Genomic DNA, 55,069 nt, shown 5'->3' with positions numbered 1-55,069 from the left:
CAAGTTGGCCGGCGGAACAACTGCCAGCGACCCCGAAGCCGCGATCGCTGCCGTGAAGGACGGCGCCTCGGAGGCATACTTCGCCTACCCTGCCGATCCGGCCAAAGAGCCGGTGAAGGTGTACGGTGCGGACAAAGGCACGTTTGAGAACGACAAGTACGAGGCCGTGGCCAAGCAGCTGCTCGCGGTCTCGGCCCAGCACCAAGTCGGCTCACCCCAGCTGACGGCGGCCCTGACCGGGACGGTAAGATTTGACTCCGAAATATTCAAGGACGGCAAGGCCGCCGCGGGCGTCGGCGGGATCATTCCACCACTGCTGTTCCTGGTCATCTTCTATTTTTCGATGATCCTTCTTTCGAACCAGATGCTGAATTCCACCTTGGAGGAGAAGGAAAACCGGGTCACTGAAATGATCCTGACCACCCTGAATCCAACCACCCTGATCACCGGCAAGATCATCTCGCTGTTCGCCGTCGGCCTGGTCCAGATCCTGGTGTTCCTGGCCCCGGTCGGATTGGCCTACCTGTTTTTCCGGAACCGCCTGGCCCTGCCCGAGGTGGACCTGTCATCCCTGGTCTTCGAACCCGGCCCCATGATCACAGGGGCCCTTCTCACGCTGGGTGGATTCGCCGTCTTTACCGGGGTCCTGGTGGCCATAGGGGCGATCATGCCGACCGCCAAGGAAGCCGGGACCGTCTTCGGCCCGCTTGTGGCCATGATGTTTATCCCCTTCTACACATTCAGCCTGATCATCTCCAACCCGGGCGCGCTGATCGTGCAGATCTTCACCTACTTCCCGCTGACCGCTCCGGTGACCGCCCTGCTCCGCAACGGGTTCGGCACCCTGAACCCAGTTGAATCCGCCATCGTCATCGTCGAACTCTTCGTCGTCGGCCTTATTATCCTGCGGTTGGCTGTCCACCTGTTCCGGTACGGGTCCATCGAATACGGCCGGAAACTCTCCATCGCCGGAACCTTCCGCCGCCACGACCTGGCCACCAAATAGGCGGTCATAGCCTAGGGAATCTGGTCCCCTGCGGTGCCGAACACATAGGATGCGAATTCCACTACTGATAGAAAGAATCCCGTGAAGCAGAGTATTTTCGCCCGCGTGGCCCAGTTGGCCAAGGCAAACCTCAATGCCCTCCTGGACTCCGCGGAGGATCCGCAGAAAATGCTGGACCAGATGGTCCGGGATTACTCGGAGAATATCCGCGAAGCCGAGGCCGCGATCGCCCAGACCATAGGCAACCTCCGGATGCTGGAGGAGGACCACAAACGTAACGTCGCCGACGCCAACGAATGGGGCCGCAAGGCTCTGGCCGCGTCCAGGAAGGGCGACGAGTTCCGGTCCGCCGGCAACCTCGCCGATGCGCAGAAGTTCGACAACCTCGCCAAGGTTGCCCTGCAGCGGCAGATGGCCGCCGAGAAGCTCGTGAAAGACGCCGTACCCGGGCTTGCGGCCCAGAACGAAGTGGTCGACAAGCTCAAGGGCGGGCTCGACCAGATGAAGGGCAAGCTGCACGAGCTGACGGCCAGGCGCAACGAGCTGGTAGCCAGATCCCGGACGGCGGCCGCGCAGTCCCAGGTCCACGATGCCCTCAAATCCCTGGACGCCGGTGATCCGACGTCGGCCATCGGGCGGTATGAGGAGCGGATCCGACGCCAAGAGGCCACCGTTCGCGGCCAGCAGGAACTCGCAGCCTCATCCCTCGATGCCCAGTTCGCCTCCCTGGAAGACCTCGGAGAGCAGACCGAAGTGGAAGCACGTCTGGCCGCCCTCAAGTCCATCGACCGGAAGGCCATTGACTCCCAGGCTCCTTGAAGCCCCGGGATCCCGCCGGTCCACCGTCGGGGCATGGCTGACTGCTGGGCCGCGGCCGCCAGGTGATACCGGGCGGTCGCGTCAGGCCGGCGACAGGTCGCCGTCGGCAGCAATGTGCCATGCCGATTACGTTATGGCCCCACTGCCAGCGGAGCCTTGCGTCTCCACGCTCTGGGCTGCCTGCCCGACGTCAGCCGGCAGCCGGCGTCGGGCTTTGGCCAAGGCAACGAGCAGGGTCAGGACGGTGCCCAACCAGGCAAGCCCGGCGAGAAAAACCAGCCCTATTGCCGCTAAGGGGTGCATGGCCAAAGTTTAGGACGGCGCAACTGGGAGTTGCGGAAGCAACTCCGCACCGAAGAGCCGAAAGATTGTACAAGCCACCCATGGGTCGGGGCTGGGGCGGCCTGGTTTGGGGCGGTGCGCGGCTGGCCAAGTGGAGCCGGCGGGCCTTGATAAACAGGGCAAGCCAGGCGGCACCAAACACGTAGGGGGCGAGCACGCAGGTCAATCAGGGGTGGCTGGAGTGCACCCCGACACGACGAAGGGCGCGCCCCGTTCGCTGAGCGCGCCCTTCCCGTAAACGGTGTCAGTGCTTGAATGCGTCCTTGACCTTTTCGCCGGCCTGCTTCACATCGCCCTTGGCCTGGTCCGCCTGGCCTTCCGCCTTCAGGCTGTCATCGCCCGTGGCGTTACCGGCAGCTTCCTTGCCTTTTCCGCCCGCTTTCTCGGCAGCGTTTTCAATCTTGTCGCCTAGTCCCATGGTGTCTCCTCCTCTGGTTGGCAGCCGTTCGCATTCGGCTTCGCTCATAATAAGCATGCTTACCAATGGGTTGGCAAGTGATGAGTATCCACAGCAGCACCGGCCGGGCAACAAGGAGGCGTTCCGGAAGCCCCGCCTGAGGTGGGGACTTTGGTCCCTGTGTTCCCGGTGAAGGGCGGGGTTTACTGGTGCGTTGGGACAGGCGAAGCCTGTCTGCAGAGCGATGTGGCTCTGCAGGACCGAGCACGGAGATGCCCCGCTAATGAACCTCAAAGACCGTTGGGACCGCCTTGACCCTGCCACGCAGAAGTGGCTGATCGACAACCCGGGGTGCCAGATGCTGCCCAGGACCATCACGGCGGTGATCTCGAAGGAAACCGGGGAGGACCTGGCCACAGGGCAGCACGGGCAGGCGCTCGTCTCCGGTGAGGATCACGACTTCATCCGCTCGAAGATAAAAGGCGCCTCCATGGCCTGACAAGGCTCTTAGCTCTCACCGGGCAGCGCTCCAGCCGAACGGATCGGCGCCCGGGGGAGGCCGGGGATGCTGACGGCGGGCAGGGGTGACAGCCTCAGCCGGTCACCCGTACTCCGGCAACAGCTCCCGTCCAGGGTGCGTCTCCCGGCGCGGGCAGGGACAGGTGTGCGGAAACGTAGCCCTGCTGAAGCGTGATGACTTGTGACGTGGACCCTGGGCAATCCACTGTGAGCTCGACGGGCCAGAGTATGACCTTGGGATTCTCCTGCCGGATGAAGACTTTGGCGTTGGCAGCACCGACGCACGCAGCAGTGACCGTGTACGTGCCCGCCGCGGGGACTTCTTCCGTCGTGCCAAAGCCCCTGCCGGGGCCGTCCAGCGGACCCTTTTGAAAAAGGAGAACCGGGCCCTGCACGGCCAGGAGAAAGCTGTCCAGGTCCTGGTAGTTTCTGGCCTCCCGCTCAAGGACCAGGGGGTCAGTGGGACGGGTAGCGGATGCCGTCATCCGGGAGGGTTCAGGTGCGGCCGTGCGGTCAGCTTCGGCTGCCGGGGCGTGTGCCGGATCGGGGTAGTCATAGGAGCACCCCGCCGTGCCGGCTGCCGTTACCAGCAGGCACAGGGGAAAGGCGAGCCGGCGCCGGAGGCCTTTCGTTTCCACGGTTCCATGGTGGCCACGCCCGCGATTCAAATCAACCACGACCCTGCGGAATTCGCCTACCCGGCCCGGCCGTCTTCTCGGCGGCAAGGCGCACCACGGAGGTATGACGGCTCCAATGGTGGAGGCGGCCATCGAATCTGGCGCCAATCTCCATCGGGCTAATCGTGGGCCCCATTCTGATGTGACCGGGTTACAAAGTGTTCGACCCTGCGGTCCGGGACCAGCCAGATAAGGGCCACGATGGTGTAAACGGCGAGCCCGAGCAGGGGCTGGACAGGGGTTAGCGCAATGCCAAGGAGATAGATCAGCGGCGACGCTTTGCCCTTCCAGTCCCGGCCGACAGCACTGGCGAGGGCCCCGTCCTTGCCCTGAGCAGCAATCAGGCGGCGCTCCAGGATGAAGTATGCGATTGCTGCGCACAGCAGGTTGATCCCGTACAGCAGCACAGGGACCTGCGCGAAGCCGGACTCATCCATCCATCGGGTTGTAAAAGGAAACAGCGACAGCCAGAACAACAGATGGAGGTTCGCCCACAGGATGGCCCCATTAACGCGGCTCGCCAAATGGATCATGTGGTGGTGGTTGTTCCAGTAGATTCCGACATACACGAAGCTCAACAGGTAGCTGAAGAGGGTGGGCAGGACGCTGGCCACACCTTCCCACGTTGGTTCCTCCGGGGTATGGAGTTCCAGCACCATGATGGTGATGATGATCGCCAGGACACCGTCGCTGAACGCTTCCAGCCGGTTCTTGTTCATTGGGCATGCTTCCTTCGGGTGACTCTGCGACTTCTTATGTGGCTGCGTGCGACACGCCATGGAGCACCACTACCCGAGGTGTACAGCGTTCCACTCCAAGAGCCGCCATTCGGCCAGTCCCTCGGTAATATAGGGGTCTGCAGCGACGAAACGCTCGGCCTCCTGTCGGGAAGTGAAAATGCCCATGGAACTAAGCTCCGGGTCAGCCGTTTGGAATGGACCCAGGGCCACGAGCCCCCCGCCTTCCGCGTGGAACGCCTCGTAGTAGGCCTTGTGGCGCGGGTACGTCTCCATGACACGCGAGCGGTCGATGCCTTCACGGACGGTGTAGATGACGACGCATTCCATGCGGCCGAACTTACCACCTCCTGCACCTACGCCACGGCAGGAATCCGGTGAGGAGCACCACACTAGGCGGAACTAGACGTGGCGGGTGTAGGAGGAGCCCGAGGGGGTTCGCTGCAGCAGTCCGAAGTCAACCATGTACCTTCGCAGCAGCACCACGTCGTCCGTGTAACTGAGAAGCCGTTCGTTGACCTGCCTCTCAGTGAGTTGTTCTCCGGGCGCCATGACCTCGTCCGCGATCCGGGCAAGGAGTTCCCGCCGTTGCGCCAAGTTTGACGGGTACCTTTCGATGCGTCCAAGCCGCATGAACCGATCTGTCCCGATTTGTGGTTGACGCTTGGGCTGTTGGGCGAGAAGGTCGCGAAAAATCGTCTGGGCCGCCACCAGCCGCCCGGGCGCGTGCTGTTCCACGAGTCCGGACTCAAGCAGACTATCGATGGCCCGGTTTCGCCGCTGTTCCTTCACGTTGGGCAGTACGTCTGGCGCCGCAGCTCCAAGCACGATTTGGGCGTACGCCGTCCTGGCATCGTTGTTGCCAAGCGTCGCCAGCACCCGCCGCCAGTGCGGGCCGCTCGTTCCCCTGCCTCCGCCCACGTCCACGCTCCCCTCAACCGCTGGCCCACGCCGCTGCGTGCTGGGAGATAGTAGCGCCGATGCCCTGGTTTCAGGAAGCACAGGCGCCGGGGACATGCAGCTGGGGCGCAACGCCCGACGAGGTCTCCCGTCCCATGCCCGGCGATAACCTCGTGCCGAAACCAGCCTTCAACGCCACTAGGGAATCTCACACCGACTCCGGCCGGACATGGACGTCATTTACGATCCCACGCTCTAAGTGGGCGTGTCCGCGCGCCCCTTCGCCAGCTGGTCCGCGTTCCGACGCCGGCTCGAGATGTCCCTTGTCACGTTCCGCGTCGAGTTCAAGGACCAGCCTCCGTTGCGCCACCGGCGGGAATGAGCCCAGTGGCGGCGCAAGCACCGGCCGTCGGTTACCGCTTCCCGGCCTTGGCATAAAGAGCCAGGAGGTCGCGGCTGAATTCGTGGGGCGACGTTTCGCTGGGGCTGTGGCCACCCCTGTAGACGCCGATCCGGGCCCGGATTGACTGGGCGAAGAGGCGGTGAAGCTGGAGCGGCCACAGGTCGTGTTCGCCCACGGCCACAAACTTGGGAAGGGGCGCCTCCGCCAGTTTTTGCCGAAGATCCGGAACGTTCTGCATGAGCGTATAGATGTCCCGGACCGAGGCGCGGCGGGTGAAGCGGAACCGGTAGTTGACGAACCGCCGCCTGCCCTCCGGTACGTGCACCACCTTGCCGCTCCGGATGCCCCAGATCAGCAAGGCAGCACCCACCCGGCCGTTCACCCACGTGCTGAACCGGCCGATGCGGCCCACCCCCCTGAAACTCTGGCCTGGCTCCGGCGGACAGCTAAGCAACGTGAGGGACCTGAAGAGCTCCGGCCGCTCCCCAAAGGCGAGTTGGGCAATGATTCCCGCGAAGGAATAACCCACAACATGGACTGGGGTGGCAGTGGTCTCCAGAACTGCAAGGAAGTCGTCCACGAAAAGCCGGTAGTCATAATGCTTGCGTGGCGGCACCAGGTTCTCGGGGCCCGCTGCCGCTGACTGGTACTGTCCCGCCAGATCGTAGCTCAGTGCGAAGTAACCGGCATTGGCCAGGTCGGGCATCATGAGGGAGAAGTCCTCTTTGGAACCGGTTGCTCCGGGCACCAGCACAACGCTGGGATTGCCAGGATTGCCCAGCGTCATGGCGGCGAGCCTGCCACTGGGGACATCAATGGATCGGTGGACAGCGCCCGGCGGTGGAGTGAACCAGTCAACGTCCCCCAGCTCCGCATCGAGCAAGGCGGCCGCGTCCACCAGGGCGGAGCCAAACTCCTCGGGGTCGATCCCGTACCCGTTCCGGTCCAGCTCTGCCATGGTCCCAACATAGTCCAGTGCCTTGAATTTATTCAGGGGCAGGACCGGTGGACCGTTCAGCCACACCGCGGACGAACGCGTGAAGGCGCCGGTAGACTTCCTGGGATTCGGGGTAGCGGTAATCCTGTTGCCAGGTGTGTTCGGTGTTGAGGCTGTCCCAAGGGTAGATCAGGGCATCCACTGGAACGTCGTGTTGTTGCAGGCGCTCGATGAAATTCAGGTTTGCCCGGTAGAAGTAGTCACGCTCGGACGTGGTGAGGAACACGGGCGGATGGGTCCCGTCCAGCCACTCGATCGGGGACAGGAAACCCGCGGCGCTCCTCAGCCGCGCCACGGTCCGTGGTGGAGAGGGCCGCTTACGGCCATTGCGTGCTCCCGGACCTGCCGTTGCCCGGGATGCAGGCGGCAACAGCATACGGACGAAGTTCAGGCTGAGGACAAATCCGCTGTTAAAGAAGACCGAGAAATCCACTGCGCTGCAGTGTTGGACGAGCCCTTTCAGGTGTCCCGCGGGAACTGCGGGCCGCAGGGCATAATGCGCCGCCAGTTCGGAACGCAGGCTGGCTGCGGTCAGCAGGGCAGCGATCTGTCCGCCGGCCGAGTCCCCGCCCAGGATCAGCCTCTTGGGATTCCCGCCGTACCCCTCGATGTTGGCGGCAACCCACGCCAGGGCGGCATTGGCATCCTCGAGCACATGCCCCATGGCGAACCGGGGCGCGTGCCGGTAGTTGACGTTGACCACCACCATCCCGCCCACTGCCTGGTTGGCGCAGTACTTGGTCAGGGCTGCCTTGTCACCGGATGTCCACCCGCCACCATGGAAGTAAACGTAGACGGGAAGCAGCTCCGCCGCCACAGCCTCTGTACCAGGAGAGTCAGCTGCGGGCTGCAGCGGTGTCAAAACGTCGAGGCGGTGGGCGCGGAGGGCATCACCCACGTAGTCAATGTCGTGCACATATGCCACAGCCGTGATTGGGTCGGTGTTGAACCGCGCCTGCTCCCGGGCACTCACGGCGCGCATCAGGACGCGCCATGTCCATACGGGTACGCGGCGCAACAGGGGCCGGGCGCTCCTGACCGACTGAAACACCCCGGAACGTGCAGCCAATGTCATCCCTGCAATTTTATCCCCGAATGCTGGCCCCTTACGTCTTGCCGCCCCCGAGGATCCGCCGTGCGTCCTCCTGGGCCTGAAGGGCCAGGTCAGTGACCACTTCACCCCGCACATGCCCGGCGGCCGACATGATGCTCCGGAGTTCGGAAACCGTCCGCGCCGGGTTTGCCCCGTGCGCCACGGCGTGGCAGTTATGGCAAAGCGGAATGAGGTCGGCGATGGGGTCAAGCTGGTATCCGCTGCCAATCATGGCCGGCGGCACCACGTGGTGCACGGCTGTCGCTCCGGTACCGGCCTCACCGTAAGCGGACTCAAAGGAGAAGCCGCAGGCGGCGCACGACGTGCCGTGGAAGGCCAGGCAGGCCCGGCGGGCGTCGGGGTCCCGCTCAAAGCGGTTCACCTGGATATGGCTGACGCCGCCCGGCGGAAAGGTTCCGGCAACCACCTCGGTGGGATCCGGCGTCGTGGGCCCGTATTCCCTCCACAAGCGTTGCAGAACAGGCCAGGACGACGGCGGCAAGGTCACCAGGGAAGGGCCGTTCGCCTTGGCCCAGAGGTCACCGGGAAAGGCCTCCCGCAGGGTCCCGGGGCGTATTTGCTCGCCCAGCGGGAGCAGTGCGTCGAAAGCGACTGCGATGAACCAGTCGTTGGCATCGGAATCATCGCCTGCGGCGGCCTGGTAGGGCTCCGATGCCACCGACCCGTGACCGATGAGGCCGCTGCCTGCATCATTGCCGCCTTGCACCAGGAGCCACGCTTCGGTCCCCGGGAGGATGTCAGGGCAAAAGCCGACGCGCCAGCGGTCCAGGAACCTGCCGGACTGCGCCACCTGCGCGACGACGGCTCCGTAGTCCCAGCGGTGCAGCCCGTTCGTGTCGCAGCCAAGAATTACTGCCGCCACTGCCCACCAAACCCAGCCATTCGCCGTCGATCCCCAAGCCCCTGCAGCGGGATTTAGATCGGTTCCTTGGCCAGCGCCTTGGTCTTGGCGGGCGTTTCCCGCCCCAGCCGTTCATCAAGCGTGACGCGCAGCCTGGCCGCGGCAACCTGGACCCGGTGCTCGGCAGGCGTGGGTTTTTTGCCCGCGGGCTTGGTACCGGTTCGGGGAGTGTGGACAAGGCGGTGTTCAGGCGATGCTGCGCTCATGGTCCAGCCTCCTTGGCACTGTCTTCATCCGTCATTCCATTCTCGCCTAAGTTGTCCGGGCCGTCCACGACGGCACTCTCCTGCCCTGGGCCGGCGTCGGCATCGTCCCCGTTCTCGTCCCCGGACACACTCTTCCAGGCGATGTCGAACAACTCGAGTTCCTCGGTGCGGGCCAGTTCGCTCCTGGCAAGGACTTCCAGCGTCGCCAGGCCCAGCGCCTTTGTCCCTGCATCCGGGTCCAACGCCCGGTCGAGCGCCCACTGGGTGCGGCGCCACCATTCCGCCCGGCTGTCCGCTTCGGTCTTTTGCCGCAGGGCGTCGGCGTCCGCTTCGCGCTTTTGGTCCAGCGCGGTCTTGTCCGCGGCAGTGCGTTGCTTGAGCGTGCGCCAGTTGATGTAGAAGGCCAGCAGGGCTGCGATAAGAACGGCCAGGGGTCCAAGCCCGGCAAGGATGACCCACCAGTCCGCCGGGCCCGAATGGACGACGACGTCCAGCGGGCCGGGGGAGGGAACAGGGGTCACCGAACCAGCTTAGGAGGAGGTACGGCCTGTGGCCCGGCCGACACTCCTGCCGCGGCCTTCTCCATCATGCGCCGCGCCGGGAAATGAGGACCGGCCCGTGCGCGTGGTGCAGTACTGCGTGGGCGGTTGATCCGATGGTCTCCCGGAGGATGCCGCGGCCCTGGGAACCCAGCACCACTATCCGGGCTTCCGAGGCGGCTTGCAGGATGGCGTTCGGGACCGAACTGTCCGTGAGTATCCTGCCGTCAACGGAGATATTGGGCGCCAGGGTTCGTGCACGGTCCACAACGGATTCGAGAACTTCCCGGGCGCCAGCCGCTGCTTCCTTCCCGTCCAGCCGCGTGTAGCCGGCGGGCTCGTGATGGACGTGGACCACCGTAAGGCGTGCGTGCCACCCGGAAGCAACGGCGCACGCGTCTTCCAGTGCCGAGGGGGAACCTGATGCATCGACGGCGGCGACGACGGGTCCGCCAGGATGGGTGTCCTCCCGGATCACGGCCACCGGGCAGGTGGCGGTGGCCGCCAGTTCCAGGCTAACGGATCCCACCAGGAGGCCAAGGAAGCCGCCCAGGCCACGGCTGCCGACTACGAGCATCCTCTTGCCGCCGGAAATTTCGGCCAAGAGCTGTGCGGGTAGTCCGTGGAGCAGGGTGCCGCGGATCTGAAGCCCTGGAACTTCCGCTGCAGCATGCGAGACCCCTTCTTCCAGGACGGCCTGGGCGGACTGCTCAAGGCCGCTGCCTGACACACCTGGAACCGGACCGAGGTGCCTGGTCAGCAGCTGCCACAGGGAACAATGCACCACATGAAGCGCGCAGTTGGTGGCACGGGCGTGGCGCGCCGCCCACCGGACGGCTGCCGCGGCTCCATCCGAACCGTCATAGCCGGCCACAATCGAACCCGCATCCTGCATCACCTGGCTGCGCTCCTCATCAGACCGATCCTCGCCGGCGGGACCTTCGGCCCTTTGGCGGCCCTGCCCCTTGGTTTCATCCTGATTCCAGGAATCCATCCTGATTCTAGGAAGCGGGGAGGCATATGGGCACCCTGGTGCGCCGTATTGGGGTGATCATGCTTGTCCTGGCCGCCTCCCTGCTGGGGGTTGCGGCCCCAAGTGATGCCGTGTCCCCGTCAACCGTCATCGTGGAGGACACAGCGGGGGTGCTTGACCGGAATACGCTGGTCCCCGCCGTCGAACGGATCCAGTTTTACGAGCCCACCCGTGTTGCTGTCTTTACCTACAACGGAAAGGCTGAGGACAACCTCAATGAAGAGGTCCTGAGGTTCGCACGCTCCAGGCACCCTGAGTGGATCAGCGCCGACGGACAGAAGTGGGCCGATGGGCTGTTCATTTTCGCGCTTGACCCGGTGGGCCGCCACGTGGGCACCTATATGGGGGAGGACCGGAAAGTGTCGCTCGAGCAGCGCAGCGATATCCAGGAGGCCTCAAAGGAACTGTTCCGGGACGCGCAGTGGACCGACGGTACTGTGGCCGGCATTCGCCGTGCCGCCGAACTCATCAACCAGCCCTGGTACCGGTCCGCCGCATTCCTGATCACCGCCTGGGTCACCGGGGGACTTGCGGCCCTTGGGGCAGCGGCGTGGTTGATTGTGCGGGCGGTGACCAGGGCTGCCTGCCGCAAACAAATCGAACGGGGGGACCGGAGCTACTCCAACGTCAGCATGGACCTGGACGTCACGGAACTGAACGCCGGGACCATCCCCGAATCATCCCGCTACGGCAGCAGGGTCCTGGAGAAACACCGCACCTTCCTGACCCGCTATGCCGCCGCCACGGAACTCTCCAACCAGGTGCACGCCCTGGCCAAACGGTCCCTCAGCAGGCGGAAAAACCTCAAGCTTGCCCGCCAGTTCGCGGACAGCGCCGCCGAGCTGGATGCCCTGGATGATGTCATCGCCGACAGCAACGCCCTGTTGAACCGTGCCGACACATGGCCTACCGCCTGGGACCGGCAGCTTGCCCCGTTCCGCAAGGACCTGGCCGGCCTTGAGCAACTCCTGGCCAAGCGCCACGGGCAGGGGGACTCGGCCACCGCCTCGGCGCTTCGTTCCTTCCGCGACGAAAGCCTGCGGAACATTGAACGCTGGACCTCGGAACTGGCAGATGGCCGGATCACGCCGGAAGAGGCGCTGGACCGGCTCTACGAGGCGCGGTCGCGGCTCTCGGAGCTGCTGGAGAACCATGCGGAAACAGTCATTCAGGGATTCGCCAGGAATGAGCGCGAGGCACGGCTGATGCGCGAGCAGATGCAGACGGCCCACGAGGGCCTGGACCACCGCAGGCGGCGGAGCTATGAGCCGAGCATCCTGGGCACGGTGTACCCGTCGTACCAGTTTTTCTCCGTGGCTACCTTCAACTCCGGCTTCAATACGGGCGTCAGCAGCGTCAATTCCGCCAGGGGCGGCGGCAGCACCACAGGGTACGGCAGCAGCGGCGGAAGCTTCTCCGGTTCGGGCAGTTCCTCGAGCTTCTGATGACCGGGGCTTTGGCCACCGCCGTCCTCCACCCTAGGCGGCGCCCAGGGAGCCAAGCCTGTGCGGCCCGCGCCGGACCGCGTGCCGCGCGTGCGGGATGGTGCTGCGGGCAACGTTCGGCGGCGGTGAAGGTATGTCCCGGATCAGGCCGGTTCCCGCACATTCCCGTACCTCTTCGATGGCCGCGGCCGCCGCCCGTTTGTCCGCGAATTGTCCGGATACCGCCAGTACGTGTCCATCAGGCATCACAAGCCGGAACCGGATCTGTGAATCTTCATCGACAAACAGTTCGAACGTACCTGCCATAAGCCTTGCTCTCCTCTAGCGTCCCGCCTCCGTTGATGAGGCTGCATGCCGGCCGACACCGGGCGCGGCAAACCCGGATGCACAACCCCAGCGTGGTGCTTCCGGCCCAGACCACCATCTCAGAGGACCGCGGCGTGCTATTAGGGACCAAAGACCCTGATCGCCGGCTCCGGGGATGCTACCGATGGCAGGATGCCCCGAAGCTCGGTGCCGAAGGGCCCTGTCCCATTAAGCCGGGCCGCGGAAGACTGGGTAGTTCACGATGGTTGCGGTTCCCGGAGGACGACATGACGACAGATGCACCTCGACCTGGCCGCCCAGGCAAACCAGCTCCCGGATCCGCAGGTTCCGGTCCCGAGGAGCGGCTCCGGATAGAGCTGGAGGACGCCGCATCGCGCAAGTGGTGGGCGCGGATCCTGTACACGCTGGGCTCACAGTACGGGCGGACGCAACTGCAGTTTGTGGCCAGGACCGGGGACGGACGCCGGCTCTATGCCAGCGATACGTTTCCCGGTCCGCCGCTGAACCCGACACCTCCCGAAGAGGCGTGGGCTCCCGGCATGCAGGCCAGCCTCAGCCAGCTCCGCCGGGAGCTGGCCCGCGACGGGTGGTCCGAAACCAGCCGCGGCGTGCAGCCCTGGGACCTCACCTTCAGTCGCGGCCCCGGAAGATAATGCAGGACCAGGCCCCGGGGCGGCCGAAACCCTGGCGGACTCAGTCCACCGGCCAGATGACCCTGGTCTGCCACGTGGCCGGATCCGGCTGCTGCTCCGGATCGGTCAGGTAGTACTCCCACATGGTGTCGGCAGGGGCAGCGCCCTCGGCTTCCATCCGTTCGCGGATGGCATCGTACGTGCTGCCGAGGGTGTCGTAAGGGCCCGTGTGGACGGCCTCGAACGCGTCAGTATCGGGAAGCGCGCCGCGGGCCACCTCGCCTGTTCCCTGGAAGTTCCCGGCGACGGGGAACCCGGCTTCGACGTCCACCGTGGCGCCGGGAATGCCGTGGTAAAGCGCGAATGGCGGTCCTGCCGGGCTGACGCCCTGCGTTTGCACCGCGGCCATCACCGCACCGAAGGCCCGGCTGAAGAAGCTCGTCAGAGCGTCCATGGGAACCCGTTCACGGACCACGGCGACGGGTTGTTCGGTGACATGGATCTTTCGCGGCTGCTGGCCATTTTCAGTCATGCCCCCAGCCTTGCCATCCCGCGGCCAACGTGAAAGGGCCATAGGACTCTAAAGGGCATGCCAGTCAGGCCGCAGCCTCATACGCTTCGAGCAGCCAACCGCGGACCTCGGCATCGAGTTGGGAACTGTCCGTGAGCTCCAGATGGTGCATCCAGGTTCTTTTCGCCGGGTGGACGACCTGCTTGAAGCGCGGCGAGCCCAGGTTCCGCGGCAGCGCGAGGGACAGGACCAGCGGAACCGGGGAATTCACGTAGAGCCCGGGCCGCCACAGGTAGGCGTAGCCCCGGCGCCGGCGGAACGAGATTTGGCTCTTTCCGACCCGGACCTCATGGGGGCCCAGCTCCGCCGCCATCCGCTCCGCTGCCTGGTAGAGCCCAAGGGCGTCCGGAGCGCCGGCGAAGAACCGCTCTACCGTCCACGGCTGCAAAGTAACAGCGTCCCCGCCTATGCAGTGCCGTTGCCCGCCCCGGCCGCAAGTCCGGCGGCCCAGGCTGCCGCCCGCTCGGCCTCACCGTCGACCAGCGGGCCCTCGCTGCCTTTGACGTAGAAAGCCATGGGTCCGCCAACGATGCTGGCACCTGCCTCCGTCAGTGCCTTCGTCATCTTCCTGGCAGCGTCGCCGTGGATGAACAGCTTCACCCTCGTATCGAAGGCTGCTGCCTTCACCCCGGCCAGTCCCCGGCGCCCAAGGTCTGCCAGCGTTTCGGTGATCCGGGCAGTCGGCTTCCAGCCGTTGATGGGGCTGCCGACGACGAGCAGGTCACCCGGGTGCAGGGCGTCGGCATCAAAACCGTCAACGTGAACAGCGGCCGCGTCCCGCCCCAGGCGCGATGCCATCGCCTCGGCGATGGTCCTGGTGTTTCCATACGCGGAGTCATAGAGGACGACGGCTTTCATGGAGGCTCCCGGTCCGGATAGGCGGCATGTTGCCCCTCAACCATGCTCCCGGGGCGGCCGGCGGGGCAGGGCCAAAGGTCATGCCGCCGGCCGGGGCCTAATGCCCTAGCCGTACTGCCGGCATCAGGATAGCTTCAGTCTTATGTGTGAGGACCGCTACCGCCCATGTTGAAAGTGTCCTGAATGAGAAAGCAGGCCGTCCCGCCTGCGGCAACCGCCGGCAACGTTGAGGTCGAGGAACGCGTCGGCTCGCCCGTGCAGAAGGTGTGGGGCTTCCTCCGGCGGTATCCCGTCGTCGCGCTGACCTGCCTGGTACTCCTTGCCGCCCTGGTGCTGCTGCAGTTTGGGCTGGAACTGCAGGTCCGCGTGCTCGCCTCGGCCTACGCTGCCATCATCGTGGTGGCGCGGGCGGCCGGCATGGTCCGGTCATTGCGGGAGGGACGCTGGGGCATCGACCTGCTGGCCCTGATGGCGGTTGCAAGCACGGTGGCCGTGGGTGAGTACCTCGCGGCCCTGGTGGTGATCCTGATGCTCACCGGCGGGGAGGCACTGGAAAACTTTGCCCAGGGACGCGCCGCGCGTGAATTGCGGTCCCTGCTGGACCGGGCTCCCCGCTTTGCCCACAGGGAAAGTGCCGACACAGTCCTGGAGGACACCCCGATAGGCGAGGTGGTGCCCGGGGACGTGCTGGTGGTCCGCCCCTCCGAGCTGGTACCTGTTGACGGCGAACTCCTGTCCGATTCAGCAAGCATGGACGAATCATCGCTGACGGGGGAGAGCCTGCCGGTGGAGCGTAGCAAGGGGGAGCTGCTGCTGAGTGGTTCGGTGAACGGCGTGGCCGCCCACCGCGGCTGACTCCCAGTACAGCCGGATCATCGCCCTGGTGGAGGAAGCGTCCAACAGCCGTGCGCCGGTAGTCCGGCTCGCTGACCGCTACGCGGTTCCCTTTACCCTCCTCGCCCTGGCCATGGCCGGCGCCGGCTGGTTCCTGTCAGGTGAGCCGCTCCGCTTTGCCCAGGTGCTGGTGGTGGCCACCCCGTGCCCGCTCCTGATCGCAGCGCCGGTGGCATTCCTGGCTGGAACCAGCCAGGCCGCCCACAAGGGCATCATCATCAAGAACACCAGAAGCCTGGAGCAGCTTGCCAAGGCGCAGACAGCAGTGTTCGACAAGACTGGAACACTCACCTCCGGCCGCCCGGTCCTGGACGGGATCCAGGTGGCGCCGGGCCCGGGGGAAGCCCTTGGCAGCCGGAAGATCCTGCAGCTGGCGGCCTCCGCCGAGCAGTATTCCTCCCACGTGCTGGCAGCATCCGTGATCGAAGCCGCCAAGGCAGCGAACATTGAACTGCTGCAGGTGCAGCAGGCGACCGAAAACGCCACGCACGGGGTTGAAGCTGTCTGCGACGGCCAGCAGGTGGTGGTGGGAAAAGCCGCCCTGATCCGCAGTTCGGCCAGCGGATACCGGGAAGCAGCAGTCCAGAGTGGCCAGTTGGCAGTCCACGTGGCGGTCAACGGCGAGTACGCGGGTGCACTGATCATGAAGGACCCGTTGCGCCGCAACGCCGTGGACACCCTGGCGCGCCTGCACAGGCTGGGCGTGCGGAACACCATGCTGCTGACCGGTGATGCCCACGCGACGGCTGCCCACATCGCCGAGGAAGCGGGAATGGGCCACGTCCAGGCCGAATGCCTTCCAGAGGACAAAGTCAACACGGTTGCGGCCATCCTGGAACGACCCGTCCTGATGGTGGGTGACGGCGTCAACGATGCCCCGGTCCTTGCCGCCGCCGACGTTGGGATCGCGATGGGTGCCAAGGGGGCCACCGCGGCCAGCGAGTCCGCGGACGTGGTGATCATGCTCGATGACCTGTCCAAGGTGGCCCTGGCCGTGGCCATTGGAAAGCGGACCGTGGCTGTGGCCCTGGTAAGTATCTGGACTGGGATCGGGCTCAGCCTCATCCTGATGGCCATCGCCATGACGGGTTTCATTCCCGCTGTTGCCGGTGCCCTCCTGCAGGAGGTGGTTGACCTGGCCACCATCCTGAACGGACTCAGGGCATTGCGCGGAGCGGACGAGGCACGGCAACGCGGTTGATGCCGGCTTCCTTCCGCCAGGCCTGCCCGGAGCGGGAGGTGGTGTGGCCGCCGGGCATGACTTTTGGCCCTTCCCAGCGCCGCCCGCAGCCGGGATTGTGGTGTCCATGAACGCAGAAACAGGGGCCAAACCCGTCATTGTAGGTGTGGACGGATCCGAATACTCCTCCGCAGCCCTGCGCTATGCGGGCACGCTGGCAGCCCGCCTGGGCACGCGGCTGGAAGTCATTTCATGCGTCGGAATGCCGGACTACCTGGTGATGTCCCGCCTGGAAGGGGCGGACCGGCAGTTCACCGCCAGGCTTGAGGACGCCGCCGGGCGCCTGGTCGAAGATGCCCTGGGCCGGGCCTTCTCCGGGGAACGGCCCGAAAACATCGACGTGACCATCAAGTTCGGCCCTCCGGCGAAAGTGCTGGTGGAGGAGAGCCGCCGCGCGCAGATGCTGGTTGTTGGAAGGCATGGCGAAGGCGGCCTGCTTAAGTCGTCCATGGGATCGGTGAGCAAGGCGTGCGCGGCCCACTCCATCTGCCCGGTGCTCCTGGTGGGCCAGGAGGCGGACGCTGTGTGAGGACTGCGGAGGGCCTGAGCTCCGAACGGGCAGCGCAACTCCTGAAGCAGGCGGGCCCCAACCAGCTCCCGGCGGAGAAACCCGTCCCGCAATGGCGAAAGCTGTGGGGGGAGATGACGCACTTCTTCGCCCTCATGCTGTGGTGCGCCGCCGCGCTGGCATTCGTTGCGGACATGCCGCAGCTGGCCGTGGCGATCATCGTCGTCGTCATTGTCAACGGGGTGTTCGCCCACATCCAGCAGGAACGCGCCCAGCATGCCGCCGCCAGGCTGCGCGGCCTGCTGCCCGCCGACGTGGTGGTGCGGCGGGACGGGACGGTGCGCAAGGTCCACGCCAGCGAGCTGGTGGTTGACGACGTGGTGCTGCTCAGTGCCGGTGACCGTGTGCCTGCAGACATGGTCCTGCTGTCAGCATCGGCCTGCGAAATGGATGAATCCATGCTGACGGGCGAAAGCGAGCCAGTGCCGAAAGCCGCAGGTGACGCGGCGTGGGGCGGTACCTTCCTGGTCAACGGCTACGGAGAGGCCGCCGTGTCCGCCACGGGAGCCAGGACCAGGCTGGCCGGAATTGCCGCCCTCACCAGCGGAGCGGTTCCTCCTCCTACGCCGCTGTCCCTGGAACTGCGGCGGATTGTCCGCGTTACTGCGGGCATGGCGCTGGGTATCGCAGCGGTCTTCTTCCTGGCGTCGCTGCTGGTGGGCTTTCAGTGGCGGGATTCCTTCCTGTTCTCGATCGGCGTGGCCGTGGCCCTGGTCCCGGAAGGGCTCCTGCCCACTGTCACGCTGTCCCTGGCCATGGGCGCCCAGCGCATGGCGTCCCGCAACGGCCTGGTCCGCAACCTTGAAGCCGTGGAAACCCTGGGCTCAACCACCTTCATCTGCACCGACAAAACCGGGACCCTGACGCAGAACCGAATGAACGCCGTCGAGGTCTTCACCCTGGAAGGGGCCGTCCATGTGACGGGCCAGGGGTATGACCCGGACGCGCACATCGAGGGCCGGGGAACGGCCAGGGCGGCCCAGGCGGCGCTCGCCGCCCGCACCGCTTCACAGGGCAGGGCCGAGCTGCACGATGGACAGTGGCGTGCACAGGGTGACCCGATGGAAGCTGCCGTGGACGTGCTGGCCCGCCGGCTGACAGGCGCCGGGTCCGGGCCCGCGGCATCGCGCCGGCTGCCGTTCGATCCGGTGCGGCGCAGGGAGTCTGCCCTTGTGGGGCCCGAGCTGTTTTGCAAGGGTGCCCCCGAAACCGTGCTCCCACTGTGTGAATCCGTGCCGGGTCAGGTCAAGGAACAGGTAGAGGTGATGGCAACGCGTGGCCTGCGCGTCATTGCGGTGGCACGGCGGCGTCTCGCGGGAGCACCCGAAACCTGGCAGACCAGCCCTGCCGCAGAACTTGAAACGGACATGGAACTCCTGGGCCTGATCGGACTGCAGGATCCGCCCCGGCCGGATGTGGGCAACGTCATCCGAACGGCGCGGCAGGCGGGCCTGAAGGTCGCCATGATCACCGGCGACCACCCTGCCACGGCGGCAGCGATCGCCCGGCAGATCGGCCTTGCCGGAACGCCTGAATACGTGTTGGAAGGCGCAGACCTTCCGGAGGACGGGCAAATACTCGGCGCACTCCTGGACCGTGACGGAGTGGTGGTCAGCAGGGTCTCGCCCGAACAGAAGCTCCGCGTGGCCAAGGCGCTGCAGGCCCGTGGGCATGTGGTGGCCATGACCGGCGACGGCGTCAACGATGGCCCGGCCCTTCGCGAAGCCGACATCGGCGTGGCCATGGGGCGGAGCGGAACTGACGTGGCGCGGGAGGCCGCGGATTTGGTCCTCCTGGACGACCATTTCGCCACCATCGTGGCAGCCATCGAACAAGGAAGGGCAACCTACGCCAACATCCACCGGTTCCTCACCTACCATCTCACCGACAACGTGGCGGAGCTGACTCCCTTTGTCATCTGGGCGCTCTCCGGCGGCCACTTCCCGCTTGCCCTCGGTGTCCTTCAAATCCTTGCCCTGGACATTGGCACCGACCTGCTGCCCGCGCTGGCCCTTGGCGCCGAACCGCCCGGCCGGCGTGTTTTGGCGCGTCCGCCCGAACGCCGGCACCTGATGGACCGGCAACTGATCATCCGTGTCTTCTGCATCCTGGGTCCCACGGAGGCCGCCATGGAAATGGCCGTCTTCTCCGTTGTCCTCGCTGCCGGCGGGTGGATCCGGGGGCAGGTTCCCCAGCCCGGGCTCCTCATGGCTGCCTCCGGCGCCGCCTTTACCGCCGTGGTCCTGGGACAGCTGGCCAACGCCTTTGCCTGCCGGAGCGCCACCGTGCCGCCCTGGAAGCTGGGATGGGGTACCAACCGGCTTCTGGTATGGGCAGTTCTTGCGGAACTGGCCATCCTTGCGGTGTGCCTGTTCCTGCCCTACCTTGCAACGCTGTTGGGCCAGGCCCCGCCGCCTCCCCTGGGCTTCCTCCTGGCACTTCTCGCGGCCCCCGCTGTCCTTCTTGCAGACTGGATCCACAAAGCGGCCCGGGCGCGCCTGCGGCGGAGCTAGGACCAAAGACTCTGCCTGCCCCGGCGCCACCAAGGCCAGAATCGAGCCATGACCGCCGCTGCAGAAACGTCCCTGGCCGATGTCAGCGTCAAATGGCTTGAAGAAACCGGGATCGCGGACATCCCCTCCGTAGGGGGAAAGAACGCCTCCTTGGGGGAGTTGAGCCGTGCGCTGCAGCCGGCAGGAGTCCGGGTTCCGGAAGGGTTCGCCACCACGGCCACCGCCTACCGCGCTTTCCTTGCTGCCAACAGCCTGGAGCCCCGGATCAGGAAGCACATGGAGGACCACCGCGCCGGGGCAGCAACACTTCGGCAGGCCGGGGCGGCGATCCGCGAACTGTTCCTGCAGGCCACCTTCCCGGCGGACATCACTGCCGACATCCAGGAGCACTACCGGGCCCTCTGCCAGCGCACCGGGCAAGACCAAGTGGCCGTTGCGGTCCGCAGCAGTGCCACGGCCGAGGACCTCCCGGACGCCAGTTTCGCCGGCCAGCAGGAAACCTTCCTGAACGTGGCCGGGGAGCGCGCGGTCCTGGAGGCGTGCCGGCGCTGCTACGCCTCCCTGTTCACGGACCGTGCCATCAGCTACCGCGAAATGAAGGGTTACGACCACCTCGACGTTGCCCTGTCCGTTGGAGTGCAGCGGATGGTCCGCTCGGACCTTGGCGCATCAGGGGTGATGTTTTCGATCGACACGGAGTCCGGCTTTCCCGGCGTGGTGGTCATCAGCGCCGCCTGGGGGCTGGGGGAGACGGTGGTCCAGGGCACCATCAACCCGGACAAGTACCAGGTGTTCAAGCCGCTCCTTGCAGACCGGCGCTTCAGCCCCGTGATCGAGCGGCAAGTCGGTGCCAAGGAACGCAAAATGGTGTACAGCCGCGGTGGCGATGCCAGGACCATGATGGTGGAGACGACCGGGCGGGAGCAGAGCTCACGGGTACTGGATGACCGCGAGATTGTCCTGTTGGCCCGCTGGGCCGTCGCGGTGGAGGAACATTACGGCCGGCCCATGGATATGGAGTGGGCCAAGGACGGGGTCACCGGCGAACTCTTCATGGTGCAGGCACGGCCGGAGACCGTCCAGGCCCGCCGGAGCACATCAACTTTCCGGACCTACCACCTTGCAGGGCCCGGGAAGGTCCTGGTCACCGGCGCCGCCATCGGAGATTCGATCGCGCGCGGCCAGGCGTGCGTGGTGCGGGATGCCAAGGACATCGAATCATTCGTGGACGGCTCCGTGCTGGTCACCCGGATGACGGACCCGGACTGGGTTCCCGTCATGAAGCGGGCCGCGGGCATCATCACGGACCACGGCGGCACAACCAGCCACGCCGCCATTGTCAGCCGCGAACTGGGCGTGCCCGCAGTGGTGGGAACGCGCAACGCCACAGAGGTCCTTCCCGACGGCGGCCAGGTCACCCTGTCCTGCGCGGAAGGCGAAGAGGGCCGCGTCTACGAAGGGCTGCTGGCGTTCTCCGTGGAGGACGTGGACATGCACGCCCTCCCGGCCACCCGCACGGACGTGATGATCAACATCGCCAGCCCGGCCGCCGCGTTCAAGTGGTGGCGGCTGCCTGCGGACGGCGTAGGCCTGGCCCGGATGGAGTTCATCATCAACAACCTGATCCGCATCCACCCCATGGCCCTGGTCCATCCGGAACGGGTGTCAGACCCCCAGGAGGCCGCGCTCATCCGGCAGCTCACCAGCGGCTACCAGGACCCGCAGGAGTACTTCATCGACGTGCTGGCCACGGGGATCGCCAAGATCGCCGCCCCCTTCCATCCCAAACCGGTGATCGTCCGGTTGAGCGACTTCAAGAGCAACGAGTACAGCCACCTGATCGGCGGCAGCGCTTTCGAACGTCCCGAGGAAAACCCCATGCTGGGGTTCCGCGGCGCCTCCCGCTACTACAGCAACGCCTACAGGGAAGGATTCGCGCTGGAGTGCAAGGCCCTCAAACGCGTCCGCGAGCAGGCCGGGTTCGGCAACGTGATTGTCATGGTCCCCTTCTGCCGCACCGTGCGGGAAGCGGACCAGGTCATCCAGGCCATGGAAGAGCACGGGCTGGTCCGCGGCGCCGAAGGGCTCCAGCTCTACATGATGTGTGAGATCCCATCCAACGTGGTCCTGGCAGAGGAATTCGCCAAGTGTTTTGACGGTTTTTCCATCGGGTCCAACGACCTCACCCAGCTGGTCCTGGGGGTGGACCGCGATTCGGAGGAACTAGCCGGGTTGTTCGATGAGCGGGACCCGGCAGTAATGTCCATGATTGCCCAGGCGATCAGCAAGGCCCATGCCGCCGGCATCAAGATCGGCATCTGTGGACAAGGGCCCAGCAACCATCCGGACCTTGCGGAGTTCCTGGTCAGCCAGGGGATCGATTCGGTGTCCCTGAACCCGGACACGTACGTGCGGACGCTTCCGGTTATTGCGGCAGCAGAGGCGCGGGCTGCCAACGAACAAGCCGTCTGACCCGCTGCCCAAGGCATACTGCGTGCCCCCGCGTACTGCCTTGGCGGCCACAGGAAAGTGCCTGGCACCCCAGGGGACAGTCTCCCCGGAAGCCAGGCACCGTCGTCGTACCGTGACTCTGCTCAGCCCCTGGTAATGGGGATCTTGGACGCCCCGGTTGCCTGCACCTGCTCCGGCATGGGAGCCCGCACTTCAAGGACCCCGTCCTTGTATGCAGCCGTTACGTCGTCTTGTTTCACCCCGGTGGGGAGGGGGATCCGCCGGACGAAGGAACCGTAGCGGAACTCGGACCGGTAGCTGTCCTTCTCCTTGTGTTCCTTCTTTTCCTGCCGTTCTCCCTTGATGGTCAGGACACCGTCCGTAACCGTCACGTCCACGTCCTTCTCCGGATCGATGCCGGGCAGCTCTGCCCGCACCACCAGCGTGTTGCCGTCCACCATCTCTTCGACCCTGATGGCGGAGGACCCCAGGTCACCCTCGAAAAGCCGTTCGATGACATCGATGGGGGAGCGGCGGTTATCAAACCATTTCATCAGGTCAGTCATTCTTGCCTCCTGCTCATGTGGAAGCCGGACCATCGCGTTGCCCGGCACTTCCACCATCCCCTTTCGATGAATCCGGTTCCAGAGGCAAAGGTCCCAGCCCCGTTCGGCCGTGACCCGCCGGTGGCCGGCGGGTCAGGCGGCCAACCAGTTCGATGGCCAGGCACCCTGCCAGGGCAACTGCAACCGAGACGGCCAGCAGTCCGGCGGGCGGCCACTCAACCCGGAAGAAGTCCTGCGTTAAGGGAACGCTGAACAACAGGACCAGCCCCGCGTACATCCCGGCAAGGATCAACACCTTGATCCGGTTGAGGGGGCGTGATGCCATCATCAGGATCCACGCGGCCACCAGGCCGAGTGTCACCGTTGCCGCGGACTGGGCGGACTCAAGGCTGTGGCCGCCCCACAACTGCCCGTACGCGCTGACCGCCAGGACACACAGGGCCGTGCAGATGCCTGCCGGGACCGCGAAGGCCAGGGCACGCCTCAGGAACCCGGGGGCATAACGCTGGCCGCCGGGCTGCAGGGCAAGGAAGAACGCCGGCAGGCCGATGGTCAGTCCGTCCAGTGCGGACAGTTGCCGGGGCAGGAACGGGAAGGCCAGCAACAGGACGCCGGTCACCACGGAGATGACCGTGGCGTAGACAGTCTTGCTCAGGAAGACCAGGGAGACGCGCTCAATGTTGCTGATGGCCCGGCGCCCCTCGTCCACCACCGCCGGCAGCCGTTCAAAGCGCCCGTCCAGGAGGACCATGCGGGCCACGGCCTTGGTCGCGGGGGAGGCCGAGTCCATGGCGATCCCCAGATCCGCATCCTTAAGTGCCAGGACGTCGTTCACCCCGTCCCCGGTCATTGCCACCGTGTGCCCCCGCCGCTTCAGGGCCTGGATCAGGTCCCGTTTCTGGGATGGGGTCACACTTCCAAAGAGGCTTTGCGACTCCACCGTTTCCTCCAGCAGCAGCGGATCCCGGGGAAGCGTGCGTGCGTCATAGGCAACCCCGGTTCCAAAACCCACCCCGCGCGCAAGCGCTGCCACGGTCCGGGGATCGTCACCGGAAATGATCTTGACGGTCACCCCCTGCCGGCGGAAGTAGTCGAGGGTGGAGGCGGCGTCCCGGCGGATGCTCTCCCGGAAGGTCAGCAGCATGACCGGCACCAGCCCGGACGGCAGGCCTGCCTCTTGGGGGCCCGGCGGCAGCGGCGCCGGGAGGTGCGCCAGAACCAGGGTCCGCAGGCCGGTGGAAGCAAGGGCCGCCGCCCTGGCGTGCGCATCAGCAGAGTCAGCGGACCCGAGGACCGTATCCGGCGCTCCCAGGATCCACGTCCCGGAGGCGGCGGAGCCCGGCGCGAACGTCACCGAACTCCACTTCCGGGCGGAGGAGAACGGGACGGAATCCTGCTCCTGCAGCGGAACCCGCACGGGAAAGGCCGCGCCGATGGCTGCAGCGGTGCTGCTGGCCTCAGCATTGGCACCAAACCATTCCACCGCCGGCCGCCACCCGGACGCAGGAACTGTTCCGGCCTCATGGACGGCGTCAAACACCACGGAGCCGGAGGACAGGGTGCCGGTTTTATCCAGGCAGAGGACATCCACCCGTGCCAATACCTCCACGGCGGCGAGTTCCTGGACCAGGACCTTCTGGCGAGCGAGCCGGAGGCCGCCCACGGCAAAGGCCACGCTTGTCATCAGGAGCAGGCCCAGGGGGATCATGGCCATGATCCCGGCAACAGCTCCCACGACGGCAGGTATCCACCGCCCCGATCCCATGGCTCCAGCCCATCCGCCCTGGTCCTGCATCTGCGCATTCGTGAGCAGCAGTGCGGTGGGCAGTAACAGCCAGGTGATGACGGTAAAGACTTTCTCCAGGCCCCTGCGGATCTCTGACCTGACAAGGGAGAACCGCCGTGCCTCGGCTGCCAGCCGGTAAGCGAAGGTGTCGGGTCCCACGCGGAGCACTCTGGCCCGGCCGCTGCCGGCGAGGATCAGCGAGCCGGACAGCAGCACGGCACCGCCGGCTTTGGGAACGGGTTCCGACTCGCCCGTCAGCAGGGATTCGTCCACCTCAAGCGGTGCCCCGCCAAGAAGCTCCAGGTCTGCCGTTACCTGGTCCCCGGCGTTGAGCACCACCAGGTCGTCAGGTACCAGTTCGTCCGAGGAGACGACTTCCCTGGCCCCGTTCCTGACCACCGTGTTCCGGGCGGCCTGCAGAATGGCAAGCTGGTCAAGGGAACGCTTTGCCCGGTACTCCTGGATGATCCCGATCAGCGAATTGCTGATGGCGGACAAGCCGAACAGCGCATCACGCCACTGGCCAAGGACCAGCAGGAGGATGAAGCAGCCTCCCACCACGCCGTTGAACAGGGTGAACACGTTCGCCTGGACAATCTCCCAGGCGCTCCTGCTGGTTGCCGTTGGCACGCTGTTGACACGGCCGGCGGCAGTGCGCTCCCGCACTTCTGCGGTGGAGAGTCCGTCCCGGGGATGGCTCACGTCCAGTCCCGGGACCGGTCTCCCGTTGTCCCCGGCGATTGTCATGATGTGGCCAGGCAGCTGACCCGGTCAGTCGGCGTGCTGCTGCTTGTGCACCCGGGTGATCACGGTGGGGCACGGCGGCTGCGACAGCACTGCGTGTGCCGTGGATCCCAGGACGAACCTTTCGAAGCCACCCTTTCCGCGGCTGCCCAGGACCAGCAGCCGGGCGCCGGATGCAGCACGGATCAGGGCGTCCGCCGGCTCAAGAACGGTCTCCATCCTGGTGTTGACCACGAGGTCCGGATAGTCCTGCCGGAGGCCCGCCTCAGTTTCGGCGAGCACGATCTGTTCCTCCTCGACGACGTGGGTGGCGAAACTGCTTTGCGGCAGCCCTGCCGCAATCCAGCGGTTGGGGCCGGTGAAGGCATATAGGACGGTCAGCTCCTCGCCCAGTGCGTCAGCCTCCGCGGCCGCAAAAGCCACTGCCTGTGTTGCTTCACGCGAGCCATCCACGCCCACCACGATGCCGCGGCCTGCCTCCTGGGCGTCGCCGATGACGGCCACCGGGCACTCCGCGGTGGCGGTGGCCTGGAGGGCCCGGTCCGTCAGGGCGCCGCGCGTGTGGCCGCTGGTGCCCAGGACGAGCATGGAGGCATTCCTGGAATAGTCGCCCAGGGCTGCCCCGATGCCTCCTTCGAGCAGTTGGAGGGTTACCTGCAGTCCGGGTTCGGCTGCGGTGGCTTTTTCACCGGCCTCCTTCAACAGCGCCAGCCCCGATTCACGCAGGACTTCAAGGTAGGGAAGCACTTCGGCGGCCATCCAGCGGTCGTCCACCACATTTACGACGGCGAGGGGGCACTTGAGCCTGTTGGCCCGGGCAGCTGCCCACAACAGGGCGGCGTTGGAGGCCGAAGTATTGGTGATGCCGACGGCGATTGGCTTGGCAGTTGCCATGGGGGACCATCCTTAGGGGGTGCTGGAGAAGGGGTGTGGTGCGGACGTGGAGCGGAGCCGGATGACGTTGCCCTGACCGGCGTGCCTGATCCGCGTTGGCCTGATCAGCGTTGGCCAGTCGGCGCTGGGCTAGTGGGCGCTGGGTCAGTCGGCGCTGGGCTCCCGGGCCGGCCACCAATGGGTCGGCGCCGCGATGACGAACCTCCGGCCGCTGATATCCTGCGGCGTGATCCGGATCAGGACATTTTTTTGGCCGGGTTGCCAGGGGGACAAGCCCGCCTCCATGGCGTCCTGGACTTCCTCCGCATCGGTTACAACCTTGGCGTGCCCCTTGATGATGACGCTCCAGGCGATGGTGCCGTACTGGTTCATTCCGTCCGCCTCGACGGCTACCACTTTCCGGTCGGCAAGGGAGGCGAGCTTTGTTCCCTGCCCGGTACGAATGAGCAGTGTGCCGTTGGTGGGGACAAAATTCACCGGATAGTTTTCCACTGCGTCCCCCTCGGAGAAGGCGATCCTGCAGAGGGAAGTTGAACGAAGGTATCGCCAGCAATCGTGGACGCCGAGTTCCTTGATGTCAGGTTCTGTGGCTGCGGTATTCATGGCCGTAGCCTAGGACCGGCAAACCTCCCGGGGATAGGGAAGAAGGTCCCGCGCCCGGAAAGGCACCCATCCGGGACGGTCGGAGGTAATTTTCGCCTGGGCCTCCTAGAATTGTGCCCGTAGCGTCTTCATGCCCAAGTGAAGGCGGACTTGCGGCCCGGGGCAGGCATTTCCGTTCCGGACCCCCGGACCGCGCCAAGGACCCGCAGCGTGGCAGGTTCTTGCCGCAGGAGGTGGAACGTGAGCACTGAGAAGCCCTGGCGTCCGCCGACGAGGGACACCGTTGAAGACCTGCTGCGGGACTTTTCCGCCCGGGGCGACGAACAGCTGGATACCCAGGAACGCATCAACGCCCTGCTGGCCGCGGTGGTGTCCCTCGCCGAGGATCTCAGCCTTGAGGCCGTGCTTGACCGCCTGGTCCGTTCGGCCTGCGCCCTGGTCGGCGCACGGTACGGCGCTATGGGCGTCATTGGCGAAGACCGCACCCTGAGCCACTTCATCACGGTGGGCATTGATGAAGACGGAATCCGCTCCATTGGCGACCTGCCGACGGGGCACGGCGTACTTGGCCTGCTCATCCGCGAACCAAAGCCCTTGCGACTCCATGACCTTGGCCGGCATCCCATTGCGTCCGGCTTCCCGCCGAACCACCCGCCCATGAAGACATTCCTTGGCGTGCCCGTCCGCGTCCGTGACGAGGTGTTCGGAAACCTCTACCTGACGGAAAAGCAGGGTGGCGAGGATTTCACCTCCGACGATGAGGACCTTGCCGTTGCCCTGGCGGCGGCGGCCGGCGTCGCGATCCAGAACGCGCGCCTCTTTGAAGACAGCGGGCGCCGGCAGAAGTGGCTGGAAGCAGGCATGGAGCTCAGCAGCAGGTTGATCATGGCGTCCAGCCCCGGGGACGCGGATCACCTGGACGTCGTTGCCGACGCCGCTTTGAAGGTATCGGATGCGGCACTTGCAGTGGTGGCCGTGCCGGCGGGTGAAGGCGTGCTTCGATGCCGGTCCTGCCTTGGTGTGCAGGGTCTTCAGGGAGGCCAGGAATGGAAGGTCTCCCACTCCGTGTGGGACGTGATCGAGGGCGGCGGATCCTTTGTGGCCAAGGACCCGCGGCAGGTCTTTGAGGCCGGAATGGCCGGGAAACTCGGATCCGTACTCGTGTGTTCCCTGGGGCATGGCAGCAGCGACAACGGCGTTCTCCTGCTGGCCCGCGCACACGCAACTGCCGCCTTCAACCAGGCGGACGCAGAGTCGGGTGCCATTTTCGGGAGCCGGATCGGGCTGGCGCTCGACCTGGCGCGCGTGAACGCACTGCGCGAACAAAACCTGCTGTTCACTGACCGGGAACGGATCGCGCGGGACCTGCACGACCTCGTCATCCAGCGCCTGTTTGCCGCAGGCCTGAGCATCCAAAGCCTGCGCCGCTACACCGTGGACCCGGTGGCGCACGAGCGCATCGCCGCCGTCACCACGGAACTCGATGAAACAATCCGCAAGCTGCGGGACACCATCTACTCGCTCCGGACGGCGGATGAGGAACGCGAACCGCTGACGGGCCGGATCCTGCGGGTGGTCCGGGAAAACTCGCGCAGCTACGCCCTGACCCCCAAGGTGGCCCTGGACGGCCCCGTGGACTCGATCCGGGAGGATGTGGCCGTCCATCTGCTGTCCGTGCTGTCGGAAGGACTCAGTAACGCGCTGCGGCATTCCGGCGCGGACGACGTGGAGGTCACGGTTGCGGTGGGCAAGGACCAGGTCCAGCTTCTCATCCGTGACAATGGCCGGGGCTTCGCCGACCCTGCCCGGGTGAGCGGCCTGGCGAACATGCGCCACCGGGCTGAGTTGTTGCAGGGCAGTTGCATCATTGAGAGCGGGCCAGGCAAGGGCACATCCGTGACATGGACCGCCCGGCTCACCTGACCTGCCGGCTCAGGCAGTGTCCGTGGAGCTCTTGGTGACGTAGACAGCGGCCTGCGTCCGGCGCTCGAAGCCCAGTTTTGCCAGGATCGATGAAACATAGTTCTTGACGGTTTTCTCGGCCAGGAACAGTTCGTCGCCGATTTGCCTGTTGGTCAGGCCCTGCCCGATCAGGGCCAGGACCTTCTTCTCCTGTGCGCTGAGGCCCTCCAGGCGGGGATCGGTGTGTGCCGTGGACAGTCCGGTAATGATCTGCTGCTCAACTCCCGGATCGAAGAGGGACTCGCCCGCAGCCGCCTTCCGGATTCCGGCCAGGAGGTCATCGCTCCTGATCTGTTTCAGGATGTATCCGGAGGCACCGGCCAGGACAGCGCCTCGAAGGGCCTGCTCGTCGTCGTAGCTGGTGAGTATCAGGCAGCGCAGGCGGGGGTCCAGGGAACGCACGTCCCGGCACACCTCGATTCCCGTGCCGTCGGGAAGCCTTCCGTCGAGGATGGCGATGTCGGGGTGCAGTGCGGGTATGCGGCGCGTGGCCTCGGCAGCCGAGCCGCTTTCGCCCACCACAAGGAACCCTTCGCCCTCCAACAGGTCCTTCAACCCCTGCCGGACAAGTTCGTGGTCATCAAGGATGAACACCCGGACCTGCCCGGGAGATCCTGCCGCCTCAGACCCAGCTTCATGCATCTGCACTGATCGCTCCCAAATCTCCAGGACCAAATCCCGCATTCGTGCGGGGGCGGCCCCCGGGGAGGGCCTGAGCCCATTGTTCCCCAGGAGGCGTCCTGCCGGAAGGGACCTAAGTCCGCCGGCGATCCGCAGGGCGGCACCCGAAGTCTGGGCCCTGTTCCTGTCATGACCTTCGGCCCTACCCCTGAAAGCGCACTTGTTCCATTCTGGGGACGACGCTTGCAGGATGCCCGCAGGAGGGAATGCGGCAACAACAGTGAATGGAGCCGGCATGACTGCCCCTGAAACGCACCCCAGGATCATCGTTGGGGTGGATGGATCAGACGCCTCCATCGCCGCGCTCCGGGTGGCCCGGGCCATGGCGGAGCCCCTGTCAGCGACGGTTGAGGCCTGGGCCTGCTGGGACGTCCCGGCCGGCTACGGGGTTTACCTCGCCGTAGGGATCGAAGGGTTCAAGTACGCGGCCCACCAGGTCCTCCAGCAGGCACTGGAAGAAGCTTTCGGGGAGCTGCCGGCCTTCGTGCATGCCCGCCTGGTACGGGGTAAGCCAGGGCCGGTACTCATCGACGCGAGCCGCAACGCCTCCTTGCTGATCGTGGGCAGGCGGGGACATGGGAGCTTTGTCCTTGGCTCCGTCAGTTCGACGTGCGTGAGCCATGCCCACTGTCCCGTGCTGGTGGTGCACGCCCCGGAGGCGGACGGCGCGGGGGACACCGGCCAGGCAAGCGCCCTGACGGGGAGCCCTGACCCGGCGGCCTGATTGCAGGCGCCCTGACTGACCGACCCGGCAACCCGCCGTCGTACGTGTCATCCCGCCCTAGTGGCTGTGCTGGCCATCCCCATGATGGTGTGCCGCGCCTTCCCCCACCAGTTCGTGAAGCCCTTCGACTGCCTGTGCGAGTGACAGGCCGGGGGATTGGATGATGAAGGGCATCAGGAGGCGGTTCTCCTTGTCCAGGTGCAGGGCGAAAATCCGTTGGATGGCCCCGGCGGCCACGGCGGCAGCAACGCCTTCGGCGGTCCTGAGCTCTTCAACCAGGCCCACGATGACCTGATGCTCGGCCAGCATGCCGTCCACCAGCAGCTTCGCTTCCGGCAGGCCGTGGGGCCCGCTGTACAGCGGCCCTTCTTCTGCCAGGGCGTGCGGCACCAGCACCGTGTCGCACCAGTCCAGCAACGCAGCCTGCGTTTCCTGTCCGGCGGCAGGGTCCCGTGCCTCCACGGCCTCCGTCAGCAGTCCCACCAGCGCGTTCAGTTGCCGCAGCATGTCGGCATGGTGGGCTTCCACCGCCTGCAGCGCACGCGCCTCGGAGCCGGCTTCCGTGCCGTTACCGCTGTTGGTGTTCATTCGTTGTTGCCTTCCAGTTGGGCGACGTGCCGGTGGTTGGCCCGCAAGGACCAGCGGAGGTCTTTGATGGCCCAGTACGCTCCGCCGTTCATGACGGCGAAGCCTGCGATGCCCAGGTAGGGCGCCCGGACCACCAGGCCAAGGAGCAGGACGCCCACGCCCGCCGCGAAAAGCAGGAGTCCGCGCCTGACGCGGGTGCGAAGCGACAGTACGAAGGCATCCCTTCCGAGCAGCGCCGCGAATCCGGGGTCTTCCTCCTCCAGGCCATGGCCGATCAGTTCGAGTTCGCGTTTTTCAAATTCAGAGAGCGGCACAGCTGCACCCACTATCCATTGCCTGCGGGAACCGGAACTCAGGTACCCGGCTGGCCGCGCAGGACGGCCAGCCTGTTCCGGTATTCCGCGACGTCGATCTCGCCGCGCGCGAAACGCTCGGCCAGTACGTCTTCTGCCGTTAGTGGCGACGGGGGCCGGGGTGCACCCGGGGAGGGAGCCCGCAGGGAACGGGCCAGCAGGACAATGCCGGTGATGATTGCTCCCCAGACCACCACCATGCTGATGCTCATCAGGACATAGCCCCACAGGCCCATGCCGTCGTTCCAGCCGTACACGTCACGACCTCCGCTGAAGTGGAGGCGGACGCCAGCCGTCCGCCTTCCCTTCCAGTATTGGTCTCTGCCGGTGTCCGGGGCAGAGCCATTAGTCCTGTTCCGGGGCCGGGTACCAGGCTCCGGTCCTCGGCCCCCGGTGCGGAACTTCCGCACCGGGGGCTTATGGCACTGGCGGTGGCGGCGCGGGCATGGTGAATCTGGATGAGCATCCGGTTCCGTTGCAGGAGAGTAAAGCGGAAAGGGAGGATGGCACCGTGGCCGTTGCGGACAGCACGTACGACGGCGGGACAGCCCGCCGTGCGTTCCTCACCCGTTGGGTGGGCTGGGCGACCCTGGGCGAGAGCTTGGGCTTCCTCGCCCCGGTCCTTGCGTGGTTTCTTGCGGCCACTGCCTGGCCGCGTGCGGAATTTGCACTCCTGGTACTGGCCGGCCTCGCCGAAGGAGCTGTCCTGGGATGGTTCCAGGTCCGCGTCCTGCGGAACCGGTTGCCGGGGATCTCCGCGGCCCGCTGGGTCCTGCTGACCGCGGTGGCCGCGGCATTCGCCTGGTCCGTGGGCATGCTGCCGTCCACCTTCGGGGAATGGCAGGACTGGCCGCTTCCGCTCCGGCTGACTGCGGGTGGCGCGGCGGCAATCCTGCTGCTCGGATCCATTGGCACTGCCCAGTGGTTTGAGCTGCGGCACCATGTCCGGCGGGCGTGGCCGTGGATCGCCGGCAACGCCGCGGCCTGGGCGGCGGGTCTTGCAGCGTTCATGCTGGTTGCCCCGCCTTTGTGGCAGCCGGACCAGCCTGCCTGGCTGATCGCGGTGATTGGCGTGGGGGCGGCGGTCCTCATGGCGGCAGTGATGGCCGTGGTCACAGGCCTGGTGTTGCTGCGCCTTATGCCGGATGCTGCAGCCGCGGGGGATGCGCACTAGAAGCCGCGGCGCCGCAAACGCTTGTCCACGGCGACTGCCACGGATGCGAGCAGGGCCAGGCCAAGGATCCGCAGCCACGCTTCGCCGCTGATGGGGGCGGTGTGGAAGAGCCCGTTCATCAGCGGCGCATACGTGAGTGCCAGTTGGCCGGCCGCCTGCACCGCGACGCCGACCAGGAGCCAGCGGTTGCTGAACGGGCTTATCCGCCACGCCGGCCGGGTCAGCGACCGGCAGCTGAAGAGGTAGGACACCTCCACGCCCACGAAAAGGTTCACGGCGGACGTCCGGGCCTGTGCAAGAGAGGCACCATCGGCCAATTCATGTTCGAAGAGCCACCATGCCCCGGCGACGAGGAGGGCCGAAACGAGCAGGATCCGCACGGTGAGCGCCCACGTCAGGAGGGGGCGGTCCGGCGGCCGTGGCGGCCTGGACATCAGTCCTGGTTCCTTTGGCTCAAAGGCAAGCATGAGTCCAAGGGCAACAGCGGTGGTCATATTGATCCAGAGGATCTGGGTGGGCAGGATGGGCAGCGTTGCGCCCAGCAGGATGGCCACGAGGATCACCAGCCCCTCGGCCATGTTGGTGGGCAGGGTCCAGACGATGAATTTGGTCAGGTTGTCGAAGACATTCCGGCCTTCTTCAACGGCGGCCTCAATGGTGGCAAAGTCGTCATCGGTGAGGACGATGTCCGATGCCTCCTTGGCCACCTCCGTTCCGGTGCGTCCCATCGAAATCCCGACATTCGCCTGCCGGAGGGCCGGTGCGTCGTTGACGCCATCCCCGGTCATGGCGGCCACGTGTCCGCGGGACTGCAGGGCCCCGATCAGGCGGAGTTTCTGTTCCGGCGAGACCCGGGCGAAAACCGTGGCCCGTTCCACGGCATCGGCGAACTGGTCAGGTGCAATGACGTCCAGCTCCGCGCCTGTCAGGGCTGTTCCGCTGTCATGGTCGGCGGCCAGGCCCACCGCCGCGGCAACGGTCACTGCAGTCCGCACGTGGTCTCCGGTGATCATCTTGACCGCCACGCCGGCACGCCGGCAGGCCGCCACTGCCGCCGCGGCCGCTTCCCGGGGAGGGTCGTGCATGGCCTGGAGCCCGGTCAGGGTCATCCGGCCCCGCAATTGGATGGCGGAGAGAGGCCGGCTGTCCGGGGGAAGGCGCATCATGGCCGTGGCCAGCACGCGGAGCCCGCTGTCCGCGAGCGCATGTGCGGCATTGAGCGCGGCCTGCCTGTGGAGGGGCCTGTTGGCACCGTACCTGTCCATTTCCGTGCCGCAGAGGTCAAGGACCCGTTCGGCGGCCCCTTTGACGAACACCACGCCGGCTCCGTGCGGAAGCGTGGAAAGGTGCAGGGTGGCCATGAACTGCCGCTCCGACGTGAACGGCAGTTCCTGCTTCCGCGGGTTGGCCGCCAGGAAGCCGGATACGTCCATCCCGCCCTTCCCTGCTGCCACCAGCATTGCGGCCTCCGTAGGGTCCCCCCGTACGTGCCACCCCTGCCCCTCCCTGCGGACGGTGGCGTCGTTGCAGGCTGCACCGCCCAGGAGGGACCACTGCAGCGCAGCGTCCCCGTCCGCCGGGTGCTCCGCTGAATCCGCCACGTGCTGCCGGCCGCCGGTGTGCTGTGCTGCCGACGGGGCGATGCGTCCCTCCGGTCCGTAGCCGGAACCCGTAACGTCATACGTCCCGGAAGGGGTCCAGAGTGCCCGGACTGTCATCTGGTTCTCGGTGAAGGTGCCCGTCTTGTCCGAGCAGATCACCGTGGTGCTGCCCAGCGTTTCCACCACCGGCAGCCGGCGGACCACGGCCCGGCGGCGCGCCATGCGGCGGACGCCAATGGCAAGCGTCACGGTGACGGCGGCAGGAAGGCCTTCGGGGATGGCTCCCACGGCCAGGGCGACGGCGGCAGTAAACATTTGCCCCGGCTGCTCGCCATGTGCCAGCCCGGCAAGGAAGGCCACGGCGGCGAGGGCCAGGATGGCTATGGTGAGCGTCGAGCTGAAGCGTGCCAGTTTGACCGTCAACGGCGTGGCCACCGGCCGGACCGTCCCCATGAGGCGGTGGATCTCGCCAAGTTCGGTTTCGCCGCCGATGGCGACGACGACCCCCGCACCCGTGCCGGCGGTCACCAGGGTGCCGCTGTACAGCATGTTCCTCCGGTCTGCCACCGGCGTGACCGGGGGCAGGACCACCTCGTCCTTGGGCACGGGGTCGGATTCTCCCGTCAGCGCGGATTCGTCCGCCCGTAAGGCGGACAGGCGCACCAGGCGGAGGTCAGCCGGTACCTTGTCGCCGGCCTCCAGCAGCACAAGGTCGCCGGGGACCAGGTCCTCGGATGGAACCTGCCTCCGTTCGCCGCCGCGCATGACGGTGGCGTGGGTGCGGACAAGCGAGTGAAGGGCGTCCAGGGCCGCTTCTGCCCGGACTTCCTGGACGAATCCGATCAGCGTGTTGACCAGCACTACGGCGAGGATGACGCCGGCGTCCAGGAACGCGCCAAGGACCACGGTGACGGCGGCGGCGGCCAACAGGACGTAGACCAGCGGGTTGTTGAACTGGCGCCCCAGCTTGCGGGCGATTCCCCCGCCCCTGGACCGGGGAAGCTCGTTCGCGCCAAACTGGGCGCGCCGGCGCGCTACCTCCGCCTGGCCAAGGCCCCTGGCCGCATCCGTTTCCAGCAGCAGGACGACCTCGTGGACCGGCAGCCCGTGGTGTGCCGGATCAGGGACAGCGTCCGGTTGGCGGCCGGTGGAGGATGGTTCCGGCCGCGGGGGCTGCACGTGCCCGCGTCGGGAGGGCCGGGTCTTCGCCATGGTGCCGCGGCCTCACTGCCCCGGCAGGGCATCGAGCGTGGTGAAGCCGTATCCTGCGGCAGCGGTGCGGTCAATGATCCGGGGGAGGGCGTCGGCGTCGAGGGTGGTGCCGTCGTCGGGATTGGACCCGATGTGCATGAGGACGATTTCACCGGGCTGCAGGCCGGCCTGGACGCGGTCGGCCACCGACTGCACGCTGGAACCTCCACTGGCGCCTTTCCAGCCCAGGGTGTCCACGGTCCACCTGACGGCCACGTAGCCCAGGGAGTTGACTGCAGCGATGGTGCGTGCGTCCCGCTCGCCGTAGGGGAAGCGGAACAGCGGCCTTGGATCGGCGCCGGCTGCCAGGATGGCCTGCTCGGCACCACGCACCTGTTGGAAGATCTGGTCGTTGCCCAGTCCGGTGAAGCCCGGGTGGGTCATGGAGTGGTTGGCCACCCGGTGCCCGGCGGCCACGATCTGCGCTACGGCCTGCGGGTTGTTCGCCGCCCAGTTGCCGGTCAGGAAAAACGTCCCGGCGACCCCCTTGGCGGCGAGGGTGGGCAGGATTTTGGGCAGTCCTGCCGCGTTGGCTCCGGCATCGAAGGTGAGGGCAACCACCCGGCCTGCCCCCGGGATGACGGTCAGGTCCTGGCCGCGGAGGGATTCCGGGAACGGCGCCGGTTGCGGGGGAGTACCCGGCTCCCGGGGTGGCGTCGGGCCGGCCGGTGGCTCCGTGGGCTGCGGTTCGGGAACCGGCGGCACGACGACCGGGGGCTCGACGGGAGCCTGGCCCGCTTCGGGTGTCTCCGTCTCCTGCGGCCCCGGCGCGGGGGTGGAGACGGTTGGGCTGGCTGTGCCGGGCTGGCTGGAGCCGCTGGGCAGCGGGGAGGGAGCCGTCGGTGATGCCGACGGCGGACCGGCCGAGGGCACCGGGAGCAACAGGGCCAGTGAAATGGCGAGGACCACCAGGGCGGCGGCGAGCGCTATGGCGGGTGTCCGCCGTCGTGCCTCACTGAGCGGCAATGCCATCACCCGTCCCGGAGGTCAGTACCTTTCCCGCCCGGACGTACCGTTCAGGACTCCTTGGAGCTGTGGGCTCCGCTCTCGGGCGTGTGGACCACCAGTACCGGGCAGTGGGCATGGGCCACGATGGCGGAGCTGACGGAGCCCAGGAGCAGGCCGCCGAACCCGCCGTGCCCGCGGCGCCCCACCACGATCATGTCGGCGTCCCGGCTGGCGTCGATCAGCGCCTCACGCGGATGGCCGCGGACAAGGGTCGAGGTGACGTTGGCCGGCATCTCGGCGCCGAAAGCCTGCACCATCGCGTCGTCCAGGACCTTCTTGGCGCCTTCCTCGAAGCCCTCAATGCCCATCATGACGTAGCCCGAGTACACCTGCGGGTACTCCCAGCAGGCGATCGCCTGGACCTTGGCGCCGAGGGGAGTGGCGAGCCGTTGGGCCTGGCGAAGTGCCTCCAGGGACGGTTCCGATCCGTCGACGCCCACCACGATCCTGGCAATTGGTGCCCCGGCTATGCTCATGTCTGCTCCCTCGTCGGACCCTCGCTGTCAGGCCCATCATGCCCGGATGCCTGCTGCGGGGCTAGGGCCGAAGGTCACGGCACCGCGGGGGCTCCCGCCGGTGGTGCCCCGGCCGCCGGAATCACCGGTCCGGGCCATTCAGGTTCGGTGGCTCCCTGGTCCAGCCGGAATGGCGGATATTCGTCCCGCATCAGCGCTGTGTAGGCAAGGACCCGGTAGATCCAGCGGTCGATGCCGAGGATGAAGTCAAACAGTGGGCGCTGGTAGCGGCCGGTGAACAGCAGGATCACTGCCGCGACCAGAACCAGCAGTCCCAGCAGGGACGGTCCCGCACTTTGCTCATAGGTGGCGCCAACGAAGGTGTTGTCCGCCCGCCACCGCCACGTGGTATTGGTAAACGCGGCCACCAGGAGCAGGTGCGGGATCGACAGGAGCCACCATTTCACCAGCACCAGCCCGCGGGACAGCCGTTCCGGGTAGTCAACGTCAAAGTCCGCAGGATAATTGGTGCGCTTGAGCGTAAACGGCGGGTAGAGGTCGGTGCCTACGGCGGCGTAGGCGTAGAAGGCCACCCGCCAGTTCCAGCGCATGACACCCACATTGAAGTCGAACAGTGCCCTGGGGTACCGGCCGGTGAACAGGATGGCGAAGCCCGCCACGATGGTGGTGATGACGAACGCAAACCAGAGGAAGAAGAGAAGGATGAAATGCGGTATGGCCAGGAACCACTTGACCAGCCACATCCATCGTGACAGTCCCGGATCGATGTCACCGAAAAGCCTTGCGGGGTAGGCGCGGCGGTCTTCGGCTGCCACGGTGAACGGCTGCGGCGGGGGTGCCACTCCGGGGGCGGCCGGCACTGCCTGCATCCCCGGTCCGGCCATCCCAGGCGCCTGCATCCCCGGTCCCGCCATCCCCGGGCCCGCCATCCCCGGGCCCGCCACCGCCGGGCCGCCCGGTGATGGTCCAACAGGTGGCGGCCCGGCATGCCGGCCCAGTCCCATGGCGCCGAAGACGATGAGGGGAATACCGATCACGAGGGCGATGAGGCCGCCCACCAGCAGGCCTGTGGCTGCCGGCCTGATGAGGTCTGAGCGGAAGCCGGCCTGTGCCTGGACATCAACACCGGAGGAGGCATCGGCATTCATCACCACCACTTCCCAGGTGCCCGGGGTGATGTTCCACGTCAGCTCCTGCTCGCCGGAGCCTGAAACGGACGCCGTCCAAAAGCGCTGGCCGGCCGGCGGCGATGCGGGGTTGCCGCCCGGAACGTCACGGTATTCGGCGCGGAAAGGCCGCTGCCGGATGTTCAGCAGCTCCGAGTGGTGCACACCTGACAGGTACTGTTCGACGTCGGCCTGCGGGCCGATGCCAATGAACACCGCTTTGTCGGGGGCCATTGATGCAATCCGCAGCCGCAGGGTACCGATGTCGAAAGGAAGCCTGCCCGGCACATCCTCGCCGATGGCCTCGGCCCGCGGAGAGGTGAGGGCAAAGGAACTGACGGAAAAACGGGATGTGCCGGAGGTCAGGTATCCGTCCCCCTGGATCGATCCCACCGCCGATGCCACGGCTCCTCCCGCCAGCGCGGCCAGTCCCGGAAGAGAGATCAGGATGCCGAGGACCAGCATGATGATGGCGGCGGGTTTTTTCATGGCGTGGAACCTTCCGCTGTAGGGGAGGATGTGGAGCCGGAAGAAGGACCAGCAGGCGCTGCGGCCTAAAGGGGGCTGTGAACGGTGTCAGTACGGGTAATGATCGTGGGGCACGGGAGGTGCCTGAGCACGCCGTGTGCGGTCGAACCGAGCAAAAGGCGCTTGAAGGCGCCCCGGCCGCGGCTGCCCACCACAAGCAGCCGTGCCCCGGCTGCGGCCTCGACAAGGGCGTCCACCGCGTTTTTTTCCCTGTCGAGCCGCTGGTGCACGGTCAGGTCCGGGTAGTCTTCCTTGAGCCCGGCCACGGTTTCGGAGAGCACGACGCGTTCTTCGTCCACGATGAGGTCCGCGAGCGCCCCCGGCGTCAGGCCGGCGTCGATGATGGGATCGGGCGCATTGACGGCGTAGACGACGGTGAGTTCGTCTCCCTCGCGGTCGGCCTCGGCCGCGGCGAAGGCGACGGCCCGCGTTGCCTCGGCAGACCCGTCAACGCCGACCACCACACCGGACCTGCCTTCGAGGTCCTGGGTCCCGACGACGGCGACAGGGACTTTGGCGGCGGTCGCCACCTGGAGTGCGCGGTCGGCGAGGGCCCCGCCAAGGTGCCCGCTGCCGGAGCCGATGACCATCATCGAGGTCTTCTTCGAATACTTGGCCAGCTGGCCGCCCACGCTTCCGGTGAGCAGTTCCGTAGTCGGCGTGACCGTCACGGTTCCTTCGAGCCTGCCGGCGGCGGTCGTGAGCAGTTCCTCGCCGGCCTGCTGGAGCGTTCCAAACCAGGGGTAGGGTTCAGCTACCCACCGGTCGTCGACGACGTGGAGGATCACCAGCGGCAGGTGCGTCCGGTGGGCGCGGCGGGCCGCCCACAGGACCGCGGCCTGGCTTTGCGCTGAGTCGTTGGTGCCCACAGCGATGGGTTTCTGGGATGTCATGGCCGCACTTCCTGGTCGTCTTGAACTGGTCTTCCTGCCTTTCAAGACTGGCCCCGCCGCCACCGGCACTCTAGGGCCAAAAGTCACGGAAGCGCTGTTCAGGCCGCCCTGCGGCCTTGGCGCGCGGCCGGGAACCGCCGTTTGTCCGCTTGGGACGGAAATGCGGTGGCTGTTCACAGGCATACCGTTCCTCAGTATGCTTACTATTATCCGCCCGGAGCCCATGAGAAAGGCATCATCATGACTGAACAGAACGTCCCCGACGATGAGTTGGAAGTTGTGCAGGAAGACGACGTTCTTCTCGACGAGACTCCCGGCGCGGCATCGTCACTGGAGCTCGATCCCGTCGACGGGGAACCTGACAGCTACCCCGGGGCTGCAGAGAACAATCCGGACCGCTGGCAGGAGGACCCGCTGCTGCAGGACGAAGCAGTCTCGGGGGAGGAGCAGGACTTCCTGAGTGACCAGACGCTGCGGGACGAAAGCGCGCAGGCCCGGTACCGCTCCGGCGATGAGCAGGTTCCGCCGGACACACCCACGCTGGGTGAAGCAGCAGCCGACGTCGATTTCGGCGGGAATCCCACCTGCCTGGAAGCAGACGCAAGCGACGACGAGGAAAACTTTGGCGGCTCGCCCCTTAGTGAGTTTGAGCCGGACGACCTGGAACGCTAGCAATCCCGGGGCCGGGTGCGCCCGGGCCCGGTCCGCAGGGAAGGAGACCCATGCACTCCAAGGAGTTGTTGCTCGAGGCGTTTGACCGCCTCCCCGGCCTGGTGGGGCAGGTACTGGACGGGCTGGATGAGGAGCAGCTGCAGCTGCGTCCTGCAGGCCAAGGCAATTCCATCGCCTGGCTGGTCTGGCACATGGGACGGGTGGAAGATGCGCAGGTTGCGTCCGCCTCGGGATTGGAGCAGGTCTGGAAGGCCGAAGGATTCGTAACCCGCTTCGGGCTCCCGCTGGCGGACAGTGATACGGGCTACGGCCACTCAAGCCAGCAGGTGGACGCAGTCCGCGCGCCCCGGGAACTCCTGCGGGAGTATTACCTGGCCGTTCACCGGCAGACTGCCAGGGTCCTGGAAGGTATCGGGGATTCCGACCTGGACCGTGTGGTCGACAGGCGCTGGGATCCGCCCGTCACCCTGGGCGTGCGGCTGGTCAGCATCCTGGGGGACTGCCTTCAGCACGGCGGCCAGGCCGCCTACGCCAAAGGGTTGCTTGCAGCGTCAGATTCCAACGGTGCGTGAACTCGTAGTGCTGGGCACTGCGTCCCAGGTTCCCACGCGGACCCGCAACCACAACGGCTACTTCCTGCGCTGGGACGGCGAAGGGCTGCTTTTCGATCCCGGCGAGGGTACCCAGCGCCAGATGATCCATGCGGGAGTGGCGGCGGGCACCATCACCAGGATCTGCCTTACGCACGTGCACGGGGACCATTGCTTCGGCCTTCCCGGGGTGCTCTCCCGGATGGTTTTGGACGGCGTGGCGCACCCGGTCCACCTGCATTATCCGGCGTCCGGTGACCAGGTGGTCAGGGCCCTGGTGGGTCTCAGCCCGCCCGGGCTTGACGTGAGGCTCCATCCACATGGCGGCGCCGGTGCCGTGGCGGACAGGCTTGAGGTCCGGCCCCTCAATCACCGCATCGAGACATACGGCTACCTGCTCACCGAGCCAGATGGCCGCACGTTCCTGCCGGAGAGCCTGCGGGCGGCGGGCATCGAAGGGCCCGACGTGGGCCTGCTGCAGCGCGAAGGGGTCCTCGGAGCGGCCAGGCTGGAAGAGGTCAGTATTCCCAGGCCGGGCCAGCGCTTCGCTTTCATCATGGATACCGCACCGTGCCACGGTGCCGAAGAACTGGCAGCAGGCACGGACCTGCTGGTGGCCGAGTCCACGTTCAGTGACGACGACGTCGGCCTGGCCCGGCAATACCTGCACCTGACCGCCGGGCAGGCAGGGGAACTTGCGGCGTCCGGGAAGTCCCGGATGCTGGTGCTCACCCACTTCTCCGCACGCTATGGCGACGGCGTCCCGCACCTCGCGGAGCAGGCACGGGCGCAGGCTCCGGGAACCACGGTCATTGCCGCTGAGGACCTGCAGCACATTGCCGTTCCCCGCCGCCGGCAACCGGCACGGGAAGCAGCGGGCGGAACTACGGCGATAGGGTTAAGCCATGACGGCAGCAGCTGAATCCACGGTCACTTTTGACGGCCGTTTCGCCCGGGAACTGTCGGAACTCGCCGTTCCCTGGCAGGCCGAGGAAGCCCCCAGCCCCGAGCTCCTGGTCCTGAACGACAGGCTCGCACGCGACCTGGGCCCGGACCCAGGGTACCTTCGCAGTCCCGAAGGGGTGCGGCTCCTGGTGGGCAACCACGTTCCGGCGGGCGCCACCCCGGTGGCGCAGGCCTACGCGGGCCACCAGTTCGGCGGCTACTCTCCGCTGCTTGGCGACGGACGCGCCCTGCTGCTTGGTGAGGTCACGGACAAAGGCGGCCGCCTCCTGGACCTCCATCTCAAAGGCTCGGGGCGCACGCCGTTTGCCCGCGCCGGGGACGGACGTGCCGTCGTCGGGCCCATGCTCCGTGAGTACGTGGTAAGTGAAGCCATGCATGCCCTGCACATTCCCACCACCCGCTCGCTCGCCGTCGTGGCAACTGGCCGGCAGGTCAGGCGTGACGGCATGCTGCCCGGTGCGGTCCTGGCGCGGGTTGCCGGCAGCCACCTGCGCGTCGGCAGCTTCCAGTACGCGCGGGCCACGGAAAACTTCGAGCTGCTGAAGCGGCTGGCGGATTTCGCCATCGGCAGGCACTACCCGCACGCTGCCGGCGCCCCAAACCCCTACCTGGAGTTGTTCGCCTCGGTGGTCTCCGCCCAGGCGGACCTGGTGGCCCGGTGGATGCTGGTGGGGTTCGTGCACGGGGTCATGAATACGGACAATATGACCATCTCAGGGGAAACCATCGACTACGGCCCGTGCGCGTTCATGGATGTGTTCAATCCCGCCGCTGTCTACAGTTCCATCGACGTCAGCGGACGCTACGCCTACGCCAACCAGCCGGTGCTGGCCGAATGGAACCTTGCACGGCTGGCGGAGGCAATGCTGCCGCTGATCGACGGGGACCAGGAAAAGGCGGTTGCCCCCGCGGTGGAGGTACTTGGCGGATTCCGCGGACAGTACAGCCAGGCGTGGTCCGGCGGCATGAAGGCCAAGCTGGGCCTGTCGGGGGATGCGGACAGCGACGCCGCCTCCGCCCTGGTGGACGGTGCCATTGCCATCCTGAAGGACGGGCCGGTGGACTACACCTTGTTCTTCCGGAACCTGGGCAAGGCCGCGCGGGGGGACCTCCGTCCCGTGCGCGGCATGGTCCTGGACCTTGAAGCGTTCGACGCCTGGGCGGAGCGGTGGCAGGCCCTGGGGCCCGACGCGGAACTGATGGACAGCGTGAACCCTGCCTATATTCCGCGGAACCACCTCGTGGAAGAGGCGCTGTCCGCCGCCACTGACGGAAACCTGGCTCCCCTGCAGCAGTTGCTCGAGGCCGTCGGCAGCCCCTTCGCCGAGCGGCCGGGCCTGGAACGCTACGCCGAAGGTGCCCCTGAGGATTTCGGCACCTACATGACCTTCTGCGGGACGTGACTGTTCAGCGGTACGGTGCGGAAATGACAGGAGGGCGGCAGCCGGGAATACCCGGCTGCCGCCCTCCTGTCTAAGAACAGCTTTGCTGTTTAGTACCAGCCTGCTGCTGCCAAAGCGTTGCGAAGGCTAGGCTACGCGGACTGCGGAGTAGCCGCCGAGCCAGCTGATGGAGTGGACCTCGGTGCTGTAGCCGTTGACGCCGCCGCTCACAACCTGGCCGTTGCCGGCGTACACGCCCACGTGGCCGGAGGTGATGATCAGGTCGCCGGGGGCGGGAGCGCCGACAACGGTTCCGTACTGGAAGAACTGCGTGGGGGCCAGGTCGCCGACGGACTTGCCGACGGAGCGCAGGGCCTTCTCAACCATTGCGGTGCAGTCCTGGTTCACGCCGACCTGGCTGTAAGCGGATGCCAGGATGGCAGCGCCGGTCCCGGTGCCGGTGGACGCCGCCGGGGCGGCTGAGGCGTAGGACATGTTCATGCCGGTGTTTGCCGGTGCGGTTGCGGCTGCCGTCTGGACGGGAGCTGCTGCCGGCGCCGGGGCTGCGGTGTGGCCAGCGCCGGGGATCTGGATCTGGTCACCGGGGTAGATGATGGAGGACAGTCCCAGTCCGTTGGCGGCCAGGACGTCGTTGAGGCTGACGCCATGGGCGGCCGCGATGGCCCCGATGGTGTCGCCGGACACCACCGTGTGGACGGTTCCTGCTGCTGCGACGGGTGCTGCTGCCGGGGCAGGTGCGGAGTATGCCTGGACGCTGGTGTTCTCAGTGGTGTCCGGGCCGGTGACACCTGCATGGGCCGGGGCTCCGACGCCAAAGGCAATACCGGACGCTGCAGCAACGGCAAGCGCCGGACGGCCCAGCGAACGGGCCTGGGACTTGGCGGTTACGGCGAGGCCCTCGAGCACAATGGAGCGGGCCGGAGTCGCGCGGTGACGGGCAGTGGTGGAAATTTTTGACACAGTTGATCGCCTCTCCCATGCCTGCGGGGTGAGCTGTCGGGTTCGGGCTGGAGATACCCGGCCGGTAGCTGGCTCCGCGGGCGGAGGCGCTAACGACTTAACCCCAAGGCCACATGTGGCCGTAGAAACTTGGTTCCCCCGTCCCTGCCAAACGGAAAGCGGTTGAATCCCATGATCAGCGGCAGGGCTCGGCATGCTGACGGGAATGTCCCGTCTGAGAGGGACACCAAACGACCATAACCCGCGCTGCCCCCGATTGTCACATTTGGATAACATACGAGGCTCCCCTCTCAATTGCGCAAACGTCTTGATGTACTTCGCATTTCGGGCGGTGACCTCGACCGATGCAGGCAGGGTCTTTATCGCTGCAAACGGTAACAATGTGGCCACGGACGCGCCCTCGGGGGCCGCGCCGGACGGTAAGCTTCGGGACTATGCCCCTGTTCGTGACCAGCCGAGGGATCCCGCTCCTCGGTGGCGTGCTGGCCATCGCCCTGGCCGCCGCCACCGTGCTGCCGGCCGCAGCGGAGGAGCCGCCGCCCGGCGGATATCCCTCCTGGTCGGATGTGCAGCAGGCGCAGTCGTCCGAAGCGGCAAAAGCGGCAGAAATTGCCACCATCGACGGGCTCTTGACCGGCCTGCAGGCGCAGTCGGAGGCAGCCGGGGACGCAGCTGTACGGTCGGCCGCCGAATACGCTGCCGCGGATGCAGAGCTCCAGTCCGCCACATCACGCCTGGAAACCCTGTCCGCACGGGCCGCCCGCGCAAACGACGAAGTGGCCCGGTACCGGAAGGACCTCGGCGCCCTGGCCGTGCAGTCGTACAAGACAGGCGGGACCAACGCCGGGTTCTTCGTGGCGCTGGACGCCCTGGGGACCAACAGCGTCCAGGGCCTCAACCTCGTCAAGCTCGTGGGGGACAAGACGGCCGCGTTGGTGGTCAAGGCGGCGGCGGCCGGAAAGGTATCCGCTGCCCTGGTGGAACAGGAAAAGGTTGCCAGGAGCGAACGGGAGCGCCTGTCCGGGGAGGCAAGGGCAAAAGCCGGGGCAGCCAGTTCCGCCAGGGACGCACTGGCACGGCAGGTGGCCGAGGAGCAGCGGCACGGCGGCGAGCTAACGGCCCAGCTTGCCGCCCTGAAAGGGACGACGGCGGCGCTTGAGGGGGAGTACCGCCAAGGCCAGGCTGCGCTGGCTGCCTACGAGGCGGCCCAGGCGGCCAAGCGCGCCGCAGCGGAGGAGCAGGCCCGCCGCCAGGCCGAAGCGGCCGCCAAGGCTGCCGCGGCGGCCGCCCAGCAGCCCAGGCCGCCCGCACCAGCCGCCCCAGCCGCCGTGGGCGGCAATCCTGTCCCGGTGAATCCAGCCCCTGCCAATCCTGTCCCGGCCAACCCTCCGCCGGCCAACCCTCCGCCCGCCAACCCTGTCCCTTCCGTTCCGGAGGCGCCGCCAGCCGAGCCGACCCTGCCAAGCCCGCCCGCCGTCGTCGTGCCTTCCATTCCCGGCGGAGCGGTCAACGATCCGGCAGGGGCGAAAAGCTACGCGTCCGGACGCCTTGCCGCTTTCGGCTGGGGCCAGGACCAGTTACTGTGCCTGGCCCAGCTGTGGACCAAGGAATCCAACTGGCTGACCACCGCCACCAACGCGTGGTCCGGGGCCTACGGAATTGCCCAGGCACTGCCGCCCGGCAAGTATGCCAGCGCCGGGAGCGACTGGCTGACCAGCTACCGGACGCAGATCGAATGGGGCCTGGGCTACATCCGTGACCGCTACGGGTCGCCCTGCGGGGCATGGAACCATTCCGTATCCCTGAACTGGTACTGACTGACGCGCTAGGCTTTCCCCATGCCAGATTTCGAACGGTTCCGTGCACTGCTCGAAGAGGAGCGGACGCGGCGGATGGCGCTGCTGCCGGCGCTGCGGGCGGACATCGACGCTGCGAATTCGGCCCGCCAGGACTCCAACGTCGACGACGAACACGATCCGGAGGGCGCCACGATCGCCTTCGAGCTGTCACAGGCATCGGCGCTGCTGAAACAAAGCTCGGCGGGGCTGGACCAGATTGAAGCTGCCCTGGCCCGGCTGGCCGCGGGGACCTATGGCATCTGTGCGGTGTGCGGGGAACCCATCGCCGAGGGCAGGCTGGAAGCCCGGCCCTGGACCCCGTTCTGCATCCACCACGCCTCCGCGGGGCGCGCGCGGTGACCGGCACGGCGGACGTGGTGTCCGCTGCGGCGGAATTTGTTGACCGTACCCTCCAGAATGAGGGCGCCTGGTACCGCGCGGACGACGTCGCACACCGCCTGGGCGGTGTGCTGGCCTCGTATGGTTCCTCCGTGGGCGCCGTCCGTGGAACCGTGCGCGACGCCCTGCGCAAATTCAAGGACCTGGACCACGACGCAACCGTGATGCTGGCCTCTGCCCTCTGGGGACAGCCGGGGCCCGGCTCCCGCCCGGTTTTCGAGCGCCGCCTTGCCGCCGTGGTGCTGCTGCAGTCACGGGTGCGGCTCCTGCAGCATTCGGACCTGACCCGGCTGGAAGGCTTCCTCCGCTCCGCCCACACAGCGGATCTGACCGCGCCCCTGCTCTCCGATGTCCTGATGCCGCTGCTGGCAGGGCTGGGGGAGCGTGAACGGCAGCGGGCCCGCGGTGTGGTGGAACGGTGGAGCGGGGACCCGGACGCCCATCTTCAGGCGGCGGCCGCTGCCCTCATGAAGGAACTGACTTTCTAAAAGCGGACGAATGAAGGAGATCCACATGAATGAGCCGTTTGATCTTGGGCGATTTGTTGCCGCCCAAAACACCGGCGGAACCTATGACCAGGCGTTGGGGGAGCTGCAGGTCGGCCGGAAGTCCGGGCACTGGATGTGGTTCATCTTCCCGCAGATTGCCGGGCTGGGGCAGAGCGCCATGTCACGTAAATACGCCATCTCTTCACTGGCTGAAGCCCGGGCCTACCTGGACCACGAAGTCCTGGGCCCGCGGCTTCTCGAGTGTGCCACGGTCCTGGCCAACCATGCCGACCAGCCGGCCGAGAACATCTTCGGTGGCATCGACGCCAGGAAACTCCGCTCCTCCATGACACTGTTCCTCCGGGCAGCACCCGGAGAAACAGTGTTCAAGACTGTCCTGGCCCAGTTCTTCAACGGCGAGCCGGACCCTGCCACCGACGAGCTCCTGGCGGCGCAGGACGCAGCCGGCTGACCACACGGACCGGGGCAGCCGGAGCGCGGCTGGCTGCTAGGGCGTGGGGCTGCCGCCGTTGACGTTCAGCGTTTCGCCCACGACGTAGCTGGACTCCGGCGACGCCAGGAAGACGTAGGCGGGGGCCAGTTCGGCGGGCTGGCCGGCACGGCCCAGGGGCGTGGACTGGCCGAACTCCGGCAGCTGCTCCTTGGGCTGGCCGCTGCTGACCTGCAGGGGCGTCCAGATGGGGCCGGGGGCCACAGCGTTCACCCGGATGCCCTTGGGCGCAAGCTGCTGGGCCAGGCCCTTGGTGAAGTTGTTGATGCCCGCCTTGGTGGTGGCATAGTCCACCAGGGTGGGGGACGGGTTGTAGGCCTGGATGGACGTGGTGTTGATGATGGTCGAACCCGCAGGCATATGCGGCACGGCGGCCTTGGTCACCCAGAACATCGCGTAGACATTGGTCTTCAGGGTGTGGTCGAACTGCTCGTCGGAAATGTCCTGCAGGTCCTCTTGGGCCACCTGTTTCCCGGCATTGTTGACCAGGATATCCACCCCGCCCAGGACCGCCACCGCCGTTTCCACCAGGTCGCGGCATGCCGCCGAATCCTTGAGGTCAGCGGGCACCTTGACGGCCTTGCGGCCGGCCGCTTCAATGATTCCGGCGATGCGCGAGGCGTCCGCTTCTTCCTGCGGCAGGTAGGACAGCACGACGTCGGCGCCTTCCCTTGCAAAGGCGATCGCCGTCGCGGCCCCGATGCCGGAGTCCGCGCCGGTGACGATGGCCCGGCGGCCTTCCAGCCGGCCGGTGCCGCGGTAGGTCTCCTCGCCCAGGTCGGCCTTGGGTTCGAGTTCTGCATCCAGCCCCGGCTCGGGCTGGTGCTGCCTGGGCGGGGAGATTTTTTCGTAGGCCGTCACGGGATTGCGGAAGGTGTACTGGTCAGTCATGGTGGTCCTCCTGGTCGTGCGGACACGGGCTGGTTCGTCGCCCCGGGTACTGAAGCAGCCCGCGATTTGCACCGTTACAGGAAGGCAAAAAGCTAAGCATGCTTACGGTTCCTAGCCTAGGCAGAGAGGCCGCCTCATGCCAAGCGGCGCGGCGGGTCAGTCACGCTGGACCGTGACCAGCCGGACCTCGGCCAACTGACCGCCGTCGACCTTGGCCTCCATGAACGTGCACGCCGGCTGGCGGCGGCGGTCCGTGGGCGACCCGGGGTTCAGCAGCCGCAGGCCGTTCGGCGACACCGTGTCCCACGGGATGTGGCTGTGGCCGAACACCAGGACATCGGCGTCGGGAAAGAGCGCATCGCACCGCACTTCGCGGCCCTTGGCCGGCCCCGTCTCATGGACCACCGCAAAGCGGACTCCGTCCAGGTTGGCAGTTGCCGTTTCGGGCAGGCGCCGGCGCAATTCGGGCCCATCGTTATTGCCAAAAACACCCAGCAGCCGGTTGCTCCGGCGTTCGAATTCGTCCAGCAGGGCTGCCTCCACCCAGTCGCCCGCGTGGAATACGACATCGGCATTTTCGACGGCGGACCACACCTGTTCCGGCAGGTCCCTGGCGCGTCTGGGTATGTGGGTATCGGCGAGCAGGATGAGGTTCAACGGCATACCGGAATCCTGCCATGGTGCCCTGTTCCCACGCGGCCACGAGTCGTAATCTGGGGGCTGGGAGGTGATTGCCATGGAGGCAGCCCAAGGCGACCGTATTGTCGTGCACGGCAGGACCGTGGGGTCCTCGGACCGGCATGGGGTGATTCTTGAAGTCCGTGGCGAGGGCGGCAGCCCACCATATGTGGTCCGCTTTGACGACGGGCATGAAACCGTCATGTATCCCGGCGGTGATTTCGCCGTCGACCACGGAAGCAAGACCTGACGGGGCCGGCGGGATTCCGCCCGCCCCCTGACCCGCCCCACCGCCTGGCCCGCCGGTGCTTCACCTGCGGGTGCTTCACCTGTCAGACTGGAGCGATGGATCTCTTTCCGTCCGCCAGCACGTCCTCCACTCCGCCGCCGCGCACCGGCCCGCGCGACCCGGGCGACGCATGGGTGGAGGGGGAACGCGGCCGGTACTGGGGCAGGTTCGGCGCGGCCGGCGTCCTGGCCTACGACCCCGGCAAAGGTGTGCTGCTGCAGCACCGCGCCGTCTGGAGCCACAACGGTGGAACTTGGGGCCTGCCCGGCGGGGCACTGCACCAGGGCGAGGAACCGGTCGACGGTGCCCTCCGCGAAGCCTACGAGGAAGCTGCCGTCCCGCCGGAGAGCGTGGAAGTGCTGTTCACCTCCGTGCTGGACCACGGCTACTGGTCCTACACCACCGTGGTGGTGCTGGTGCGGGAATCCTTCGAGCCCGTCATCAGCGATCCCGAAAGCATCGCACTGCTCTGGATTCCCACAGCCGAGGTGGACGCACTGGAGCTGCACCCCGGATTCGCGGCGTCGTGGCCGGACCTGCTGGCGCGGCTGGACACCCAGGATCCCTGATAAGCCTTTCCTGGACTGCCCACCCTGGAAGTTGGACTGACGGACCGGGCTGCCCTGCGGGCGTGTGTAGGTATCCCTGGCGCGAAATTAGGTACCCGTTACTGGTGCTGTCCGCATGTGCAGGCCGTTATGCTCCAAGCTACGGCGAAGTCGGGGCTGCTTGATCTCTGGGCAGGTAAACCGGACAACCACCGTATTAGCCCTGACATGTCCCATTTTTGGGGCCATCTCCGGTTGGCTGAATCCACATCCCAGCCACGAAGCAAGGTTGGTGAGCCAGTTGCCCATTCCGCTCCTGTCACCGGGTGCCACGTCACAGCCAGGCTTACTGCCGGGCCGGACTCCTGCGGGGGTCCAGATCCCTGCCATTACACAGCGACATCAATATCCTGCATTCTTCGGCATGGTGGCGCATGCGGCGCGGGAGCGCGTCCTCCCGGTACCCGGGCGGCGTGAGGACCAAGATGCCGCGCTCCGCCGCCGGTAGTGCCTTCGCCCGGCTTCGGGGCAGCCGGGCCCAGGATCCCCGCCATGCCCTGGCGCCCCAGGCAGGAGACACCATGACCGCCGTGCTCGATGCCCCCGGACGCAACGGTAGGCGCCTGCGGCCCCGCGATGTGGTCTTCGCACTGGCAGGTGTCGTATCGCTGGTGCTCGCCGCAGGGGCGGCCTCCACCGTGGACCTGCCCGTCAACAGCGACCTCGGGCTCGTTGCCGTCCTGCCCTATCCGTACTGGATAGGGCTCCTGCTGATCAATCTCACCTTCATCGCGGCGCTGCGGGGGGACGCCCGGGGCCCGGCGGGTCGCGCAGTGATGGTGTGGCTCCTCGCAGTGCTGGTTGTGGAGCTGTTTGGGACCGCAGCGTTTGTGACCGACATACCGCGGGGCGAAGTAGCGTTCAGGCATTTGGGCATTGCCGACGCACTATCAAGCACGCAGGTCATAGATCCTGACATTGACGCGTACTTCAACTGGCCGGGTTTCTTTGCCCTCCTGGCCACGGTCATCAAGGCATCCGGCCTCCAACCGGTGAGCATAGCCCTGTGGGCTCCTGTGTTCGACGTTGGGCTGTGGCTCATGGCCCTGGCAGTGCTTACCCGGACCTTGACCGCTGATCCGCGACGGCGTTGGCTGGTGCTCTGGCTTTTTTGCCTGGGGAACTGGCAGGACCAGGACTATCTGTCCCCGCAGGCCTTCGCTTTCTTCCTGTACCTCATCCTGATCGCACTGCTCGTCGGACCATTGGCCGCGAACCCCGGCACTTTCCGTGGCTTCCGGCCCGCCGACCTGGCGGTTTGGTGGCGGGGCCGGTCCCCCTGGGAGCAAAGGCCGCAGCACCGGGTGAGCGCTTTCGTGGTGGCCCTCCTGCTTGTCGCTGTGATCTGTGCAAGCCACCAGCTGACACCCTTCATGATGCTCATTGCCATGACCGCCCTCAGCCTCAGTGGGCGTCTCTGGTCCAGCCGGCTGCCGCTGATCACTGCTGTGGTGCTTGTACTCTGGCTGGTTTACCCGGCAAGTGCCTATCTCATTGGACACCCGCCCCTTGAGGACGCAGGATTCCAGGGTGCGGTTGCGGCTAATGTCGTTGACCGCGTCACCGGGACCCCGGGCCATTCGCTCGTAGTGAAAGTCCGAATGGTCCTGACCCTCGTGCTGTGGGTCCTCGCGGCGGCAGGGGCGGTACGGGACTGGCGTAGGAAGCGGCTTGACATCCGGGTGGTCCTGCTTGCAGCCACCCCGCTCCTGCTGTTCCCGATGCAGTCATACGGCGGGGAAATGCTCATCCGCGTCTCCCTGTTCGCGCTGCCCTTCGTCGCCCTGCAGGCGTCCTCGGCCCTGCTGCCAAGGGAGGGCGGAACGCGCCTTCCTTTCCTGGCCGTGTTGGCCCTCGTGCCCACCTTCCTGCTGCTGACCTTGTTGATCGAGACCAGCAGGTTCGGGAATACGAAGTTCGACATCTTCACCGACAGTGAGATGGCCGCCGTGGCCGAAGTGGAGCGGATCGCGCCTCACGGGGCGGCCATTATTTCCGCTGCCCACCCAACACCATGGCGCAGCGATGCCTACCTGGAACACCGGTACCGGACCATGGACGAGTTGTGCCGGCGGGACTTGTCAGCAGCGAGCTGCGGCCCAATCTTCTATAACTACGGCCGGCACAACCCTGCCGGCGCCTTTGTGCTGCTCATGCGGTCAACAGAGGCAAGCCTCGAGCTCCAGGGCCAGAGCACCGAACGCAACTCCAAGGAATTGGAAGACTGGCTAAAGGCCCAAGGAGGCGTGGAGCTCATATTCAGTAACGCCGACGCCCGAATCTACCGGTTGCCGTCGCCCTGATCCTTTAGTAGCCCTCGCCGTACTCGGCGGTCACCAGGATGGGCAGGTGATCGGAGTTTCCGCGCGGCAGGGTTTCCACGCTGGTGATGTCCAGGCCCAGGGACGTGGCAAAGTCGAAATGACCCTTGAACACCTTGTACCTGGTGTAGGTCCGCCTGTTGCTCAGCGAGAGGGCGTACCCCGAGTTCTTCATATGCATGTCCAGGTTCTTGGTGAAGAACGGATAGTTGAAGTCGCCCACCATCAGGGTCATCAACCCCTTGCCCATGCTCAGCAGTTCGGCGTGGGCTGCGTGGATCTGCTTCCTGCGCAGCGAGTTCGATGCGGTCAACGGGGCTGCGTGGAACGAGCCGATCACCAGTTCATGCTGGGTTTCGTTGTCCATCACCCGTGTTCCGATGAGCCGCTCATGGGCCGGGGCCAGCACCCGGTCATGCATGGATTTCTTTAAGGCGAAGGATTGCGTGTCCAATGCCGTGAACCGGGTGGTGCGGTAATAGATGGCCAGCCCCAGCCGGTTGCCCTTGGTGACGTCGGCCAGGTGCAGGGGACCAAGGGTCTCCGGCAGATCGCTGGAATCCACTTCCTGCAGGCACAGCGCATCGATGTCATGGTTCCGTGCCAGGGCAAGAAGCTCGCCGCTGGCCTTGTGCTTGCGGAGGTTATAGCTGATGACGCGCATGGAACCTCTTTTGGGTTGCTGACAGGACCAGTTCCTGAGTCTAGTCCGATTGGCACCCGCACCCTCCAACATTTCGTGGCCTTGCCGCAGCGTGCCTTCCACGGCCGGAGGATAGAGTTAGTGCCAATTCACTGAAATTCCGTAAGGGGCCAGCCTTGACTGCAGACCTGTCCGAACTCGCCGGGGGCAACTTCTATTACCAGGACCTTGGCGGCGGCCTGTTCCGGTCCACCATCCACGCCCAGGGCGCCTGGAACGCCCACGAACAGCACATGGCTCCCGCTTCCGGGTTGATGGCAGATGTCCTGGAACGGCACCAGCCGCGCGGGGACATGCGGATGGCCCGGATCAGCTACGAAATCCTTGGGCTGATTCCCGGCGGCGAGTTCCGCATTGACACCACCACCCTGCGGCCCGGCAGGACCATCGAACTGGTCCAGGCCGAGCTGGTGGCCGGGGGCCGGACCGCGATCCGTGCCACCGGCTGGCGCCTGCAGACCAGTGACACCGCAGGGGTGGCCGCCGTCGAGGACGCGGCGATACCGGGGCCCGATGAATGCAAACCCTATGACGGCTCCGCCGTGTGGCCCGGAGGCTACATCCGGTCCCTCGAAATGCGGGTGGCCGAAGGGCACCGGCCGGGCGCCGGGAAAGTATGGCTCCGCACCGACCACCCGCTGACCGACCGGGCGGACAGCGGTGACTTCCCGCGGCTCATGGGTCTGGTGGATACCGCCAACGGCATTGCCGCCCGGGTACCTCCGGGCAAGGACAGCTATGCGTTCCCCAACCTGGACCTGCAGATCCACATGTACCGCAGGCCCGAGGGGGAGTGGCTGGGGCTGGACAACGCGGTGTCGTTCGGCCGCGACGGGATCGGGCTGACCTCCACCGTGCTGCACGACCGGCAGGGCCCGTTCGGCCGCGCTGAACAAATCCTGACCCTGCGCAAATCCTGACCCGGCGCACGTCCTGACAAGTACGCGGGCGGTGGCCGGCTGCTGGTTGTCCGCGGGCAGCATCCTTGCTCCTGGTATGGTGCGCGGCGTATATCGCTGAGTATCGTTGTATATCGTTCGCGATCGGCAAAGGAGTCCATCATGCGTGCTTCACACCCCACAGGGGGATTCGGCGGAAACAATCTGGACGGCATGTGGCAGGCCGTGGAGGAATTGCGCGCCCGTTTCGACAAACGGGTGGGAACCCGCGCCGGGAAGGGAGAGGTGCGGGCAGCGGTGCTGGCACTGCTCGCGGAACGGCCCATGCATGGGTACCAGATCATCCGGGAGATCGAGGAGCGCAGCGGCGGCAGCTGGAAACCGAGCGCGGGTTCTGTCTACCCCACGCTGCAGCTGCTGGCCGATGAAGGGTCCATCAGCGCCGAGGAATCCAACGGGCGGAAGATCTACTCGCTGACCGAAGCCGGCCGTGAGGAGGTGGCGGCCCAGCGGGGATCTGCGCCATGGGATCCGGCGGCCTCCATGGGCGGAGGCGGCATCGCTTCCCTTCCCAAGGCCGGGATTGAACTGGCCCAGGCTGCGGCGCAGGTAGGCCGAACCGGTTCAGCGGAACAGGTGCAGCAGGCAGTGGCAGTGCTGGACGAGGCCCGCCGCCGGCTCTACGCCATCCTCGCCCGGGACTGATCGGGTGTCGTCGATCCTCCAAGCCAGGGACGACCCGCAGCGCCCGTTGAGGCAGCACCGCGGGCGCTACCGGCGGATCCTGCGCTTCGCCGCCTGGAACCTTGCAACCACGTGGTGGTTTGAGCTGTTCCTGCCGCGGATAGGGCTTGGTGGCGTCGCCGCCCGGACGCGCTCCCGAAGGATGCGGCAGTTTGCCCGGCGGTTCCATGACCTGGCCGTGGAACTCGGGGGCCTGATGATCAAGGTGGGCCAGTTCCTGTCCTCCCGGCTCGACGTCCTGCCTCCGGAGATCACCAAAGAGCTCGAAGGGCTGCAGGACGAGGTGCCGCCGGTGGCCTTCCCGGGAATCGCCGCCCTGGCGGGACAGGAACTGGGTGCACCGCCGGACCAGGTTTTCGCCTCCGTGGACGAGTCTCCGATTGCAGCCGCCTCGCTGGGACAGGCCCACCGGGCCCGCCTGGACCCCCTGGATGCCGGGGACACTGGACTGGATGCCGTGGTCCTGAAAGTTCAGCGTCCGGGCATCGGCGCCATCGTCGACGTCGACCTTGCCGCGCTGCGGAAAGTAGCCGGCTGGCTCAGCCACGTCCGGCTCGTCTCCCGCCGCGCCGACATGCGTGCCCTGGTAGAGGAATTCGCCATGATCAGCCTGCAGGAGATTGATTACCTGCACGAGGCAGTCAACGCCGAGCGCTTTGCGGCTGACTTTGCCGGTGATGACCGGGTGGCGGTACCGGAAGTTGTCTGGGAACGGACAACCCGCCGTGTACTCACCCTTGAGGATGTCACGGCCATCAAGATCACCGATGCCCGTGCGCTCCGTGCCGCGGGCATCGATCCCGCCACGGTGGCCCCGGTTTTTGCCGCCATCATGTTCGACCAGCTGTTCACCAACGGCTTCTTCCATGCGGACCCGCACCCTGGGAACATTTTCGTCACTCCAGTCCGTGCAGGCGCAGGCGAACGCCCCTGGAAACTGACGTTCATTGACTTCGGCATGATGGGCGAGGTTACCCCATCCACGCGCAGCGGCCTGCGGAAGCTCCTGATCGCAGCAGCCG

57 protein-coding genes, 1 pseudogene and 1 riboswitch (2 of these 59 only partly in view) are annotated in these 55,069 nt (G+C 66.5%); of the genes and pseudogenes, 26 read left to right on the top strand and 32 right to left on the bottom strand.

What is annotated here, in order from left to right:
* Positions 1 to 1,006, top strand: the 3' portion of a protein-coding gene (locus tag ACEN9K_RS12785) for an ABC transporter permease (RefSeq protein WP_478223438.1). Its footprint begins 227 nt before the window's first position; the window shows 1,006 of its 1,233 coding nt (coding positions 228-1,233); the start codon falls outside the window, past its left edge; the stop codon is at positions 1,004 to 1,006.
* 81 nt (positions 1,007 to 1,087) lie between these two features.
* Positions 1,088 to 1,825, top strand: coding sequence for a PspA/IM30 family protein (locus ACEN9K_RS12780; protein ID WP_495634498.1), 738 nt, complete (start codon positions 1,088 to 1,090; stop codon positions 1,823 to 1,825).
* 586 nt (positions 1,826 to 2,411) lie between these two features.
* Here the strand turns inward: ACEN9K_RS12780 and ACEN9K_RS12775 are convergent.
* The gene (locus ACEN9K_RS12775; protein WP_018769414.1) at positions 2,412 to 2,585 is read right to left on the bottom strand and encodes a CsbD family protein; all 174 of its coding nucleotides are present in this window, start codon (positions 2,583 to 2,585) and stop codon (positions 2,412 to 2,414) included.
* Between the two features lie 262 nt (positions 2,586 to 2,847).
* On the opposite strand from ACEN9K_RS12775, the gene ACEN9K_RS12770 reads away from it, so the two are divergent.
* Complete coding sequence (locus ACEN9K_RS12770) at positions 2,848 to 3,063, top strand: hypothetical protein (protein ID WP_018769413.1); 216 nt, start codon at positions 2,848 to 2,850, stop codon at positions 3,061 to 3,063.
* A gap of 94 nt (positions 3,064 to 3,157) precedes the next feature.
* On the opposite strand, the gene ACEN9K_RS12765 is transcribed toward ACEN9K_RS12770, so the two are convergent.
* The 10 genes from ACEN9K_RS12765 to ACEN9K_RS12720 form a co-directional block, all read right to left on the bottom strand.
* Entirely contained in the window at positions 3,158 to 3,721 is a 564-nt protein-coding gene (locus tag ACEN9K_RS12765) for a hypothetical protein (protein ID WP_495634497.1), read from the bottom strand.
* 158 nt (positions 3,722 to 3,879) lie between these two features.
* Complete coding sequence (locus tag ACEN9K_RS12760; RefSeq protein ID WP_018769411.1) at positions 3,880 to 4,479, bottom strand: TMEM175 family protein; 600 nt, start codon at positions 4,477 to 4,479, stop codon at positions 3,880 to 3,882.
* Positions 4,480 to 4,548: 69 nt separating this feature from the next.
* A complete protein-coding gene (locus ACEN9K_RS12755) occupies positions 4,549 to 4,827 on the bottom strand; it encodes a YciI family protein (protein ID WP_495634496.1) in 279 nt (92 codons plus the stop codon).
* Positions 4,828 to 4,899: 72 nt separating this feature from the next.
* Complete coding sequence (locus ACEN9K_RS12750; protein WP_488314548.1) at positions 4,900 to 5,424, bottom strand: DUF2087 domain-containing protein; 525 nt, start codon at positions 5,422 to 5,424, stop codon at positions 4,900 to 4,902.
* A gap of 386 nt (positions 5,425 to 5,810) precedes the next feature.
* Positions 5,811 to 6,758: an alpha/beta fold hydrolase gene (locus ACEN9K_RS12745; protein ID WP_495634495.1), complete on the bottom strand. Its 948-nt coding sequence runs from the start codon at positions 6,756 to 6,758 to the stop codon at positions 5,811 to 5,813.
* Positions 6,759 to 6,786: 28 nt separating this feature from the next.
* Positions 6,787 to 7,872, bottom strand: a complete 1,086-nt coding sequence (locus tag ACEN9K_RS12740) for an alpha/beta hydrolase (RefSeq protein ID WP_223991736.1) — start codon at positions 7,870 to 7,872, stop codon at positions 6,787 to 6,789.
* 31 nt (positions 7,873 to 7,903) lie between these two features.
* Positions 7,904 to 8,773 carry an HNH endonuclease gene (locus tag ACEN9K_RS12735; protein ID WP_018769405.1) on the bottom strand — a complete coding sequence of 290 codons (870 nt, stop codon included), beginning with the start codon at positions 8,771 to 8,773 and terminating at the stop codon, positions 7,904 to 7,906.
* Positions 8,774 to 8,826: 53 nt separating this feature from the next.
* On the bottom strand, positions 8,827 to 9,018 hold the full coding sequence (locus ACEN9K_RS12730; protein ID WP_018769404.1) for a hypothetical protein: 192 nt from the start codon (positions 9,016 to 9,018) through the stop codon (positions 8,827 to 8,829).
* Positions 9,015 to 9,539: a hypothetical protein gene (locus ACEN9K_RS12725; RefSeq protein ID WP_018769403.1), complete on the bottom strand. Its 525-nt coding sequence runs from the start codon at positions 9,537 to 9,539 to the stop codon at positions 9,015 to 9,017. The genes ACEN9K_RS12730 and ACEN9K_RS12725 overlap by 4 nt, the downstream gene beginning before the upstream one ends.
* Before the next feature lie 64 nt (positions 9,540 to 9,603).
* Positions 9,604 to 10,551 carry a universal stress protein gene (locus ACEN9K_RS12720; RefSeq protein WP_495634494.1) on the bottom strand — a complete coding sequence of 316 codons (948 nt, stop codon included), beginning with the start codon at positions 10,549 to 10,551 and terminating at the stop codon, positions 9,604 to 9,606.
* Positions 10,552 to 10,577: 26 nt separating this feature from the next.
* Here ACEN9K_RS12720 and ACEN9K_RS12715 point away from each other — a divergent pair, with 26 nt between their 5' ends.
* Positions 10,578 to 12,035 carry a DUF5129 domain-containing protein gene (locus ACEN9K_RS12715; RefSeq protein ID WP_495634493.1) on the top strand — a complete coding sequence of 486 codons (1,458 nt, stop codon included), beginning with the start codon at positions 10,578 to 10,580 and terminating at the stop codon, positions 12,033 to 12,035.
* A 33-nt stretch (positions 12,036 to 12,068) separates the two neighbouring features.
* On the opposite strand, the gene ACEN9K_RS12710 is transcribed toward ACEN9K_RS12715, so the two are convergent.
* A complete protein-coding gene (locus ACEN9K_RS12710; RefSeq protein ID WP_018769400.1) occupies positions 12,069 to 12,341 on the bottom strand; it encodes a YegP family protein in 273 nt (90 codons plus the stop codon).
* A gap of 287 nt (positions 12,342 to 12,628) precedes the next feature.
* Between ACEN9K_RS12710 and ACEN9K_RS12705 the strand changes: the two genes are divergently transcribed.
* The gene (locus tag ACEN9K_RS12705; protein WP_495634492.1) at positions 12,629 to 13,015 is read left to right on the top strand and encodes a hypothetical protein; all 387 of its coding nucleotides are present in this window, start codon (positions 12,629 to 12,631) and stop codon (positions 13,013 to 13,015) included.
* A gap of 40 nt (positions 13,016 to 13,055) precedes the next feature.
* On the opposite strand, the gene ACEN9K_RS12700 is transcribed toward ACEN9K_RS12705, so the two are convergent.
* The 3 genes from ACEN9K_RS12700 to ACEN9K_RS12690 form a co-directional block, all read right to left on the bottom strand.
* Entirely contained in the window at positions 13,056 to 13,526 is a 471-nt protein-coding gene (locus tag ACEN9K_RS12700) for a GyrI-like domain-containing protein (RefSeq protein ID WP_018769398.1), read from the bottom strand.
* Positions 13,527 to 13,590: 64 nt separating this feature from the next.
* Positions 13,591 to 13,953 (bottom strand): DUF5655 domain-containing protein, encoded by a 363-nt coding sequence (locus ACEN9K_RS12695; RefSeq protein ID WP_495634491.1) that lies wholly within the window; start codon positions 13,951 to 13,953, stop codon positions 13,591 to 13,593.
* 17 nt (positions 13,954 to 13,970) lie between these two features.
* Positions 13,971 to 14,423, bottom strand: a complete 453-nt coding sequence (locus ACEN9K_RS12690; protein WP_056390564.1) for a flavodoxin family protein — start codon at positions 14,421 to 14,423, stop codon at positions 13,971 to 13,973.
* Positions 14,424 to 14,606: 183 nt separating this feature from the next.
* On the opposite strand from ACEN9K_RS12690, the pseudogene ACEN9K_RS12685 reads away from it, so the two are divergent.
* From ACEN9K_RS12685 to ppsA, 4 genes and pseudogenes are all read left to right on the top strand, one after another.
* Positions 14,607 to 16,518, top strand: a pseudogene (locus ACEN9K_RS12685) (heavy metal translocating P-type ATPase).
* Positions 16,519 to 16,624: 106 nt separating this feature from the next.
* Positions 16,625 to 17,086, top strand: a complete 462-nt coding sequence (locus ACEN9K_RS12680; protein ID WP_495634490.1) for a universal stress protein — start codon at positions 16,625 to 16,627, stop codon at positions 17,084 to 17,086.
* Complete coding sequence (locus ACEN9K_RS12675; RefSeq protein WP_495634489.1) at positions 17,083 to 19,638, top strand: cation-translocating P-type ATPase; 2,556 nt, start codon at positions 17,083 to 17,085, stop codon at positions 19,636 to 19,638. Before ACEN9K_RS12680 ends, ACEN9K_RS12675 begins: the two co-directional genes overlap by 4 nt.
* A 48-nt stretch (positions 19,639 to 19,686) precedes the next feature.
* A complete protein-coding gene (gene ppsA / locus ACEN9K_RS12670) occupies positions 19,687 to 22,110 on the top strand; it encodes a phosphoenolpyruvate synthase (protein WP_495634488.1) in 2,424 nt (807 codons plus the stop codon).
* A 122-nt stretch (positions 22,111 to 22,232) separates the two neighbouring features.
* On the opposite strand, the gene ACEN9K_RS12665 is transcribed toward ppsA, so the two are convergent.
* From ACEN9K_RS12665 to ACEN9K_RS12650, 4 genes are all read right to left on the bottom strand, one after another.
* The gene (locus tag ACEN9K_RS12665) at positions 22,233 to 22,655 is read right to left on the bottom strand and encodes an Hsp20/alpha crystallin family protein (RefSeq protein WP_018769391.1); all 423 of its coding nucleotides are present in this window, start codon (positions 22,653 to 22,655) and stop codon (positions 22,233 to 22,235) included.
* Between the two features lie 13 nt (positions 22,656 to 22,668).
* A complete protein-coding gene (locus ACEN9K_RS12660; RefSeq protein WP_495634487.1) occupies positions 22,669 to 25,188 on the bottom strand; it encodes a cation-translocating P-type ATPase in 2,520 nt (839 codons plus the stop codon).
* Positions 25,189 to 25,212: 24 nt separating this feature from the next.
* Entirely contained in the window at positions 25,213 to 26,079 is an 867-nt protein-coding gene (locus ACEN9K_RS12655) for a universal stress protein (protein ID WP_018769389.1), read from the bottom strand.
* Positions 26,080 to 26,223: 144 nt separating this feature from the next.
* Positions 26,224 to 26,682, bottom strand: coding sequence for a pyridoxamine 5'-phosphate oxidase family protein (locus ACEN9K_RS12650; RefSeq protein ID WP_018769388.1), 459 nt, complete (start codon positions 26,680 to 26,682; stop codon positions 26,224 to 26,226).
* Positions 26,683 to 26,922: 240 nt separating this feature from the next.
* Between ACEN9K_RS12650 and ACEN9K_RS12645 the strand changes: the two genes are divergently transcribed.
* Complete coding sequence (locus tag ACEN9K_RS12645) at positions 26,923 to 28,605, top strand: GAF domain-containing sensor histidine kinase (protein ID WP_495634486.1); 1,683 nt, start codon at positions 26,923 to 26,925, stop codon at positions 28,603 to 28,605.
* Between the two features lie 9 nt (positions 28,606 to 28,614).
* On the opposite strand, the gene ACEN9K_RS12640 is transcribed toward ACEN9K_RS12645, so the two are convergent.
* Positions 28,615 to 29,286, bottom strand: coding sequence for a response regulator (locus ACEN9K_RS12640; RefSeq protein ID WP_051081367.1), 672 nt, complete (start codon positions 29,284 to 29,286; stop codon positions 28,615 to 28,617).
* A gap of 274 nt (positions 29,287 to 29,560) precedes the next feature.
* On the opposite strand from ACEN9K_RS12640, the gene ACEN9K_RS12635 reads away from it, so the two are divergent.
* Positions 29,561 to 30,049 (top strand): universal stress protein, encoded by a 489-nt coding sequence (locus tag ACEN9K_RS12635; protein ID WP_018769385.1) that lies wholly within the window; start codon positions 29,561 to 29,563, stop codon positions 30,047 to 30,049.
* Between the two features lie 57 nt (positions 30,050 to 30,106).
* Here the strand turns inward: ACEN9K_RS12635 and ACEN9K_RS12630 are convergent, their stop codons facing one another.
* From ACEN9K_RS12630 to ACEN9K_RS12620, 3 genes are read right to left on the bottom strand one after another with little or no spacing between them, the layout of a single operon-like run.
* Complete coding sequence (locus tag ACEN9K_RS12630) at positions 30,107 to 30,637, bottom strand: hemerythrin domain-containing protein (protein ID WP_134164681.1); 531 nt, start codon at positions 30,635 to 30,637, stop codon at positions 30,107 to 30,109.
* Positions 30,634 to 30,951, bottom strand: a complete 318-nt coding sequence (locus ACEN9K_RS12625; protein WP_018769383.1) for a DUF3040 domain-containing protein — start codon at positions 30,949 to 30,951, stop codon at positions 30,634 to 30,636. Before ACEN9K_RS12625 ends, ACEN9K_RS12630 begins: the two co-directional genes overlap by 4 nt.
* Before the next feature lie 38 nt (positions 30,952 to 30,989).
* Positions 30,990 to 31,247: an SHOCT domain-containing protein gene (locus ACEN9K_RS12620; RefSeq protein WP_082581719.1), complete on the bottom strand. Its 258-nt coding sequence runs from the start codon at positions 31,245 to 31,247 to the stop codon at positions 30,990 to 30,992.
* Positions 31,248 to 31,501: 254 nt separating this feature from the next.
* Between ACEN9K_RS12620 and ACEN9K_RS12615 the strand changes: the two genes are divergently transcribed.
* Positions 31,502 to 32,164 carry a hypothetical protein gene (locus tag ACEN9K_RS12615; protein ID WP_082581727.1) on the top strand — a complete coding sequence of 221 codons (663 nt, stop codon included), beginning with the start codon at positions 31,502 to 31,504 and terminating at the stop codon, positions 32,162 to 32,164.
* Here the strand turns inward: ACEN9K_RS12615 and ACEN9K_RS12610 are convergent.
* The 5 genes from ACEN9K_RS12610 to ACEN9K_RS12590 form a co-directional block, all read right to left on the bottom strand.
* The gene (locus ACEN9K_RS12610; protein ID WP_235509780.1) at positions 32,161 to 34,977 is read right to left on the bottom strand and encodes an HAD-IC family P-type ATPase; all 2,817 of its coding nucleotides are present in this window, start codon (positions 34,975 to 34,977) and stop codon (positions 32,161 to 32,163) included. The genes ACEN9K_RS12615 and ACEN9K_RS12610 overlap by 4 nt on opposite strands.
* A gap of 12 nt (positions 34,978 to 34,989) precedes the next feature.
* Positions 34,990 to 35,988: a polysaccharide deacetylase family protein gene (locus ACEN9K_RS12605; protein ID WP_056390549.1), complete on the bottom strand. Its 999-nt coding sequence runs from the start codon at positions 35,986 to 35,988 to the stop codon at positions 34,990 to 34,992.
* Between the two features lie 44 nt (positions 35,989 to 36,032).
* Positions 36,033 to 36,500 (bottom strand): universal stress protein, encoded by a 468-nt coding sequence (locus tag ACEN9K_RS12600; RefSeq protein WP_056390546.1) that lies wholly within the window; start codon positions 36,498 to 36,500, stop codon positions 36,033 to 36,035.
* 74 nt (positions 36,501 to 36,574) lie between these two features.
* Positions 36,575 to 38,155, bottom strand: coding sequence for a DUF4389 domain-containing protein (locus ACEN9K_RS12595; protein ID WP_495634485.1), 1,581 nt, complete (start codon positions 38,153 to 38,155; stop codon positions 36,575 to 36,577).
* 65 nt (positions 38,156 to 38,220) lie between these two features.
* A complete protein-coding gene (locus ACEN9K_RS12590; RefSeq protein WP_495634484.1) occupies positions 38,221 to 39,087 on the bottom strand; it encodes a universal stress protein in 867 nt (288 codons plus the stop codon).
* A gap of 240 nt (positions 39,088 to 39,327) precedes the next feature.
* On the opposite strand from ACEN9K_RS12590, the gene ACEN9K_RS12585 reads away from it, so the two are divergent.
* Genes ACEN9K_RS12585 through ACEN9K_RS12570 form a run of 4 tightly spaced genes read left to right on the top strand, consistent with a single transcriptional unit; the run spans position 39,328 to position 42,718 of the window.
* A complete protein-coding gene (locus ACEN9K_RS12585; RefSeq protein WP_495634483.1) occupies positions 39,328 to 39,759 on the top strand; it encodes a hypothetical protein in 432 nt (143 codons plus the stop codon).
* A 50-nt stretch (positions 39,760 to 39,809) separates the two neighbouring features.
* Positions 39,810 to 40,331: a mycothiol transferase gene (locus ACEN9K_RS12580; RefSeq protein ID WP_134164685.1), complete on the top strand. Its 522-nt coding sequence runs from the start codon at positions 39,810 to 39,812 to the stop codon at positions 40,329 to 40,331.
* Entirely contained in the window at positions 40,324 to 41,271 is a 948-nt protein-coding gene (locus tag ACEN9K_RS12575; RefSeq protein WP_495634482.1) for a ribonuclease Z, read from the top strand. The genes ACEN9K_RS12580 and ACEN9K_RS12575 overlap by 8 nt, the downstream gene beginning before the upstream one ends.
* Positions 41,255 to 42,718: a protein adenylyltransferase SelO gene (locus ACEN9K_RS12570; RefSeq protein ID WP_495634481.1), complete on the top strand. Its 1,464-nt coding sequence runs from the start codon at positions 41,255 to 41,257 to the stop codon at positions 42,716 to 42,718. Before ACEN9K_RS12575 ends, ACEN9K_RS12570 begins: the two co-directional genes overlap by 17 nt.
* Positions 42,719 to 42,844: 126 nt before the next feature.
* Here the strand turns inward: ACEN9K_RS12570 and ACEN9K_RS12565 are convergent, their stop codons facing one another.
* Entirely contained in the window at positions 42,845 to 43,678 is an 834-nt protein-coding gene (locus ACEN9K_RS12565) for a C40 family peptidase (protein ID WP_018769371.1), read from the bottom strand.
* Between the two features lie 3 nt (positions 43,679 to 43,681).
* Positions 43,682 to 43,852: riboswitch (cyclic di-AMP (ydaO/yuaA leader) on the bottom strand.
* Positions 43,853 to 44,124: 272 nt separating this feature from the next.
* Here ACEN9K_RS12565 and ACEN9K_RS12560 point away from each other — a divergent pair.
* The 4 genes from ACEN9K_RS12560 to ACEN9K_RS12545 are packed head-to-tail and all read left to right on the top strand — an operon-like array spanning position 44,125 to position 46,875.
* A complete protein-coding gene (locus ACEN9K_RS12560; protein WP_495634480.1) occupies positions 44,125 to 45,495 on the top strand; it encodes an aggregation-promoting factor C-terminal-like domain-containing protein in 1,371 nt (456 codons plus the stop codon).
* Between the two features lie 21 nt (positions 45,496 to 45,516).
* Complete coding sequence (locus ACEN9K_RS12555) at positions 45,517 to 45,876, top strand: TraR/DksA family transcriptional regulator (RefSeq protein ID WP_018769369.1); 360 nt, start codon at positions 45,517 to 45,519, stop codon at positions 45,874 to 45,876.
* The gene (locus tag ACEN9K_RS12550; RefSeq protein ID WP_134164690.1) at positions 45,873 to 46,403 is read left to right on the top strand and encodes a DNA alkylation repair protein; all 531 of its coding nucleotides are present in this window, start codon (positions 45,873 to 45,875) and stop codon (positions 46,401 to 46,403) included. Before ACEN9K_RS12555 ends, ACEN9K_RS12550 begins: the two co-directional genes overlap by 4 nt.
* A gap of 25 nt (positions 46,404 to 46,428) precedes the next feature.
* Positions 46,429 to 46,875, top strand: coding sequence for a DUF1810 domain-containing protein (locus ACEN9K_RS12545; RefSeq protein ID WP_495634479.1), 447 nt, complete (start codon positions 46,429 to 46,431; stop codon positions 46,873 to 46,875).
* A gap of 36 nt (positions 46,876 to 46,911) precedes the next feature.
* Here the strand turns inward: ACEN9K_RS12545 and ACEN9K_RS12540 are convergent, their stop codons facing one another.
* On the bottom strand, positions 46,912 to 47,805 hold the full coding sequence (locus ACEN9K_RS12540) for a glucose 1-dehydrogenase (protein WP_056390519.1): 894 nt from the start codon (positions 47,803 to 47,805) through the stop codon (positions 46,912 to 46,914).
* Between the two features lie 156 nt (positions 47,806 to 47,961).
* The gene (locus ACEN9K_RS12535) at positions 47,962 to 48,468 is read right to left on the bottom strand and encodes a metallophosphoesterase family protein (RefSeq protein ID WP_495634478.1); all 507 of its coding nucleotides are present in this window, start codon (positions 48,466 to 48,468) and stop codon (positions 47,962 to 47,964) included.
* Between the two features lie 73 nt (positions 48,469 to 48,541).
* On the opposite strand from ACEN9K_RS12535, the gene ACEN9K_RS12530 reads away from it, so the two are divergent.
* The 3 genes from ACEN9K_RS12530 to ACEN9K_RS12520 all read left to right on the top strand — a co-directional run bounded on the left by ACEN9K_RS12530 (position 48,542) and on the right by ACEN9K_RS12520 (position 51,683).
* Positions 48,542 to 48,733: a DUF1918 domain-containing protein gene (locus tag ACEN9K_RS12530; RefSeq protein WP_134164691.1), complete on the top strand. Its 192-nt coding sequence runs from the start codon at positions 48,542 to 48,544 to the stop codon at positions 48,731 to 48,733.
* Positions 48,734 to 48,828: 95 nt separating this feature from the next.
* Positions 48,829 to 49,341: an NUDIX domain-containing protein gene (locus tag ACEN9K_RS12525; RefSeq protein WP_018769363.1), complete on the top strand. Its 513-nt coding sequence runs from the start codon at positions 48,829 to 48,831 to the stop codon at positions 49,339 to 49,341.
* A 413-nt stretch (positions 49,342 to 49,754) separates the two neighbouring features.
* Positions 49,755 to 51,683, top strand: coding sequence for a glycosyltransferase (locus tag ACEN9K_RS12520; protein ID WP_495634477.1), 1,929 nt, complete (start codon positions 49,755 to 49,757; stop codon positions 51,681 to 51,683).
* A gap of 4 nt (positions 51,684 to 51,687) precedes the next feature.
* Here ACEN9K_RS12520 and ACEN9K_RS12515 read toward each other — a convergent pair whose 3' ends face one another.
* A complete protein-coding gene (locus ACEN9K_RS12515) occupies positions 51,688 to 52,365 on the bottom strand; it encodes an endonuclease/exonuclease/phosphatase family protein (protein WP_018769361.1) in 678 nt (225 codons plus the stop codon).
* A 155-nt stretch (positions 52,366 to 52,520) separates the two neighbouring features.
* Between ACEN9K_RS12515 and ACEN9K_RS12510 the strand changes: the two genes are divergently transcribed.
* From ACEN9K_RS12510 to ACEN9K_RS12500, 3 genes are all read left to right on the top strand, one after another.
* Positions 52,521 to 53,324 (top strand): thioesterase family protein, encoded by an 804-nt coding sequence (locus ACEN9K_RS12510; RefSeq protein WP_018769360.1) that lies wholly within the window; start codon positions 52,521 to 52,523, stop codon positions 53,322 to 53,324.
* 141 nt (positions 53,325 to 53,465) lie between these two features.
* Positions 53,466 to 54,008 (top strand): PadR family transcriptional regulator, encoded by a 543-nt coding sequence (locus tag ACEN9K_RS12505; RefSeq protein WP_018769359.1) that lies wholly within the window; start codon positions 53,466 to 53,468, stop codon positions 54,006 to 54,008.
* A gap of 4 nt (positions 54,009 to 54,012) precedes the next feature.
* Positions 54,013 to 55,069 carry the 5' portion of an ABC1 kinase family protein gene (locus tag ACEN9K_RS12500; protein ID WP_018769358.1) on the top strand. The gene runs 656 nt beyond the window's last position, so the window shows 1,057 of its 1,713 coding nt (coding positions 1-1,057); it begins with the start codon at positions 54,013 to 54,015; the stop codon falls past the right edge of the window.

It is taken from the genome of Pseudarthrobacter sp. Pseusp20 (assembly GCF_059492155.1).
This window is presented reverse-complemented; position numbering and strand designations above follow the sequence as displayed.

Bases quoted from the DNA above. Each gene is read 5' to 3' on its own strand.
- ACEN9K_RS12775 (WP_018769414.1), bottom strand. From the start codon at position 2,585: ATGGGACTAGGCGACAAGATTGAAAACGCTGCCGAGAAAGCGGGCGGA.
- ACEN9K_RS12770 (WP_018769413.1), top strand. From the start codon at position 2,848: ATGAACCTCAAAGACCGTTGGGACCGCCTTGACCCTGCCACGCAGAAG.
- ACEN9K_RS12760 (WP_018769411.1), bottom strand. From the start codon at position 4,479: ATGAACAAGAACCGGCTGGAAGCGTTCAGCGACGGTGTCCTGGCGATC.
- ACEN9K_RS12755 (WP_495634496.1), bottom strand. From the start codon at position 4,827: ATGGAATGCGTCGTCATCTACACCGTCCGTGAAGGCATCGACCGCTCG.
- ACEN9K_RS12745 (WP_495634495.1), bottom strand. From the start codon at position 6,758: ATGGCAGAGCTGGACCGGAACGGGTACGGGATCGACCCCGAGGAGTTT.
- ACEN9K_RS12740 (WP_223991736.1), bottom strand. From the start codon at position 7,872: ATGACATTGGCTGCACGTTCCGGGGTGTTTCAGTCGGTCAGGAGCGCC.
- ACEN9K_RS12730 (WP_018769404.1), bottom strand. From the start codon at position 9,018: ATGAGCGCAGCATCGCCTGAACACCGCCTTGTCCACACTCCCCGAACC.
- ACEN9K_RS12720 (WP_495634494.1), bottom strand. From the start codon at position 10,551: ATGGATTCCTGGAATCAGGATGAAACCAAGGGGCAGGGCCGCCAAAGG.
- ACEN9K_RS12715 (WP_495634493.1), top strand. From the start codon at position 10,578: ATGGGCACCCTGGTGCGCCGTATTGGGGTGATCATGCTTGTCCTGGCC.
- ACEN9K_RS12710 (WP_018769400.1), bottom strand. From the start codon at position 12,341: ATGGCAGGTACGTTCGAACTGTTTGTCGATGAAGATTCACAGATCCGG.
- ACEN9K_RS12705 (WP_495634492.1), top strand. From the start codon at position 12,629: ATGACGACAGATGCACCTCGACCTGGCCGCCCAGGCAAACCAGCTCCC.
- ACEN9K_RS12700 (WP_018769398.1), bottom strand. From the start codon at position 13,526: ATGACTGAAAATGGCCAGCAGCCGCGAAAGATCCATGTCACCGAACAA.
- ACEN9K_RS12690 (WP_056390564.1), bottom strand. From the start codon at position 14,423: ATGAAAGCCGTCGTCCTCTATGACTCCGCGTATGGAAACACCAGGACC.
- ACEN9K_RS12680 (WP_495634490.1), top strand. From the start codon at position 16,625: ATGAACGCAGAAACAGGGGCCAAACCCGTCATTGTAGGTGTGGACGGA.
- ppsA (WP_495634488.1), top strand. From the start codon at position 19,687: ATGACCGCCGCTGCAGAAACGTCCCTGGCCGATGTCAGCGTCAAATGG.
- ACEN9K_RS12665 (WP_018769391.1), bottom strand. From the start codon at position 22,655: ATGACTGACCTGATGAAATGGTTTGATAACCGCCGCTCCCCCATCGAT.
- ACEN9K_RS12660 (WP_495634487.1), bottom strand. From the start codon at position 25,188: ATGACAATCGCCGGGGACAACGGGAGACCGGTCCCGGGACTGGACGTG.
- ACEN9K_RS12655 (WP_018769389.1), bottom strand. From the start codon at position 26,079: ATGGCAACTGCCAAGCCAATCGCCGTCGGCATCACCAATACTTCGGCC.
- ACEN9K_RS12650 (WP_018769388.1), bottom strand. From the start codon at position 26,682: ATGAATACCGCAGCCACAGAACCTGACATCAAGGAACTCGGCGTCCAC.
- ACEN9K_RS12640 (WP_051081367.1), bottom strand. From the start codon at position 29,286: ATGCATGAAGCTGGGTCTGAGGCGGCAGGATCTCCCGGGCAGGTCCGG.
- ACEN9K_RS12635 (WP_018769385.1), top strand. From the start codon at position 29,561: ATGACTGCCCCTGAAACGCACCCCAGGATCATCGTTGGGGTGGATGGA.
- ACEN9K_RS12630 (WP_134164681.1), bottom strand. From the start codon at position 30,637: ATGAACACCAACAGCGGTAACGGCACGGAAGCCGGCTCCGAGGCGCGT.
- ACEN9K_RS12610 (WP_235509780.1), bottom strand. From the start codon at position 34,977: ATGGCGAAGACCCGGCCCTCCCGACGCGGGCACGTGCAGCCCCCGCGG.
- ACEN9K_RS12605 (WP_056390549.1), bottom strand. From the start codon at position 35,988: ATGGCATTGCCGCTCAGTGAGGCACGACGGCGGACACCCGCCATAGCG.
- ACEN9K_RS12600 (WP_056390546.1), bottom strand. From the start codon at position 36,500: ATGAGCATAGCCGGGGCACCAATTGCCAGGATCGTGGTGGGCGTCGAC.
- ACEN9K_RS12595 (WP_495634485.1), bottom strand. From the start codon at position 38,155: ATGAAAAAACCCGCCGCCATCATCATGCTGGTCCTCGGCATCCTGATC.
- ACEN9K_RS12590 (WP_495634484.1), bottom strand. From the start codon at position 39,087: ATGACATCCCAGAAACCCATCGCTGTGGGCACCAACGACTCAGCGCAA.
- ACEN9K_RS12585 (WP_495634483.1), top strand. From the start codon at position 39,328: ATGACTGAACAGAACGTCCCCGACGATGAGTTGGAAGTTGTGCAGGAA.
- ACEN9K_RS12580 (WP_134164685.1), top strand. From the start codon at position 39,810: ATGCACTCCAAGGAGTTGTTGCTCGAGGCGTTTGACCGCCTCCCCGGC.
- ACEN9K_RS12570 (WP_495634481.1), top strand. From the start codon at position 41,255: ATGACGGCAGCAGCTGAATCCACGGTCACTTTTGACGGCCGTTTCGCC.
- ACEN9K_RS12555 (WP_018769369.1), top strand. From the start codon at position 45,517: ATGCCAGATTTCGAACGGTTCCGTGCACTGCTCGAAGAGGAGCGGACG.
- ACEN9K_RS12545 (WP_495634479.1), top strand. From the start codon at position 46,429: ATGAATGAGCCGTTTGATCTTGGGCGATTTGTTGCCGCCCAAAACACC.
- ACEN9K_RS12540 (WP_056390519.1), bottom strand. From the start codon at position 47,805: ATGACTGACCAGTACACCTTCCGCAATCCCGTGACGGCCTACGAAAAA.
- ACEN9K_RS12535 (WP_495634478.1), bottom strand. From the start codon at position 48,468: ATGCCGTTGAACCTCATCCTGCTCGCCGATACCCACATACCCAGACGC.
- ACEN9K_RS12530 (WP_134164691.1), top strand. From the start codon at position 48,542: ATGGAGGCAGCCCAAGGCGACCGTATTGTCGTGCACGGCAGGACCGTG.
- ACEN9K_RS12525 (WP_018769363.1), top strand. From the start codon at position 48,829: ATGGATCTCTTTCCGTCCGCCAGCACGTCCTCCACTCCGCCGCCGCGC.
- ACEN9K_RS12520 (WP_495634477.1), top strand. From the start codon at position 49,755: ATGCGGCGCGGGAGCGCGTCCTCCCGGTACCCGGGCGGCGTGAGGACC.
- ACEN9K_RS12515 (WP_018769361.1), bottom strand. From the start codon at position 52,365: ATGCGCGTCATCAGCTATAACCTCCGCAAGCACAAGGCCAGCGGCGAG.
- ACEN9K_RS12505 (WP_018769359.1), top strand. From the start codon at position 53,466: ATGCGTGCTTCACACCCCACAGGGGGATTCGGCGGAAACAATCTGGAC.